General features: G+C 45.9%; 36 protein-coding genes. 13 read left to right on the top strand and 23 right to left on the bottom strand.

Going from position 1 to position 45,530, the window contains the following annotated elements; translation table 11 throughout:
* Positions 1 to 972: 972 nt before the first annotated feature.
* Entirely contained in the window at positions 973 to 1,839 is an 867-nt protein-coding gene (locus tag H515_RS0101820; protein ID WP_025877319.1) for an OmpA/MotB family protein, read from the top strand.
* Between the two features lie 148 nt (positions 1,840 to 1,987).
* On the opposite strand, the gene H515_RS0101815 is transcribed toward H515_RS0101820, so the two are convergent.
* Positions 1,988 to 2,617, bottom strand: coding sequence for an AlbA family DNA-binding domain-containing protein (locus H515_RS0101815; protein ID WP_025877321.1), 630 nt, complete (start codon positions 2,615 to 2,617; stop codon positions 1,988 to 1,990).
* Between the two features lie 334 nt (positions 2,618 to 2,951).
* Between H515_RS0101815 and H515_RS0101810 the strand changes: the two genes are divergently transcribed.
* Positions 2,952 to 5,198, top strand: coding sequence for an inorganic phosphate transporter (locus tag H515_RS0101810; RefSeq protein ID WP_025877323.1), 2,247 nt, complete (start codon positions 2,952 to 2,954; stop codon positions 5,196 to 5,198).
* Between the two features lie 596 nt (positions 5,199 to 5,794).
* Here the strand turns inward: H515_RS0101810 and H515_RS0101800 are convergent.
* From H515_RS0101800 to H515_RS0101790, 3 genes are all read right to left on the bottom strand, one after another.
* A complete protein-coding gene (locus tag H515_RS0101800; protein WP_025877327.1) occupies positions 5,795 to 7,201 on the bottom strand; it encodes a sensor histidine kinase in 1,407 nt (468 codons plus the stop codon).
* A 32-nt stretch (positions 7,202 to 7,233) separates the two neighbouring features.
* On the bottom strand, positions 7,234 to 7,932 hold the full coding sequence (locus H515_RS0101795) for a response regulator transcription factor (protein ID WP_025877329.1): 699 nt from the start codon (positions 7,930 to 7,932) through the stop codon (positions 7,234 to 7,236).
* Positions 7,933 to 8,028: 96 nt separating this feature from the next.
* On the bottom strand, positions 8,029 to 9,231 hold the full coding sequence (locus tag H515_RS0101790) for a hypothetical protein (protein WP_025877331.1): 1,203 nt from the start codon (positions 9,229 to 9,231) through the stop codon (positions 8,029 to 8,031).
* A 637-nt stretch (positions 9,232 to 9,868) separates the two neighbouring features.
* Here H515_RS0101790 and H515_RS0101785 point away from each other — a divergent pair.
* Together H515_RS0101785 and H515_RS0101780 are read left to right on the top strand one after the other, a co-directional pair.
* Positions 9,869 to 12,895, top strand: coding sequence for a leucine-rich repeat domain-containing protein (locus tag H515_RS0101785; RefSeq protein ID WP_028901501.1), 3,027 nt, complete (start codon positions 9,869 to 9,871; stop codon positions 12,893 to 12,895).
* Between the two features lie 294 nt (positions 12,896 to 13,189).
* A complete protein-coding gene (locus tag H515_RS0101780) occupies positions 13,190 to 16,156 on the top strand; it encodes a leucine-rich repeat domain-containing protein (RefSeq protein WP_028901500.1) in 2,967 nt (988 codons plus the stop codon).
* Between the two features lie 631 nt (positions 16,157 to 16,787).
* Here the strand turns inward: H515_RS0101780 and H515_RS14380 are convergent.
* Positions 16,788 to 16,925 carry a hypothetical protein gene (locus H515_RS14380; protein WP_154653615.1) on the bottom strand — a complete coding sequence of 46 codons (138 nt, stop codon included), beginning with the start codon at positions 16,923 to 16,925 and terminating at the stop codon, positions 16,788 to 16,790.
* Between the two features lie 128 nt (positions 16,926 to 17,053).
* Between H515_RS14380 and H515_RS0101775 the strand changes: the two genes are divergently transcribed.
* Positions 17,054 to 17,269 carry a hypothetical protein gene (locus tag H515_RS0101775; protein ID WP_025877333.1) on the top strand — a complete coding sequence of 72 codons (216 nt, stop codon included), beginning with the start codon at positions 17,054 to 17,056 and terminating at the stop codon, positions 17,267 to 17,269.
* Position 17,270: 1 nt separating this feature from the next.
* Here H515_RS0101775 and H515_RS0101770 read toward each other — a convergent pair whose 3' ends face one another.
* Positions 17,271 to 19,529 carry a polyribonucleotide nucleotidyltransferase gene (locus H515_RS0101770; RefSeq protein WP_028901499.1) on the bottom strand — a complete coding sequence of 753 codons (2,259 nt, stop codon included), beginning with the start codon at positions 19,527 to 19,529 and terminating at the stop codon, positions 17,271 to 17,273.
* An 815-nt stretch (positions 19,530 to 20,344) separates the two neighbouring features.
* On the opposite strand from H515_RS0101770, the gene H515_RS0101765 reads away from it, so the two are divergent.
* Positions 20,345 to 21,496, top strand: a complete 1,152-nt coding sequence (locus H515_RS0101765; RefSeq protein WP_025877337.1) for a TlpA disulfide reductase family protein — start codon at positions 20,345 to 20,347, stop codon at positions 21,494 to 21,496.
* A 235-nt stretch (positions 21,497 to 21,731) separates the two neighbouring features.
* Here the strand turns inward: H515_RS0101765 and H515_RS0101760 are convergent, their stop codons facing one another.
* The 7 genes from H515_RS0101760 to topA form a co-directional block, all read right to left on the bottom strand.
* Positions 21,732 to 22,319 carry a hypothetical protein gene (locus H515_RS0101760; protein ID WP_028901498.1) on the bottom strand — a complete coding sequence of 196 codons (588 nt, stop codon included), beginning with the start codon at positions 22,317 to 22,319 and terminating at the stop codon, positions 21,732 to 21,734.
* A gap of 43 nt (positions 22,320 to 22,362) precedes the next feature.
* Entirely contained in the window at positions 22,363 to 22,515 is a 153-nt protein-coding gene (locus H515_RS14375; protein ID WP_154653614.1) for a hypothetical protein, read from the bottom strand.
* A gap of 297 nt (positions 22,516 to 22,812) precedes the next feature.
* Positions 22,813 to 23,295, bottom strand: a complete 483-nt coding sequence (locus tag H515_RS0101750; protein ID WP_025877341.1) for a hypothetical protein — start codon at positions 23,293 to 23,295, stop codon at positions 22,813 to 22,815.
* On the bottom strand, positions 23,285 to 23,797 hold the full coding sequence (locus tag H515_RS0101745) for an RNA polymerase sigma factor (RefSeq protein WP_025877343.1): 513 nt from the start codon (positions 23,795 to 23,797) through the stop codon (positions 23,285 to 23,287). The genes H515_RS0101750 and H515_RS0101745 overlap by 11 nt, the downstream gene beginning before the upstream one ends.
* A 155-nt stretch (positions 23,798 to 23,952) precedes the next feature.
* The gene (gene speA / locus H515_RS0101740) at positions 23,953 to 25,845 is read right to left on the bottom strand and encodes a biosynthetic arginine decarboxylase (protein WP_025875898.1); all 1,893 of its coding nucleotides are present in this window, start codon (positions 25,843 to 25,845) and stop codon (positions 23,953 to 23,955) included.
* A gap of 158 nt (positions 25,846 to 26,003) precedes the next feature.
* Entirely contained in the window at positions 26,004 to 26,555 is a 552-nt protein-coding gene (locus H515_RS0101735) for a shikimate kinase (RefSeq protein ID WP_025875900.1), read from the bottom strand.
* Between the two features lie 47 nt (positions 26,556 to 26,602).
* Positions 26,603 to 28,951: a type I DNA topoisomerase gene (topA, locus tag H515_RS0101730; protein ID WP_028901497.1), complete on the bottom strand. Its 2,349-nt coding sequence runs from the start codon at positions 28,949 to 28,951 to the stop codon at positions 26,603 to 26,605.
* Between the two features lie 163 nt (positions 28,952 to 29,114).
* On the opposite strand from topA, the gene H515_RS14915 reads away from it, so the two are divergent.
* On the top strand, positions 29,115 to 29,303 hold the full coding sequence (locus H515_RS14915) for a hypothetical protein (RefSeq protein WP_154653613.1): 189 nt from the start codon (positions 29,115 to 29,117) through the stop codon (positions 29,301 to 29,303).
* A 4-nt stretch (positions 29,304 to 29,307) separates the two neighbouring features.
* Here H515_RS14915 and H515_RS0101725 read toward each other — a convergent pair whose 3' ends face one another.
* Positions 29,308 to 29,829, bottom strand: coding sequence for an NUDIX domain-containing protein (locus H515_RS0101725; RefSeq protein WP_025875902.1), 522 nt, complete (start codon positions 29,827 to 29,829; stop codon positions 29,308 to 29,310).
* A 366-nt stretch (positions 29,830 to 30,195) separates the two neighbouring features.
* On the opposite strand from H515_RS0101725, the gene H515_RS0101720 reads away from it, so the two are divergent.
* The 6 genes from H515_RS0101720 (at position 30,196) to H515_RS0101690 (ending at position 39,028) form a co-directional block, all read left to right on the top strand.
* Entirely contained in the window at positions 30,196 to 31,020 is an 825-nt protein-coding gene (locus tag H515_RS0101720) for an alpha/beta hydrolase (RefSeq protein ID WP_028901496.1), read from the top strand.
* A 589-nt stretch (positions 31,021 to 31,609) separates the two neighbouring features.
* Entirely contained in the window at positions 31,610 to 32,398 is a 789-nt protein-coding gene (locus H515_RS0101710) for a M15 family metallopeptidase (RefSeq protein WP_028901495.1), read from the top strand.
* A gap of 133 nt (positions 32,399 to 32,531) precedes the next feature.
* Positions 32,532 to 33,860, top strand: coding sequence for a THUMP-like domain-containing protein (locus H515_RS0101705; RefSeq protein WP_161625395.1), 1,329 nt, complete (start codon positions 32,532 to 32,534; stop codon positions 33,858 to 33,860).
* 94 nt (positions 33,861 to 33,954) lie between these two features.
* Positions 33,955 to 35,145: a hypothetical protein gene (locus H515_RS0101700; protein ID WP_025875909.1), complete on the top strand. Its 1,191-nt coding sequence runs from the start codon at positions 33,955 to 33,957 to the stop codon at positions 35,143 to 35,145.
* Between the two features lie 127 nt (positions 35,146 to 35,272).
* Positions 35,273 to 37,222 (top strand): DNA topoisomerase IV subunit B, encoded by a 1,950-nt coding sequence (locus H515_RS0101695; RefSeq protein WP_028901493.1) that lies wholly within the window; start codon positions 35,273 to 35,275, stop codon positions 37,220 to 37,222.
* A 150-nt stretch (positions 37,223 to 37,372) separates the two neighbouring features.
* A complete protein-coding gene (locus H515_RS0101690; protein WP_081410101.1) occupies positions 37,373 to 39,028 on the top strand; it encodes a S41 family peptidase in 1,656 nt (551 codons plus the stop codon).
* Positions 39,029 to 39,527: 499 nt separating this feature from the next.
* Here the strand turns inward: H515_RS0101690 and ybeY are convergent, their stop codons facing one another.
* The 9 genes from ybeY to H515_RS0101640 form a co-directional block, all read right to left on the bottom strand.
* Positions 39,528 to 39,944: an rRNA maturation RNase YbeY gene (ybeY, locus tag H515_RS0101680; RefSeq protein ID WP_025875915.1), complete on the bottom strand. Its 417-nt coding sequence runs from the start codon at positions 39,942 to 39,944 to the stop codon at positions 39,528 to 39,530.
* 4 nt (positions 39,945 to 39,948) lie between these two features.
* The gene (gene coaD, locus H515_RS12790; RefSeq protein WP_025875917.1) at positions 39,949 to 40,440 is read right to left on the bottom strand and encodes a pantetheine-phosphate adenylyltransferase; all 492 of its coding nucleotides are present in this window, start codon (positions 40,438 to 40,440) and stop codon (positions 39,949 to 39,951) included.
* Between the two features lie 91 nt (positions 40,441 to 40,531).
* Positions 40,532 to 40,987, bottom strand: coding sequence for a DUF4252 domain-containing protein (locus H515_RS0101670; RefSeq protein ID WP_025875919.1), 456 nt, complete (start codon positions 40,985 to 40,987; stop codon positions 40,532 to 40,534).
* Positions 40,988 to 40,991: 4 nt separating this feature from the next.
* The gene (locus tag H515_RS0101665) at positions 40,992 to 41,483 is read right to left on the bottom strand and encodes a hypothetical protein (RefSeq protein ID WP_025875921.1); all 492 of its coding nucleotides are present in this window, start codon (positions 41,481 to 41,483) and stop codon (positions 40,992 to 40,994) included.
* Positions 41,480 to 41,980 carry an RNA polymerase sigma factor gene (locus H515_RS0101660; protein WP_025875923.1) on the bottom strand — a complete coding sequence of 167 codons (501 nt, stop codon included), beginning with the start codon at positions 41,978 to 41,980 and terminating at the stop codon, positions 41,480 to 41,482. Before H515_RS0101660 ends, H515_RS0101665 begins: the two co-directional genes overlap by 4 nt.
* A gap of 11 nt (positions 41,981 to 41,991) precedes the next feature.
* On the bottom strand, positions 41,992 to 42,498 hold the full coding sequence (locus tag H515_RS0101655; protein WP_025875925.1) for a DUF4252 domain-containing protein: 507 nt from the start codon (positions 42,496 to 42,498) through the stop codon (positions 41,992 to 41,994).
* A gap of 10 nt (positions 42,499 to 42,508) precedes the next feature.
* Complete coding sequence (locus tag H515_RS0101650; RefSeq protein WP_028901491.1) at positions 42,509 to 42,979, bottom strand: DUF4252 domain-containing protein; 471 nt, start codon at positions 42,977 to 42,979, stop codon at positions 42,509 to 42,511.
* A gap of 258 nt (positions 42,980 to 43,237) precedes the next feature.
* Positions 43,238 to 44,275, bottom strand: coding sequence for a Holliday junction branch migration DNA helicase RuvB (gene ruvB, locus H515_RS0101645; RefSeq protein WP_028901490.1), 1,038 nt, complete (start codon positions 44,273 to 44,275; stop codon positions 43,238 to 43,240).
* 99 nt (positions 44,276 to 44,374) lie between these two features.
* Positions 44,375 to 45,328 carry a hypothetical protein gene (locus H515_RS0101640; protein WP_028901489.1) on the bottom strand — a complete coding sequence of 318 codons (954 nt, stop codon included), beginning with the start codon at positions 45,326 to 45,328 and terminating at the stop codon, positions 44,375 to 44,377.
* Positions 45,329 to 45,530 lie beyond the last annotated feature (202 nt).

Raw genomic sequence — 45,530 nt, 5'->3', positions numbered from 1 at the left:
TATGACCAGGCCAATATGGAAATCTCCAAGGCAATAGCCTTCTACAACAACAGACGACCGCATATGAGCATAGGAATGAAATGTCCGATGGATGTCTATAGAGGCGAACAACCCGGGAGAAATCTTTGGAAAAAGAGATAAATGCTTGCAAAAAAGAAAAATATAACGTATCTTTGGAACGCCGAAAATATGGCGAACGACGGTCTTATGCCATCTTCACCAAAGGTCCCAGGGGGCATCGAGCCCCCTAAGACCTTGCCGAAAATATGACGGAACTTAGGTGTTGTCCATCTTCTTTTATACAAGTGCACTGACTTCAAATTTAACCTATATAATGTTAATGTCAAGTCATTCAGTAAATAAGAAAATATTTGACAAGTAAAACAGAAATACATCGTCAGATCTGACAAGTGAATTCAGGAAAAGACATGACAGGTAAGCTTCGGTTTGCCAATACGTGACCTTTTACGGTGCGGAAGCTCACCTTTTGTGGTACAAAAGCTTACCATTTAGAATACAACTCTTCATTTGACTGACAATCAACAACTTGTTGGTAGTCATTAATCAAGATAGTCTTGGAAAGTTTACCCTATGTCTTTGTCGGAATATCGCGAACCGATATTGATCCATTGCTTTGTGTTGACGAGGAGAATGAAGCTTTATTCGTTTTCATTGTGAGTCCAAAGAATGCCAACCTTTAACCTCTAAAAGTGTTAAAATATAAATTGAAAGCTATGTTTTTATCTGAAAATGCGGTAGATTGGTAAACTGGGGTTAAAAATACCTAAAGCTATTATTCTTTTGTAGTTTTTCAACGTCAATTAGATAACTTTGCAAAAAATGGGCTTGGGTTGATGCAACCCTTATCGCCATGAGTAATATGAAAAACCTTCGGTGTAGTGCAATTAACCATTATGCGTCGAAACATAAGTCTTAATTCGCTATATCATAATATAAAAAGAAAGTAACAATATGAAAAAGAACCTTTTAACTTTTACATTGGTTGCCGTAGCCATCCTTCTTTCGGGTTGTGCAAGCAAGAAGGACCTGGAGAATTGCCAGACTGAGAATCAGCGTCTGACTGGCGAATATCAAAGTGCAAAGGAAACTATTGCAGCCAACAATGCGCGTATCAAGAGCCTTGAAGACCAGTTGGCACAGGCAAAGGCCAGCGCCGCAGCATTGCAGGGAAGCCTTGACAAGAGCTTGAACAATGCAAATTCTAACAATGTGAATATCTCTAAGTTAGTTGACCAAATCAATGAGAGCAACCAGTACATACGACATCTGGTTGAGGTAAAGAGCAAGAGCGACTCACTCAACGTTGTTTTGACCAACAACCTCACCCGCAGCTTGAGCAAGGAAGAGCTGAAGGAGGTTGACGTGCAGGTGCTCAAGGGTGTTGTCTATATTTCTTTGGCCGATAATATGCTGTATAAGAGCGGATCTTATGAGATAAACGACCGCGCTGAGGAGACTTTGAGCAAGATTGCGAAGATCATCATGGACTACAGAGACTACGAAGTGCTTATCGAGGGCAACACAGACAACGTTCCCGTGAACACCATGAGCGAGAAGATGAAGAATATCCGCAACAACTGGGACCTTTCTTGTCTTCGTGCATCATCGGTGGCGCAGTACTTGCAAAACCGTTTCGGTGTCGATCCGAAGCGATTGACGGCTGGTGGGCGCGGAGAGTACAACCCTCTCGTTGCTAACGATACGGAACTCGGCAAGCAACGCAACCGCCGCACACAGATTATCATTACACCTAAGCTCGACCAGTTCATGGATTTGATTGGCGAAGCTCCAAAGACGAAGAACGCCCAGCAACAATAACAGACTTCAAGCTGATGGAAAAGAAAACTGCAAGCACTCAACCGTGCTTGCAGTTTTTTTTAGATGGATACTAAAAACAGGCTTATAAAAGTCTCATCTTATTTCCGAGGGTGAAGGAACACCCAGCTTTCAACTTTACTTACCTTTCTCATGCGATTTCAAAAGTGAACCTGTCGTCAGCATAATTGCATCTGACGACACCATACCTCACCAGTCTGGCAAGGGTAGAGATGACCGTATGCCGGTTGATTTTCGAGAGACGTACCAGTTTGTTCAAGGTCTCATTGGGCTGTTCTTTGATGACGGCGAGCAGATGCTGGGTCTTTTCCGTGTATTCCATCATGCTCTTGGGTTGCAGCTCCTGCCTCCACATCTCCAGATGAATGGGTGATGCGACGATATTCTCATCCTTTATGCGGACGTAGGCGCATTTATTGCCCATTTCATCGACAGCAAGCAGAGGTTTATTGGATGTCGGCGGAATGGTGGCAATGACGATATTTTTGTTCTCCACGTGGAGAGTGGAGAACGAGATGTCGCTTTCGGGCGAACAATATCTGTATGCCGCGGCATGCATCATGTAGATTTCCTCTTCCGATTTTACACCAGAGATGTGTCCGTCGTCTCTGACTCCAATCAGCAACCTTCCACCATCGGTATTGGCAAAGGCAGATACCGACTTGGCCAACTTCACCGCATCCTGTATCTTATATTTGAAGTCTTGTTGCTGGTGCTCACCTTGCTCAATCAGCGACTGAAGATATTGTTGCTGGTTCATGATTTTAAATAATTTCTTGCAAAGGTAATGAATTTTGCTGCACCAATGAAATATCCGCAATTGTTTAATGATAATTTCAAAAATACTCCTCCTTATTCTGTCGAGCCTTAGAGTAAAGCCCGTTGACGATGATTCCCTACAAACCGTTTCAACGAATTAACAAGCTTATATCCAACTAATTATCTACTGTTTTACGATCATTCGATACTCTACATTCCCCTTTTTAGTCCTTCCTTGTAACCGAATTGTAACATGTGTTTAACTATCTTGTAACATGCATGTTATACCTTTGTGCGCAAAAATAATAAGTATATACATATTATACAGTTACTAAATGGAAACAATGTATCTTTGTATCGTCGTCTTTCTGCTTTGTCTGGCAGTGTTCGACCTGTTTGTGGGAGTCAGTAACGACGCCGTCAATTTCTTGCAGTCAGCTGTTGGCGCAAGAGTAGCCAATTATCGCACAATCGTAATCATCGCCTCGATTGGCGTTGGGTTAGGTGCCGTGATGTCATCGGGTATGATGGATGTGGCACGACACGGCATTATGACGCCAAGCCAGTATTCTTTCAGTGAAGTGATGACCATCTTTCTGGCCGTGATGGTCACCGATGTCATTATCCTTGATGTCTTCAACACGCTGGGAATGCCAACTTCTACGACAGTGTCGCTCGTATTCGAGTTGCTCGGAGGTACGTTTATCGTTGCCTGTATCAAGATGGCGGGCGACGAGCAATTGGGTTTCTCCGACCTAATGAACACCGAACAGGCACTGAAGGTCATCATTGCAATATTCGTCTCTGTGGCAATAGCCTTTGTTTTCGGTGCCATCGTCATGTGGATATCGCGCGTTGTCTTCACCTTCAATTACAAAAAGCACTCCCGTTACTCAATAGCGCTGTTCGGTGGTATAGCTTTCACGGCCCTTTCTTACTTTATTTTCATGAAAGGTCTTGGGAAAAGCCCTTATCTTTCTGACCAAGCAAAGGACTATATAGAGCAAAACATCAGCCTTCTGTTGCTGGCCACATTCGTTGCCTCAACCGTCATGATGGAAGTACTCCATCTTTTGCGCGTCAACATCTTCAAATTTGTTGTTCTGATGGGAACTTTCGCCTTGGCGATGGCCTTTGCTGGCAACGACTTGGTGAACTTCATCGGAGTGCCCCTTGCCGGTTTGGATTCCTATCAGGTGTTCAGCGCCAATGCAGACGGTGCCAGCGACACGGCCTTCATTATGACCTCTCTGATGGAAAGCGCCAAGACCTCACCAGGTTGGTTGTTGGGCGCTGGTGCAATCATGATTATTGCCATGGCCACATCGAAGAAGGCGCAGAACGTAATCAAGACAAGTGTTGATCTTAGCCGTCAGGACGAAGGCGATGAGATGTTCGGCAGTTCGAGCGCGGCCCGCGCTATTGTTAGGTTCGCGCAGACAATAGGCGGGAATGTCAATACGGCCGTGCCACATTGCATCAGCAATTGGATTGACTCACGTTTCTCCGAGAAAAATACGGATGAGGTTCAGAGCGACGTTGCGTTCGATGTTGTTCGTGCAGCGGTCAACCTTGTATTGGCGTCCATGTTGATAACCATCGGCACAAACTTGAAGTTGCCATTGTCAACCACCTACGTTGCCTTCATGGTGGCCATGGGTTCAAGCCTGGCTGACCGTGCATGGGGACGCGAGAGCGCAGTGTTCCGTGTCACGGGCGTACTCTCCGTCATCGGTGGGTGGTTCATCACCGCTGGTGCGGCATTCATCGCCTGTGCCATCGTTTGTGTATTGATGTTCTATGGTGGCATCTTTATGAAAGTAGTCTTCATGGCTTTGGTGGTGTTCCTTCTGATTCGTTCTGAGCGCAAATACAAGCAGAAGATGGCTCAGGAGGGCAATGGAAATGTGTTCCAGCTGATGATGCGTACCCGCGACCCTGAATTGGTGTGGGATATGCTGCAGCGTCAGGTTTCGAACACCCAGTCACACGTTTGCCGGTTCGCATTGGAACAGTTTAATGCCATTATTGACGGATTCCAGAATGAGCAGATAAAAGAGCTTCGCCATACTAACAGGGAACTCCGTTCGGAGTCGGATATTTTGAAGAAATATCGCCGACAGGAAATGTTAGGCCTCAAACGGTGTCCGCCTGAGACAGCAATAGAACGCAACACGTGGTTCCATCTTGGAGCAAACTGCAGCCAGCAGTTCATTTATTCACTGCGAAGAATGCTCGATCCTATCAGGGAACATATCGGCAACAGTTTCAATCCAGTGCCACAGGAATTTATCAATGAGTTCGAACCTATACAACTAAAAATCAACGAACTGATGAAACAGAGCGAGACCCTTATTTCAACTCGTCGCTTCGAGAACTATCGCAGCGTTTTGACGGATGCAGACCAGGTGAAGGACGAGTTGTCGGTATTGCGCAAGCGCCATCTCGACCGCATGCAGAATGCTCAGGGCAATTCAGACTTCCAAGTTTCGGTTGTCTATCTGAACCTCTTGCAGGAAACGCAGCAGTTCCTCAACGCCATGCGCCATCAGTTGCGTGCAGCAAAGAAGTTCACAGAATAAGCGACGGTTGATTTTTGAGCACAAGTCTGTCAATAGAACCTGTCCCAAAAAGGGAATGAAAATTGTCTGATAACGATTTTATCATTATTGAACGACAGGCTTGTGACCTGATAAACGATTGGTATTCATACTTAGATAGAGTGGGTGCTTGCATGCACCGATTGGTGAAAGAGATTGAACCGCATGGTTCAATCTCTTTTCTTTGTTCATCAATGCAAGGGTGAAGGAATAGGAATTTGCGATTGCTCGCACCAGACCAACATTAACAAGACTGGTTTTCGGCCACTGATTCAGGCTGAAAGGGCCGCTCCGTTGGAAAGCAAAAACAATTCAAACTACATGCCTTGTATCAACGTTTCCCAAACCACTGGAAATCAGCAAGATATGTTTTATGTTGCGATAGGTCACCTTTTGCGTTGCAATACATGACCTATGAGCTTCCAAAAGGTCACCTTTCGCATTGTGATAGCTGATCTTTTGGATTGTGGAATTTTTCCTCATATCCGAGATACGATGTGGATGGTGTGTTAAAACCAATCGTTCATTCGACCGAATGTTCACGATTGGATGATAAAAATATGGCTTCCTGACTGCATTCAGGCTTTAATGCAGAAATCGAATCTCAGTCCGCTGGGAATGTTCTTGCTGACCTCGATACTTCCTCCGTGAAACAACACTGCGTTCTTCACGATAGCAAGTCCCAGCCCTGTTCCGCCAAGTTTGCGACTTCGCCCCTTGTCGATTCTGTAGAACCTTTCGAAGAGTCGTGGCAAGTGTTTCCGGCTCACACCCAATCCGTTGTCGATGAAGCTGAAATTCCAGTATCCATTTTTTTCGTAAGCATTGAGTGTGATTGTCGTTCCGTCGCCAGCATAGGATATTGCGTTGTCGGTGAGATTGCGGAACACACTATAGAGCAAGCTTTTGACACCCTTAACCACAATGCTTTCAGGGAGATTGTTCAGGAAAGTCATCTTTCGTTTGTTCAGTTCCAATGCCGTCTCCTTCTGAATGTTGCCCACCAGCTGGCAGATGTCTATGATCTCAACGTCCATCATCTGCGCTCCGTCGTCCATTCTGTTGAGCGTTGAGATGTCCCTCAGTAGCGAAGTCAACCGTTCTGTCTGTGTATAGCAACGGTCGAGGAACTGCTTTTTGTTCTCCTCCGTTATGTGTGGGTTGTCCAATATCGTCTCAAGATAGCCCTGAATGGATGCCACCGGTGTCTTAAGTTCATGGGCGATGTTCTGCGTCAGTTGGCGTTTCAACACGTCTTGCTCCTGTCTTGTTGACTCCAGACGTTTGTAGATTTTGATGATTCGCTCGGCAATTTCGCCCAGTTCGTCGTCTGGAAACTCGGCGAGATCTTCGATGTCGAGGCTCTCATTGTTATCTGCGCGCGAGGCAAAGATTTTCAGTTTAGTGATGTTTTTGTCAAGACTGTTGACGAATCGGTAAATAACGATGGTCAGTAGTGTGATGGCCAGCAGCGAGAACCAAATGTAATGCTGATCGGACTTCAGCGACTTTGCCAGATCGTCGTTGTAGGGCAGCGCAGAACGGATGATGACTCGCTGCGCGGGAAAATAGGTGGCAGAGTAGAAAAAGTCTTGTTTCAGCGTCTTACTCTTCCGTTCCACCGTCGATCCGAACCCCGTTCTCAAAGCCTCTATCACTTCTTCGCGATTCCTGTGATTGGAGATTTTGGCATGATCCTTTTTCAAATTGTCGAAAAAGACGGTTCCATCTGGTCGCATCAAAGTCACCCTCAAGTCCTTCCACGCATGCGATTCAACGTAATTGGTAATGTTCCGCCTTGTGTAGCTGTTCTTTCCCAGTTCCTCAGCCATGTGTTTGTTGAAAATTTGCAACTGAAGCTCAAGCGTGTGCACCTTGTATTGCTTCTCACGGTTCTGCTGAAAAACAATAAACGCTATCGAAAAGATAAGGAAAACGGCCATAATGCTCAAGTAGAGTTTATGACCGATACTGATTTTCTTCATAATATTTTTCTTACAACCTAAAGTTGGGTGAACTAAGTGTTGAAATAATAGCCGAAGCCCAATCGTGTAGCGATACACTTTGAGAATCGTCCTATCTTCTTTCTGACCCTTGTTATATAAACATCCACTGTCCTGTCGAGCACCAATACGTCTTTTGGCCAGATTCGTTCGATGAGCTCTTGTCTTGAGAACACCCGTCCTTTCTCCTCAAGAAGTAGGTGAAGGAGCTCAAATTCGGTCTTTGTGAAAGGTATTTCCTCATTGTCGATCTTCACAGTCTTCTTCTCCAAGTCCATCTCCAGTCCCTGAAAGGTGAGCTTGTTCTGCTGTTCGGGGGCAGCTTCGCTCACCACTTCCGTGCGATGGAGCACCGCTCGTACCCTGAGGATGACCTCTCGGATTGAGAATGGTTTGGAAATGTAGTCGTCGGCTCCCAGATTGAATCCCGTTACGGTGTCGTTCTCTGAGTCACGGGCCGTCAGGAAAATGATAGGAATGTTCTTTGTCGCCGCGTTATCTTTCAGTTTCTTTGCCATTGCAAAACCGGAAATTTCGCCCATCATTACATCAAGGAGTATGAGATTGTACTGTTGGACATCCATCTCCAGTGCTTCTTCGGCTGAATGTGCAGTATCAACGATGTAATCCTCTGTCTCCAGGTTGAACTTTAGTATTTCGCAAATGTCTTCTTCGTCATCTACTACTAAAATGTGGTGTTTGATTTCGCCCATTTTGTTTATTATTAGATTTTGTGCAAATATAGATTTTTTTTTCGTAATATATTTTGTTTTTGTGTTAAAATCCTATGAAAGAAACTTGTTTTGTAACTATTCCCATGTAGGTATCGTTACTTCTTTCCTGAATCCCCTCACCGACCGCAGTATGAAAGTGTATTTAGCGCCTTTGACGAATGAGTATTCTTGTATTTCCTGCAAAGTTCTGACGGGCTTGCCATTGATGTTCAACACGATGTCGCCCTCGCGAAATCCTTTCTTATATAACTGTGAGTTGTGTCTGATGGTAGCCACCACAGGTCGGCTGTTGTCGTCTATATAGGCGATGTCTTCAACCTTGTTGTCAACTTTCACACTGTTGCCTCCCGTGTATGACCAGAACTTGATGTGCTTTTTCTTCGGATTGATGACGAATGTTCCGTAGTTGAGTATCTGTGCGCCAAATTTCGAGTCGCCTTGTGTTGTCGTTGCGTGAATGTCGGCGAAGCTGAAGTTGCCCCAAGGGAGTGCGGGGAAGTGGATGAAGAACATCAGACTGCGTGCCTCCAATCCGTAGCTGCCAACTACTGATTGTGCGTAGGTGGTCTCTTCTATCATGGCTGGAATGCGGGAGTCCTTGTATCGGGCAGCGTCGAAGTGCTGTTTGTTCATGACAAAGAAGTCGTCGGTTCCAGTGTCAAAGAGTACAGGTTCCTTATGGTCAAGGAAGGTGTTGACTTCGATGTAGGGTGTCCATCGCTGGAGCTTGTATTTCAGTTCGAAGCCAGGCTCTTTGTCGAAGAAATTCTTGATATCGGTAATGATGAGCCGCTTTCTCTTGACGTCGATTTTGGCCTGCAGTCCCTTGTTGAACAAGTCGAAACCGATGATTCCGTCATAGATGTAGTGTCGTTTCGGACGGTTCAGCAGCGCCCCCACATAGTTTCGGATTTTAATACCTTGCGTGCTTCCAAGTGATATTTCAGGGAATTTCACCACCTCAATGGTGTCAATACGCCCGTTGGCATCCTTCGAGTTGATAGTGCCCAGCGACTGGCTGTAAGATATGCCACTTCCGACGTAAGCTATGCCTTGTGACGAGCCAGTATCGAGGTTGAACAGATGGCGCTTTCCTTCGATATAGACTGGTATAAACACTTGGTTGCCCATGATGAGGATGGGTATCGTATCGACGAAATTGGTTGCCGACACTGTGAAATTCGTGTTGTAGCGGTGGATTCCGTCATCAACTTGTGCGCGGGATACAAGGGGGAGCAGCAGAATGGCGAATATTTGAATGAATCTTTTTGTTGCCATAGTCAAGCGAATTGGTATCTTACAAAGATAGGAATTTAATCTTAACCGTGCAAATGGTCTATTGGACTGAGCAGCTTTCCCATGCTGTTGTGGGGCTTTGCGGACGACTGTTTGTAAAATATTTTTCTAATCGTTTTCCGTTTGCTGAGCCTTTACGATGCCATAGCTCACTTATCAGCATGCGAAAGGTCAGCTTTCGCATCGCAAAAGGTCAGCTTTCGCAATTAGAATTGTATCACACTGAATATCAACCTGTTATCATCTTTTGAAAATATTCGTTAAATGTAAAACTTTTTCCTTGTCCGTTTGAAATGTATGCCCTACGTAATGCAAGACGGTTAGTTACAGACTGTAACCATAAGATTAATTGAAATTATAAATTATGCATAAAAATTTATTTTAATTGATATATTGCTTTTTTATTGTTATTTTCCTTTGTGATTTACAAAAAATACCTATCTTTGCGAAATCAATCAATTATTCGCAACGATTAAGTACTTTTTGTACCATGAATAGTGCTCATTTCTGAATTTTTGTCATGTAAATCTTTAAATGAAAAGATTAAGCGGAAAGTCAGACACTTTAGTGAAGGTGAGATATTTACTGAATAAATTATGTATAACTCTAAACGAAGATCATGAAAAAAGTTTTACTTCTGTTTGTGTTCATTCTCCAATGCGTTGGTTTGATACAAGCACAGACAATTGAGAACGGAGTTTTGAAATCATGGGGTGATGCCAAAGGTGCTATCACCATTCCAGCTGAGGTAACCGAAATAGCCGAGAATTGTTTCTACACTCCTGGCGAAGAGGGTTCCGAAGATGGATGGGGTGGCGGAACCGATCCAGTTAGCAATACCGACATCACAAGCGTTGATTTCAACAATGTGAAGATTATTGGCAAGAATGCATTTAACGGATGTACCGGAATTACATCTATCGTTGCCAATAAAGTTGAGAATATTTCCGAAGGCGCATTTTCGGGTTGTAATTCATTGGCAAGTCTGTCGTTGCCGGCTGTTGTCAGCATTGGCAAGAAGGCATTTGCCTATTGTAATGAGATTACCTCTATCAGCCTCGGAAATACGCTTGCCAACATTGAGGGCAATCCATTTCTGATGTGTACAAGCGTTGGAACGCTTGAGATGGCTGACGGCGGGAAGGACTTTAAGACTATGAACAATGCCCTTATCCGCCTGAGTGACAAGGCACTCGTATCGCTTGCAGGCGCAGCCAAGGAGATAGTGTTGCCAGAAGCTGACTGCTCTTCTATCGGAGAAGAAGCGATGTATGGCTGCCAGAACCTTCAGAAGATTGATTTGGCGGGCGTAGTGGAAATAGGAAACAAAGCGTTGACAAACTGTAGGGCGCTTTCCGAACTGTTCGTTCCTAACCTCAAGAACGTAATCGACAACAGTTACATCACTTGGAGTGGCGTGGGTGCTCTGAGTGTTGTCGATATTCATCTGAGCAAAGATTTCAATTCATTTGGCAATTCCGTCTTTCCCGATAAGGAAACAACCACAATTTATGTGGCGTCCGATGCAATTAAGACGAAACTCTCATCAGTATTCAAAAAGTGTAAGATAGTTGTAGGTGCACCCGGAGAACTGAAAAAGTACAAGGTTACCTATACTTGCAATGAAGGTGGTGTGATGGAAGCGTGGACAACCGGTGGCATAAATGTTGAAAGCGGACAAGAAGTAAACGAAGGTTCGCTTGTAAGAATCAAAGCCACTCCTCGCAGCAACTACGAGATTGAGTCATGGAAAGTCAATGGAAAGATTTTGACAGAAACGCTCCCCGCTGAAGGAACATGCGGACAAATCTATACTGTCAGCACGCTTGGCGAGCCACTTAATGTTGTTGTTACATTCAAAGAAAAGCCACAGAGCTATGTTATTTTCTTCAGAAGCCGTGCACCTGAATACGGAACGTTGACTTGCAAGACTGAAAAGGGCGAGGAAGTGAAGTCCGCCGGCACAGTGCCCGTAGGCAGCAAGCTGACTTTCACCGCTACCCCACGCGATGGATTCAGAGTAACTGAATGGTATCGCGAAGTAACAAACGGCACAGAATCATCATACGTGACAATCTCTGGACAGATGGGGCATTTGACTTATACTTGCGATGCTGTAGATGCCATGGAAATTCAGGTTGATTTCGAACGCAATGCCAATACCCATGTGGTGAAATACGAGTCTCTTAACAAGTTCGCTACCATTACAGCCACGGCCGATGGCACTGACTTTAAAACAGGAGCGGCCATTAATAAAGGTGCAAAAGTTGTTTTCACAGCTCATCCTATCGAGGGCTACAGCGTAGATAGCTGGTTGTTGGACGGAGAAGTTATTATCGGAGAGAAAAACAATACATATATAATTGAGTCATTGAATAGTGATGTTCAGATTTCGTTGATATGTTCAGAGGCAGAGCCTGAAAAGCCAAACAAACCCGTTATCAATGGTGAGCATCTTGTTTCATGGCAACCTGTCGGACCAGCCGTGACACCTGATGGCGTGACCATAATCGACACAAGGGCATTCGAAGGAGCAAACAAAATGACTTCGTTCCTCGTTTCCAAAGATGTAAAGAGCATTGGAGAGCTCGCTTTTCTCTATTGTGTCAGCTTGGAGAAAATAAATGTCGATCCGCAGAACCCATATTTCACAGAAATCGATGGAGTAGTATATACTAAGGACAAAACAAAGCTTGTGGCTTATCCTATCGGACGAAAGGTAACTACTTATGAGATACCAGCAACGGCTAAGGGAATCATGCCCGGTGCGTTCGCATCCAATTTCTATCTCACAGAGATAACAGTCGCACAGCCAAATGCCGACCTTGTCGCTGATAAGGGAATCTTGTATTCTGCTGATAAGAAGACTTTGATTTTCCACCCGATACCCAACCATAAAGAAGTGGAAATCATTCCCGGAGTCGAAACAATCGCTCGCTATGGGTTCGCATTCAGCCCTGTATTGGAGAAGTTGAAGTTCCCCGAAACATTAAAGAAGATTGAGGCTTTGGGGCTCACTTACAACATGGTTCTCAGTTCAATCGGATGGAAAGAGGGTGTGACGCCACAATTAGAGGAAATCGGCGACTCTGCCTTCTATCAGGATATTTCTCTGTTGAGCTTGCCTTATATCGCCTCACTGAAGAAAATTGGAGAAGCAGCGTTCATGAACGGACTGTTGCTTGAGGAGATTCATATTCCCGCCGGATGTACAATCGGTAACAATGCCTTCAGACATTGCCAAGCCTTGAAGCATGTTTATGCGTATGACAAAACCCCACAGGTCATTGCAGATGATATGTTCCATGATATCGAGTTTATCAATGAGGCAACTCTTTATGTACCAAAGGAAAGCGGAGACCTGTACAAAAACGCTGCCGGATGGAAGTATTTTGTTCAGATTAACCCAACCATCACGGGAATTGAGGCTGTCAATGCCGAGGGCAATGATATCAGCGTGACGAGGCAAAACGGAGGTTTTGTTGTCAAGGGAATGAGCTTCGGTCAGCAGTATGCTCTTTACACTATCGATGGTAAGCTGATTTTGAAAGGTCAGGCAATTTCTAATGAGACCTTCATACCAGCCAACAATGCCAAGATTTGTGTATTGAAAGTCAAAGGTGGTAAAGCTATCAAACTAATGTAATGCAGACTTCTTGAAAAGTTATGTATTCATTCTTGGCTGCTCAGATGGGCACTTCCCCCACATTGCCGGTGCTATGTGGCAAGCAAGTGCCCATTCCGAAGAGCCATTATACCCACATCTATATTTCGGTCACTCAGCCGTCTTAAATGAGCGATGCAGTGTGCTGCACAATTGAATGAAAGACGGCTGAATGGCAGAAAAGAGATGCGATTGAAAAAGCAAAGCAGAATTACAAAGATAAAAGAGAGAATAAAGCTATATTAACGAATTAAGTTTAAAATAATCTTGAGTTCTATGAAAAGAATCTTACTATTTTGTTTCCTTTTTGTGTCAGCCTTTGTAGGAGCATTGGCACAGGGAGAAGTGGTTATTGGAACCAATTTGCCCGTGGGCAGTACCTTAAAGTTCTATATGACCAATGTTAATACAGACGCAAAAGTCTATGTTGACTGGGGCGATGGTGTAAAACAGGAAGCGACTCTTTCGGGTTGGAGTGCTCTTAAGAATACGGAGGGAGTGTTGAAGAACGACACTATCATCGTGTATGGTGACTTCTCAACATTCGACGTTGAGGATCAAAAGGTAACGGTTCTGAATTTTAAGAACCAAAACAGCCTTGTAACCATTACAGCAAAGAACAATGAGCTGACGTTCGATGGTCTTGACTTCACGGGTGCTCCTAATATTGTAAACCTTGATTTGACAAACAATAAAATTAAACGACTCAAGGTGGATAATCTCTTGAAGTTGGAACAGTTCCAAGCTAACAAAAATCCGGAGCTTTCAACAGTTATCTTTCCCAATGGAAGCACCTCTCTCAAAGGAATCTATATGGCGGACTGTGATATTACGCACTTCTATCCTATCAGTTTGCCCAATCTGAACTATTTGGATCTGGGAAACGGAAATCTCGACGAATTGGATTTGGGCAAGAACTATCCTAATTTAAAGAGCCTTACGGTAACAGGCAATGCCTATCTGGCCGCTATTGATGTTACCGATCTTACCAAATTGAATAAACTTGAAATATCAGGAACGGGCATTACAGAGCTGAATCTCGTAAACAATCCTGACCTTATTTCTTTGGATGCTTCAGGGACCGGCATCGAAAAGCTCGACCTAACCAACAACACCAAAGTGACAACGTTGTTGCTTGGAAACACCAAGCTCACAAAGTTGGATATAAGCAAACTCGCCAATCTACAGACTATCAATTTGGAGAATACACTTGTAAAGCGTATTGACCTCTCAAACTGTCGCTTCATCCGTGATGTAAATATGAAGAATACGGCTATTCAGTTCCTCGACATGCACTCGGCAATCGGCACAAACCGTCTGAACCGATTGGATATCAGAAACTGTGAAAAGATGACACCTCAGTCATTGAATTTCACTTTTATGGCTATGCCTCCTCACAATGGCCTTTCCTATGGAACAAATGTTTTCATAGCAGGCTCCAATGGCGAGACTTCAAAGACGGAATACCTTAAATATGATGAGGACAACTATTATCTTCCTGACGTGAAAGGTGACGGATCTGCTCCGATGGACTCCATTAACATCGTCATGAAACCAGCTAACGGCGTGGCATACAAACTTGTTCAGGTGGCCAACGATGGGTTTTACGCAACATGGAATGACATTACGACAAAGGCCGTTCCGGGTTTCCCTATCAAAGTCTCAGCGAAAGCTCCCGAAGGCACGGAACTTGTGGGCGTGGAAATCAACGGAGAACTCTACGAGGACAGTGTTTTCGTTGTCTCAACCACAGCTACCATCAAACCAGTATTCAAGACAACGGGAAACAACGATTACATCCGCCTCACCGTTCCGACAGGTGTCAAGCAACAATACTATCTTGCCGTCAGCGAGGAAGGCAGCCAAGTAACTATTGACTGGGGAGATGGCAACAAGATTCCAGTAGCGGTCAAGACCTCACCCACCGCCATCGAAGGCACGTCGAGCGGTAAACAAGTAACCATCTATGGAGCTGTGAGCAGCGCGGACTTCTCAAGCTATCCACACATCTCAGCCGATAACCTGATTACCGCTGTGGATGTGAGCCATAACAACCATTTGCATTGGCTCTCAACCTATATGAATGCTATTGGAACGCTGAACATCGATAACCTCACCGAACTTGACACGCTCGATTGCGGATATTCTAACATCGCCACTCTCAATATCAACAAAAATACGAAACTTGTCTGCCTTCGTGCAAACGGCAACTTCCTTGAGGCAATCGACGTGAGCAATGCGCCTGAATTGAACTATCTTGAGGTCAACAATAATTCAATAGACGAACTTGACCTGAGCAAAAACGGAAAGTTAGTAACACTCATAGCAAACAACAACAGTCTTACATCGGTTGATGTTGCACACATGCCTGAGCTTCAGGTGCTGAGAGTTGCGGGCAACGTCATCGGCACTTTGAACATCGACAACAATACGAAACTTCTGGAACTGGACGCTTCCAAGAATATCATTACCAGTCTTAATCTTGCCAACAACAAAGAATTGAGCAGGTTGATGCTGAACGGAAACAAACTGACAGGGCTCGATGTGAAGGGACTCAACAACCTCTCTTATATCAATATCGGTGACAACAAGTGGGATGCTTGTACCATGAACGACTTCTACTACACGCTTTCACCTTACAAAAAGCGTGAAGGCGACGCCGCCGGTTTCAAATTGTTCTCAAGAGGTGATGTTGCGGAAACTTACAACGATGCAGAACATGCAGAATCTAAGCTGGCAACTGAAAAGGGATGGGCAGTCAACTACGAAGGCGACGGCACTGGTTGCGACATGGCTTATGTGACAATCGCCACACCTGAGAACGGAACGGTGAAGGTCTATACTACCACCGACACCGAGGTGCTGAATGGAACGAAGGTGAACAAGAACACGGAGCTGAAGGTTGTATCTACTCCGGCAAATGGATATGCCGTAGAGTCCGCAACAGCTAATGGCGAAACGCTTGTTGACAACAAGTTCAAAGTAACCGAAGCTACCACGGTCGTTGTCAAGTTCAAGGTTTCAGATAACATCAATGGTGTAAGCTCAAATTCTATTACCGTTGAAGGCGGAAACCGTGAGCTTGCCTTCACAACTTCAGAGCCTATCGGCGTTCGCGTATATACGACAGGTGGCAAGCTTGTCTTTGCCGAAACCGTCAATGGCTCAAAGGCAGTCGGACTTCCGTCAGGAGTCTATATCGTGAAGACGCGTGGCATATCAAAAGCCGTTGTGGTAAAGTAAGGTAAATCTCTTATTATATGTGATTAGAGGGCGCAGCAGACAACTTGTTGCGCTCTCTTTCTGTTTCCGCCTCCTCGCCGGAAATTCCGTTAATCGGTATGGGCGAAAAAAAGGAGTGAGGTCTGGCATCTTGGCACTTCTTATGAGGCAAAAGGCCCAGTCTGTCAGCCACGAATGTAAGGTCGAAAAACAGTCCGCCAAGACGGGTCTATAACATACTGATAGTCAATAAAATATAATTCTATTTGCGATAGGTCACCTTTTGGTATGTAATAGGTCACCTTTCACTAAACAAAAGGTCACGTTTCACATAGCAATTCATAAGCTGTGGCATGCAAAGGCTAAAATATATTGCGCTAAAGCGAGCATTCCACCACGCTACATCTCTGTTTCCATGTTGAAGTATGATACGGAAGGAATGGCTATTTTGTGGCTCCAGCAGTGCGATTTGACTGAAAATTCATACCTTTGCAGCCATTAACTGAAATCTTACGTACAAAACATCAAGACATTACATCAAATATGGAAACATAAATTTCAGTATTCAAGCACAAAATCAACATTTTTTGTATAAGAAGGCGGAGGGTTGCTCATCGGACTGATATTCGTATGGCTCAACAAAACTAAGACATCATACATCGACTAACGAGAAATCCCTGCCAAGAACACACTCAGCAGGGATTTCTTTCTTCACACGTTGGTTGAGCGAAAGACCCTCAACTCCACTCCGCCGTTCAACTGTCAGCCCGTCGTCCGATATTGCCGACATTGCTTTCAGACAGTTGCCGCTCGCTTACAGGCATCTTCCAACGCATATCTCTTGAAGTAGCCCGTTGCGATTTCGGTAGGATGGCAAACAATCTGTGCGGCAATCAATTTAAATAACCTCAGTAGCCAATGGCGGAATTGCACAAAGGAGAGATTCAGGGTCGCCCGTCCACACGGCCTCGGCACAAAACGGATTGCTATTGGCATTGCGATTGTGACCGATGGGGCGAGAACGAAATGCCCGAAACTGACCTGTCGGAAAGCGGAGCGACAGCAACTGACAACCTAAAAAAAACTCCCGCAACGGCAATGGTTGCGGGAGTTTTCAATATGATGGAGCTATGATTTAATCGTTAGCCTGTCCTTCGTTGTTGTTCGATTCGTGATTGTTGTGACGACGCTCACCATCACGGCGCGGACGACGCTCACTCCTATCACCTCTTGGGCGACGCTGTGGCTCAACATAGCCCTCCGGCTTCTCAAGCAGGCAGCGACGTGACAGCTTATACTTACCCGTCTTAGGATCGATGTCGAGGAGTTTCACCCGAATCTTGTCGCCTTCCTTGATACCAGCTTGCTCAACGGTCTCTAGACGCTTCCAGTCGATTTCTGAAATGTGGAGCAATCCATCCTTGCCCGGCATGATTTCAACAAAGCAACCATAAGGCATCACCGAGCGTACGATGCCCTCGTAGGTCTCGCCCACTTCAGGTACGGCGACGATAGATTTGATTTTGCCCACTGCAGCATCAATAGATGCCTTGTTTGGAGCAGACACCTGAACCTTACCGACACCTTCGGTCTCCTCAATGGTGATTGTCGCACCGGTGTCTTCTTGCATCTGCTGGATAATCTTACCACCAGGGCCGATGACAGCGCCGATGAATTCCTTCGGAATATCAAAGGCTACGATACGTGGAACTTGTGGCTTCATCTCAGCACGGGGTTCCGAAATCGTTTCGGTTATCTTGCCAAGGATGTGCTCACGGCCAGCCTTCGCTTGCAACAACGCCTTTTCGAGAATCTCAAACGAGAGACCATCGCACTTGATGTCCATCTGTGTGGCTGTGATACCATCGATAGTACCCGTCGTTTTGAAGTCCATGTCGCCCAAGTGGTCCTCGTCGCCGAGAATATCGCTGAGGATAGCATATTTGTCCTCTCCTGGATTCTTGATCAATCCCATTGCGATACCAGACACAGGCTTCTTCATCGGAACGCCGGCATCCATCAATGCCAGTGTGCCGGCACAGACAGTAGCCATTGATGACGAGCCATTAGATTCGAGAATCTGGCTCACCAAGCGCACTGTGTAAGGGAAATCTGAAGGAATCTGACCTTTCAGACCGCGCCAAGCCAAGTGTCCGTGACCAATCTCACGACGACCGACGCCACGTTGCGCCTTAGCCTCACCCGTACAGAAAGGAGGGAAGTTGTAATGGAGCAGGAATCGCTGATAGCTCTTGTCCAAAACGTTGTCGATCATTTTCTCATCGAGCTTCGTACCTAAGGTACAAGTTGAGAGGGACAAGGTTTCGCCACGCTGGAAATAAGCACTTCCGTGCGGCATGGGCAGCGCATCCACTTCGCACCAGATGGGTCGAATCTCGTCTGTTGCACGTCCGTCCATTCGTTTACCAGTGTCGAGCACGCTACGACGCATGGAGTCGCGCTGTACATCAGCAAAATAACGTTCAATCTCTGCGTGTTTTTCCTCGAGGTCGTCTTCTGTCAGTTCTGTATGGGCAGCATCATATGCCTCAACGAAGTCCGACTTGATTTTCTCATATGTCTCTTCGCGGTGCTTTTTGTCATTGTCGCCGCTCTGAGCCTCAGCATAGCAAGCGTCGTAGGTTTCCTTCTTTACCTGCTCGCGGAGCTCTTCGTCGTTAATTTCATCGCAATATTCGCGCTTTACGTCAGTTCCGAGTTCCTTTGCGAGCTCTTCTTGCAGCTCACACATAGGCTTAATGGCCTCGTGAGCAGCCTTCAGTGCTCCGATAAGGTCTTGTTCTGACACTTCGTCCATCTCTCCTTCCACCATCATGATGTTGTCTTTTGTAGCTCCGACCATGATATCCATGTCGGCAGACTTCATCTGTTGGAAAGTAGGATTGATGATATACTCGCCATTGACACGAGCTACTCGAACCTCTGAGATAGGGTATTCGATAGGAATATCTGACGATTGCATGGCTGCTGATGCTGCAAAACCTGCCAATGCATCAGGCATGTCAACTCCATCGGCCGAGAGAAGCATTACGGTAACGAATACTTCTGTGTGAAAATCTGCTGGAAAAAGTGGACGAAGCACACGGTCAACGAGACGTGACGTCAGGATTTCTTCGTCGTTAGCTTTGCCTTCGCGCTTTGTAAAGCCACCTGGGAAACGACCTGCGGCAGCATACTGCTCGCGATAATCAACTTGCAAAGGCATAAAGTCTGTACCCGGAACTGCCTCTTTGGCTGCACAAACAGTTGCGAGGAGTACTGTATTGCCCATTCTGAGCACAGCTGATCCGTCGGCTTGCTTTGCAACCTTTCCGGTTTCAATTGTGATGGTTCTTCCATCTGCCAATTGAAGAGTTTTCGTAATTACGTTCATCTAAAATTTAAAAATACTTATTGTTTTGACCTACATCATTAGGAAAAAGTAAAAGTCAAAAAGGTAAAAAAGCAAGTGCTGTTCTACCTTGTGGTCCGATTTACGGTTTCCGCATAAAAATAAAATCGCACAAAGTTAGTAAATTTAAGTCTGAAAAACAATAAAAAGGTGAATTATTTTACTTTTTACTGCTTCTTTTCATCTAATTATGGTATTATCTCAGGATTTTTAGCTATTTTCGCCTATTAATAGGGGTAGCATTTTGAACATCAATCATTTATGACAACCGTATTTTTTGCTGTCATTGGGTTTCTCTACAATTATTCCTGAATTGGATTTCAATGATTTTTCTATTATTCAAATTTCCCAAAAAATAAATTTAAAACCTTATGACGGAGTGATAAAAAAGCCATCATAAAAACTATTCATTAAAGATTGATTGTTGATTTTTCAATCTTTGTGATAATTTGTAATAATCTGACAAGATTTAAACCATTGACAAACAGCATCATTTGTCTCAAAAACAATGGTATGATGAGATTTGATTAATCAAAAAATAATACTGGAGCAAACTAAAGAATCAAAAGACTATCTGAATGTATTCTTTGCAACGATGGCATTCTTTCTTAGCATTTTTCCTATCAGAATGTTGATAGATGTTCGGATTACGCTATCGGATTGCTTGCCGTTGTTTTATTCCCCACAATCAATCCTTTATCCGATGAAAAGCACAGAAAAGCGAAACTTTGTTGCGCAATGGCACTGATTTTCGGATATTTTATCTATTTTTGCAAGAGAAAACAATAAGTGTCAAGATGAACAATGTTATTAAAAACTCTGCATATCTTCTACTTTTAAGTGCAGTGCTATTTCTTTCGGGTTGCAGTGGCGAGCAATTCCATGTCGAAGGTACGATAACCAATGCCAAGGATTCAGTGCTTTACTTCGAACACAACAGTCTAACGGGCTTCAACAAGATGGATTCTGTGAAGTTAGACGAGAAGGGTAATTTTGCTTTTTCAGGCAAGAAGGCCGACAATCCGGAGTTCTACCGACTGCGAATCGCCGACCAAATCATCAACATCGGTATCGATTCCACCGAAACTGTGAACGTAACGGCCTCCTATCCCCAAATGGCGGTAAACTATAACGTAGAAGGCTCTTACGAAAACGAGAAGATCAAAGAGCTGGCACTCAAGCAAATCAACCTTCAGGCCCAGTGCCAAGCCATCCTCGCACAGCGCCCGGAGGTTGCCGACTCGCTCATCGAGGCCTTGATTGTGGGCTACAAGAGCGACGTAAGCAACAACTACATATACAAAGAACCAATGAAGGCCTACAGCTATTTTGCCCTCTTCCAGTACATCGTCGTGGGAAATCAGGCCCGTCTGATATTCGACCCAACGCGCGACGCCAAGGACAACAGAGTGTTCGGTGCAGTGGCAACCAGCTGGGACTCGTTCTATCCAGGCTCGGAGCGTGGGCAGAACCTCCACAACATTACCATAAAAGGAATGAAGGACGAGAAGATTGTGAACGCACAGAAGAAGGAAGTGGAAATCAACGCAGAGGAAACGGGTGTCATCGACTTGCCCCTGCGTGACAACCGGGGCATCGAGCGCCATCTGACCGACCTGAAAGGACAAGTGGTGTTGCTGAATTTCCATGCCTTCGGCTTAAAAGGTTCAACGCAATACATCATGCAGATGCGCGACCTCTATGCGAAATACCATGCCCAAGGACTTGAAATCTACATGGTGTCGCTCGACGACAATGAGCATTTCTGGAAAGAACAGGTTGCTAATCTCCCATGGATCAATGTCTATGACAACACCGGCGTGAGTCAGGCCTACACCAATGCCGCAACCGCCACTCCGATTATTTATCTCATCGACCGAGGCAACAACGTCGTAAAGAACCCAGCGCAGATAAAGAACCTCGACGCAGAGATAAAGGCACTGCTCTAATCGCCACTACGAACGACTGCGAAAAATATTGACAGGGTAAGGTTTGCGGACAAAACTGACAACCCGCTGATTCTCAAGAAAATAGAATTTATAAAATAAAAGGTCAGCTTTCACTCTTCGAAAGCTGACCTTTTGTTGTCTCATCGCTAAGCTTTCGAGCGTGGAGCGCTAAGCTATCGCAATGTGATTGTGAAATTATTTGACAACGGAAACGTATCCGACAATCACGGTTCATCTAAAAAGCCTTGCCGAAACTGATGTAAGGTGCTATGAGGAACTCCCTACTGGTATTCCTATTCTTGGTCAGCACCAATCCAGAAGTGACCCCCACACGGAATTGGAAGCCCTTCCGCGACACGTGCCGATAGCCGACATTAGTAAAAGCGAAGGCATCGAAATTGTTTTCCGTGTAGCTCTTCTTTTTAATGGTGTAAGCTGACTGGGCTTGAGGCATGGGTTCATAGACATTCACTGAATAATGGTCGTTGTAGAGTCCGAGATTGACACCCAACCCCACTTCAAACTTACTCCGTTTTTTGCCTGCCAGGTAATTCACCTCAATGGGGGCGCTGTAAACACGTGTTGATTGGTTTAACGAAAAAAACCACGATGACTGCGCATAGCCAAAACCCACACCCACACGGTAACCCCACGGCGACTCATGCTTGAAGCGCGCGTCGTAATTAATGCCGATTCCGTTTGACGCTCCCAAGATTTCGACATAAACACTCTTGTCTCTCGCTTCTTCTGTCTGCGCCTTGGCAGACAATGTGCTGAGCAACAGCAAACTGACCGTTGTCAATAGCATTCTGTAAGTTCTCATTTTCTTGAAATTAATCTTAATGGTTTTCTGTTGTATCGTATTACTATATACCGTGGCCCCTCGTTTCGGTGGTCTGATTGTTTACCACGCATTCCACGGTGATGATTCCTTGCCGTGCGGTCTCTCCTTCATAATGCCACGAATCCAATGGACGATAGTGCCACAACGCATTATAACGCTGCCTTCTGGCATTCATTACAGCTGCAAAGTTAATAAAATATCATCTATCAGCCTACATTTACGCAGTAAAATGGTTGATATGGCTGTCAAAAATACTTGCCCAACACCTCAAATTCCGCCCTCGTCAACCAATAAGGGCTTACAGCCGAGAATCCAGCTCGTACACAATGCAAACAGAAAAGACCAATATCCGTTGCTGGATATTGGTCTCATTCTACATTAGTATGTGATAAAATTTGAGAAATTTGAAACTTCACAGTTTCATTTGTTTTACTAAACTTGATTATTTTATAGAGAAAGCATAGAAATTTTCTTATTTGATAATAACCTCTTCATGCTGCTGCGAATCGGTCTTTTGCAGCGAATCAGTTTGAGTTGAGTCAGCCTTTGCAACCGACGGGCCCTCCTGAGGCTTGTTGATGTTGGCCATCTCCGTCTGATGCGGCACCTCTGCCTTTTGGTTCAGTGCGTTTTGTACGGCATTGCTGAGCGTAAGAACAATCGCAACGATGGCCGCTGCCTTGAACAATGGCATCAAACGCTGTTGCATTGTGATGGTATGGGCCTTCACTGGTTCGTCCTCCTCGATCATTCCCAAAATCTTTTGGTCAAAGTTGCCATCCAACACATCGGCTGTCTTTTGGTCTTGTTCGTAGATGAACAAGTCTTTGTAAGACAACAACTCAGCTGGTACATTCTCCTGTGAGAAGAACGTGCGCAGAATCTCCTCCTCTTGGAGAGAGGTCTCGCAGCGCCAGTAGCGCTCCATTAACTGTTCGATGTACTTATAATCCATATTCTTCAATTTTCTGATACCTGAGTTTCACCGTTTGTCGGGCTCGGAAGATGTTAACCTTTACCTGTTCTTCCGTGATTCCCAATATATCGGCTATTTCCTTGTATTGTTTCCCCTCAAAATCGCGCAGCTGCATGCAGCTCCTTTGTTTCTCTGGGAGCGAGTTGACTATCTCTCTTACAAGTCTTACCCTGTCCTGTTGAATCATCAACTCTTGAGGATTGTGCGCAGATGGCGGTTCAGCAACGTTCTTATCTTCAAACGAGTCGTTGTTGTTGTCCTTCTTCTTCAGTCTGTCCAATGCGAGATTTCGGCAGATTCTCAGGCTAAAAGCCTCGATGGAGTCTATCGAATCCCATTCGTATCGTTTGTCCCAAACCTTGATTAGCGTATCTTGCACGATGTCCTCGGCCTCTGCTCTGTTGAGCGTTATGCGGAGGGCAAGCCTGAAGATTTCGTTCTTCAAAGGCAGAACATCATTACGAAAACTGATTTTCTTCATCCTCGTCTGATTGAATGACGATTAAGTGTGGGGATAAGTTACAGGATCTGGTGTTGTTTTTTCAAAATTTAACATTCCATTGCTTTCCTGTGCTTTTCTGATTGCGGTTGTTGGCGCCTCAAACAAAGTGCCAACAACCAGTTCTCTCAAATTTATTATTCTAAATAGGTATAACCATAAAGGCCACTTCGGTAGTTGCTGAGGAACTCTTTACCTTCCTCCAGCGATATTTTTCCTTGCTTGACGCTCTTAGTCACCCATATTTCGAGTTGGCGCACCAGTTTCTTGGGGTTGTATTGTACGTACTCAAGCACTTCCTCGACTGTCTCACCGTCGATAATTTGGTCAATATGGTAAGTCCCGTCCTTCACCGACAGATGGACGGCATTGGTGTCGCCAAACAGGTTGTGCAGGTCGCCGAGAATCTCTTGATAAGCTCCGACAAGGAAAACACCGAGGTAATAGGGCTCGTTGCGTCGGAGCGGATGCACGGGCAGCACGTGTCCCGTGCGGCCTTCGGTCACGAAGTTGTCCATCTTGCCATCGCTGTCACAAGTGATGTCTTGCAGTGTGGCCTTTCGTGTCGGGCGCTCGTTGAGCCGTTGGATAGGCATGACAGGGAAAAGCTGGTCGATGGCCCAGCTATCGGGCAACGACTGGAAGAGCGAGAAGTTGCAAAAATACTTGTCGGCCAACAGTTTATCGAGGTTTCGCAATTCGTCGGGGGCGTGTTTCATGCCTTTCGCCAGCGTATTTATCTCATGACAGACGCTCCAATACATAGCCTCAATTGCCGCACGTGTCTTTAAATCAACCATACCATGGGAGAAAAGCTCAAGCGACTCCTCGCGTATCTGCTCGGCATCGTGCCAGTCCTCCAGCATATTGCGTGAGTCAATGTTGTCCCAGATGTTGTAGAGTTCACGCACCAACTGATGATCCGTCTCGCTGGCCTCGAACTCCTCTGGCATTTCCGGTAGCGATGCTGTCTCCAACACGTCTATCACCAGAATTGAATGGTGAGCAGCCAAGCTCCGTCCGCTTTCGGTAATGATGTTCGGATGTGGGATCTCGCTCTTGTTGGATGCGTCAACAAAAGTATAGACACAGTCGTTGACGTATTCTTGGATAGTGTAGTTGACCGAACTCTCACTGTTCGACGAGCGAGTGCCGTCGTAATCCACGCCCAAACCGCCGCCACAATCCACGAAATCTACGTTGTAGCCCATCTTTCGTAGGTTAACGTAGTACTGGGCGGCCTCGGTCAACGCTGTTTGGATGCGGCGAATCTTCGTAATCTGTGAGCCAATGTGGAAGTGTATCAGCCGAAGGCAGTCGTGAAGGCCCTTATTGTCGAGCATTTCCAAAGCTTGGAGCAGCTCGGAGGCCGTCAATCCGAACTTAGAGGCATCGCCGCCACTTTCAGACCATTTGCCAGAACCAGTGGAAGCTAACTTGATGCGGATGCCTATATTGGGTTTCACGTTCAACTTCTTAGCTACCTTTGCTATTATGTCAATTTCGTTGAGCTTTTCCACAACGATGAAAATGCGTTTGCCCATCTTTTGGGCCAACATGGCCAACTCAATGTAGCTCTGGTCTTTGTAACCATTGCAGATAATGGGCGAATCACTCTGGCATTGTACGGCAATGACGGCATGGAGTTCGGGCTTTGAGCCGGCTTCCAGTCCAAGATTGAATTTCCGTCCGTGGGAGATAATCTCCTCTACCACTGGTTGCATCTGATTGACCTTGATCGGATAGATAATGAAGTTTTCGCCTTTGAAGTCGTATTCCTTCTTCGCCACTTCAAAACAAGAAGATGTTTTCTCGATACGGTTGTCCAAAATATCAGGGAAACGTAATAAAACGGGGGGCGTCACGTCACGTAACATCAACTCGTCCATGATATCCCGCAGGTCAACCTGCGTGTTGTCCTTACAAGGAGTCACATAGACATCGCCGTTTTCGTTGATGCCAAAGTAGGAAGTACCCCACCCATTGATGTTGTAGAGTTCCTTTGCGTCGTCAATTGTCCACTTTTTCATTGCCCAATAGTTCTGTTCAAGGAGAGATATTCGCATGGTAATTACGACCAGACAAATGTCTCTGACTCACAAAAAAAATAATTAATACTATATAGATTTCAATCTATTTTCATCGGTTTCATCGGTACTTGCACCGATAAATTCGTACTTCTCCGAAGCTAAAGCCCAACCAGTTTCCTGACTTGCGTGACCGTTCCCGCTATTTTATCGTAGGTGTCCAGTAGTGAAACATCAAGCGTGTGCTTGGCTTTGGTGTAGAACGGATTTCGTTTGCTTAACTGTTCCTTGATGAAAGCCATGACCTCGTCCTCGCTTTTGCCTACCAACAGCGGGCGAGCCACCTTTCTCATCTTCAGATGCCTGAACAATACTTCTGGCTCAGCTTGCAAGAATATGGTCTCTCCCTGACCGTTCATATACTCCATGTTGTCGAAAAAACAAGGTGTACCTCCGCCACAGGAGATAATAACATTCTCAAATTCGGCTACTTCGTGGAGCATATTGTACTCCACCCTTCGGAAACCATCCTCACCACGCTCATCAAAGATTTGCTGAATGGTCTTTCGCAGGCGGTTTTCGATGTACCAATCCAAGTCATAGAACGGCATATTGAGCTCCTTTGCCAACAATTTGCCAATCGTTGTCTTACCTGCGCCCATGTAACCCAGAAGTATGATTCGGTTGAACCTATCCTTGCCGTTGTCCGCCATCACTAATCATTTCAGCCTTGCTCCCTGAAGAGGGAAACAAGAGGCATCTATTTCTTTCTTCCTCGCCGAGGTTTCGGCTCTGGTGCGTTCTTGACGATTTCCTGACACTCAGCATATGTGAGCTCGGCAGCCTTGTCGTGCATTGCTTTTGGCATGCGATAGTTCTTCCCATCGTAAGCAATGTAAGGGCCATAGCGACCATTCATCACCTCCATCTTATCGTCTTCGGCGAAAGACTTCAAGTGTCGTTGTGCGTCTTGCTGTCTTTTTTTCTCAATCAGCTCAATGGCCGTTTCCAAAGTGACCGTCATGGGATTCTCTTCCTTCGGCAATGAGACGTATTTCCGCATGTGCATAACGTAAGGTCCAAAGCGTCCAGTACCGATTACCACATCAGAGCCCTCGAATTTACCTACTGTCCGTGGTAGTTTGAATAACTCCAGCGCCTCGTCCAACGTAATACTCCCCATGCTTTTGTCAGCCGGTAGCTGTGCGAAATGCGGCTTTTCATCGTCATCGGCCGTACCTATCTGCACCACAGGGCCGAACCTTCCGATTTTCACGAACACTGGTTTGCCTGTCTTAGGGTCAGTACCAAGTTTCCGTTCTCCAGCCTTGCGTTTTGATCGTGCATTCATCACAGCCTCAACCTCAGGTTCGAAACTCTTGTAGAACTTCTTCATCTCTGCGTTCCATGCGGCTTTGCCCTCCGATATCTTATCGAACTCTTGCTCCACCTTAGCTGTGAAGTTGTAGTCCATCACTTCTGGGAAATTCTCCATGAGGAAGTCGTTGACCACAATTCCGATATCGGTTGGAATTAGTTTACCCTTATCCGCTCCAACCATTTCTTTCTTTGTCTTGGAGCTAATCTTCAGGCCTTGCAATGTGTCAACAACGTATTTTCGTTCGTCGCCTTTCTTGTCGCCTTTTTGAACATACTCTCGCTGTTGGATGGTCGAAATCGTCGGAGCGTAGGTTGATGGGCGTCCGATTCCCAATTCCTCAAGTTTATGTACTAAGCTTGCTTCAGTATATCGACTAGGTCCCAAAGGATATCGCTCAGTGGAGATAATTTCACGACGTTCCATTTCATCACCTTTCCTCATCACCGGCAATGCGTGTGAGAGTTCTTCGGGCTCATTCTCATCTTCTGTCGATTCGCGATACACCTTCAAGAATCCGTCGAAGGCTACCACTTCACCCGTAGCCACAAACTGAAGATCACCTGCATCGCCACCTTCTTCGCCTACAATGCCAATGTTTACGGTGGTCTTGTCTATCTTGGCATCTGCCATTTGCGAAGCAATGGTGCGCTTCCAAATCAGGTCGTAGAGACGTTTCTCCTGACTTGTTCCTTCAATATTGGGTGTATTCATGTAGGTTGGCCTAATAGCTTCGTGCGCTTCCTGCGCTCCCTTGCTGTTGGTATGGAACTTCCGAACCTTGCCATACTCGCTTCCGTACAAGTTTGCTATCTCCTCTTTCGCAGTATTTACAGCCAACGAAGACAGGTTGACACTGTCGGTACGCATATAGGTAATCCGTCCGGCCTCGTAAAGTCGCTGAGCGACCATCATAGTCTGGCTGACGGTGAATCCCAGCTTACGTGCTGCCTCTTGTTGCAAAGTGGATGTCGTGAAAGGAGGCGCCGGTGTGCGCTTCAAAGGTTTCTTAGTAATGGCCGACACTACGAATTTGGATGTCTTGCACTGCTCCATGAACGCCAGTGCCTCATCATGCGTCTTGAAACGCTTGTTCAACTCGGCCTTAACCTCGTTTTTCGATCCGTCGTCGCTCATCACTGCGAAGATGGCATTTACGCGATAATATGGTTCTGATGTGAAATTCTGAATTTCTCGCTCACGTTCGACAATCAGCCGCACAGCGACGCTCTGCACGCGACCAGCACTCAATGCTGGTTTCACCTTTCGCCACAATACTGGCGACAAGCGGAAACCCACCAAACGGTCGAGTACTCGCCTTGCCTGCTGTGCATTGACCAGATTCATGTCAAGCTGTCTCGGATTTTCTATTGCTGCAAGAATGGCAGGCTTTGTGATTTCGTGGAACACTATGCGACTGGTTTTCTCCTCATCGAGACCCAAAACCTCGCAAAGATGCCAGCTAATGGCCTCTCCCTCGCGGTCCTCATCGGATGCCAGCCAGACCTTTTTGGCTGCCTTTGCATTCTTTTTCAGCTCACCAACAATCTTTTTCTTCTCATCAGGAATCTCGTAATCTGGCTCCAATGTGTCCAAATCGATACTCAGTTCCTTCTTTTTCAAGTCTCGGATATGACCGTAAGAAGACATCACTTTAAAATCGTCACCCAGAAACTTCTCTATTGTCTTTGCCTTTGCCGGGCTCTCTACTATAACTAGATTTTCTTGCATATCAGCATTGTACATTTTTCAAGGGCGCAAAAGTAATCAATCTTTTTGCTTACACCTTATATAATGTAAATTATTGTATTTTTTTTTGCTTTAATCTCCTAAGGGTAAAAATATCTAAAAACAAGCCATTAATTCGTTAACAGTCGTAAAAGCAATCGCAGCAATGCGTAATGGCATTGCGTTTTATAAGAGAACTATCATGCAAGGGGAAAATATCCGATTCTGGCGGCACCCCGATGCTATGGAGAAACATCGTAGGGTAGAATCGTCAACATCGTCTTCCGACACTTGCCATCAGACTTTCGGGCAGACCTACTGGAACGTTTCCCCTCTGTTGTCGCTGCTACGGTGAGTCGCTATCTGCGCTCTTCCAAAAATTCACTCAGTGCCCAGCGGATGGAACGCAGCCCAAACTCCTCGGTATGCACATCTTGCAGTTTCAGCCACAAAGCCTCGGTAGCGTCGTCACTGGCTTTGAGCGCTCCAGGATCGGTAACCTCGCACACGAAGAATGTGTCGAGCGTGGGGACATCAAAACTACTGTAGGTGTATTTGTTGGGAACGGTTCCGAAATAGATAGCCTTCGAAATTTCCAAGTTCGTCTCCTCTTTCACCTCACGGACCAACGCCTCGTGGATGGTCTCCCCAATATCGGCAAAACCTCCGGGCAAGTCGAGCATTCCCTTGCCAGGCGAATGCTTTCGGCGAACAGTCAGCAGTTCGCCCTCATCGTTGAGGATGAACGCAGCCACGGAAGCACTCGGATTGAGATAGTATTCAAATCCGCAATTCTCACATTTCTTGCTTTTCTCGTCCTGCGGTTCAAAATGCTTGCTGCCGCAAACGGGACAGTACCTGAATTTTTCTAATACGTGCATATACCTTAATTGTTTTCTAATTGTCGGTTTCTTCGGAAAAGCAACATACTCCTATGCCGCATTAGAGGGTTAAACACACGCGTTAACCTCTACTGGGAGGAGTTGTTAACATAACCTTGAGAATTATTAAAATTCGTTTAGGTATGGTTGCTTTTGCATTAACATACTTGCAAATATACTAAAAACTCTAAACACCAAACCTTATTTTTGCTTTTTTTACTAACTTTGTACAATATCACCAGCTATTCACGGCTTTTTCAACCTTGAATAAGGCAGAATAGCTGGTGATCGTTTTTCATGTGGCAGCATATCTTCAATAGCAGTTACTTAGTTGAAAAAACAAAAACATAATATTAAATCATGATAATGAATTTCAGAAAACTCTTTGTTATATCGGGCCTTTTTGTCATATCGATGGCAGCAATAGCCCAGAGAACCTTCGATGTGAACCTCTATAATGGAAGGGCTCCTTACAACAATGGTGACCAAAGTGACACCGCCAAGGTGCGTGTGTATCTGCCTATTGACCGAGAGGCTACCGGACGCGCAATAGTCATTTGCCCCGGAGGAGGATACGAGACTCTATCGATGGACCAAGAGGGATACAGCTGGGGCGAATTTTTCCAGAATCAGGGCATTGTTGCCATCGTGCTGAAGTACCGGATGCCCCACGGCACACCCGAAGTGCCTGTGGCAGACGCTGAACAGGCCATGAAACTGGCACGTTTGAACGCTGCCTCATGGAAAATCAACCGTAACGATGTCGGAATCATGGGATTCTCTGCCGGAGGTCATCTTGCCGCTACCGTGGCAACGCTCAGCAGAGGAGAGGCAAAGCCCAATTTCCAGATATTGTTCTATCCTGTCATTTCCATGACAGAGGGCTATGGGCACGCTAGAAGCTACAAAAACTTCCTCGGCAAAAGACCCAGCAAGCACGAACAACGCAAGTACAGTGCCGACCTGAATGTCAGCCGTGCCACACCACGCGCATTCATTGCCTTGAGCGATGACGACGATACTGTTCCGCCTGCTAACGGCGTCAACTACTACACCGAGCTTTACCGCAACGATGTGCGTGCGTCGCTCCATGTCTATCCAGGAGGCGGACATGGCTGGGGAAGCAAGATTGGCTTCCGCTATCATGAAGAGATGATGATGGATCTCAAGGCATGGCTGAGAAGTTTCTAACGGACTGGTGAGCGAAGTTATTACGAAATAGAGCGAATCGCTGTTATACCGATAAGGTTTGACAGCGATTTTTCTTTACAAAAAGGTCTGAAATACAGGCATTTTTTCAGCCATACGGACTTTCGGCCGTAAATAACGTCATTTTACAACAGTCTATTAACAAACTGATTTCTAACAAGATACAAAAAACAAGCCTATAAACATCAGGCAAAAAGGATAAATTGAGCCGAGATTTTGCTCGCAATAGCTGACCTCTCACAAGGCGGAACGTCAGTCCTTGCACAGCGAAGGCTTAGCTTTCACAGAGCGAAAGGTCCAGCTATCGGTGTGAAAAGATCGTATTCAGTGTGTAGAAACAACAGTACAAGTGAGTTGAAAGCGCAATCTGCACAACTTATTTCTCTGGTTTGCAAATTTCACAAGTACGTTTTTTGGTAATAAAAGTTGACAAAACCCATGTCGCCGACTCTCATTTTTTATTACATTTCCACCAGTCTATGAAGCAAAAAGCGTATTTTTCTGTATCTTTGCAGCAACGATGGCCCGGATGTCGCTCAACTCGGAAAAGCCATAGCAAACAACACAGACAATGAAGAACAAAACAATGTTGGCGCTGGCATTCATGCTTTCATTCTCAACAGTGAATGGCCAGACTGCAAAACAAACCGTCAACCGTACAAAAAGCACGGTTCCATCGAGAGTTTCCACTGTTAAGAAAGCCTCATTTCCATCTCCAACGGCCCAGCGGATGGCCAAGCAGGGATTGGTGAACATCAAAGACATCGACCCCACTATCAAAACAGCTTTGATGTATGCACGAACCGACAACTTTTGCCACAAGGTTCTCTACAAAGATCTGCGTGAGGCATACTTGCTTCCCAATTGTGCCAAGGCCCTGAAGAGAGCACAGAAGGAGTTGAAGCGCAGGCGTCCCGACCTCAGCCTCGTCATCTTCGACGCCACACGCCCGATGAGCGTTCAGCAAACGATGTGGGACGAAGTGAAACACACCAATCACAGCTTCTACGTGAGCAATCCGGCCAACGGCGGTGGTATGCACAATTACGGAATGGCGGTTGACATCAGCATCTGCAAGAACTCGTGGGACGATACCACATGGAGAGACGGCGCGCAGAAATGCCGCATCGACACACTCCCGATGGGGGCAAAGGTGGACCACATGGGACACAGGAGCCACATCGACCAAGAAGCGTCGTTGCTCGCAAAGGGACTGCTCACCAAGGAGGCCCTTGCCAATCGGAAACTGCTGCGCACAGTCATGGAGTCGGCGGGCTTCACACCATTGCGTACCGAATGGTGGCATTTCAACCTCTGTACAAGGGCATGGGCAAGGAGAAATCTCAAAGCCGTGAGATGATGACTGACAGAAGGCTGTCTGAAAACAAGGGAAAAACGGATTACGGCTTCAAGACAAGTGGTTTATCAACTACCAAAAGGGACTTGAATTGCAAGGCGATAGTGAGAATTACACACGAAATCAACTGACAATCATGAACAAAAAGACGACGGGCAATCAACTCGACAACGACATTTCATCAGCAACCGACAAAGGGAAAAATGCCCAAGAGAAACGCTTCATACTCACACATCGCAACGAATCTCCAACGGAGCTTGCGCTGCAGGCAGCACGCTATCCCGATTTCGACATGCCTTTCGTCATCAATCAGATAGAGGGGTGGCAAACAGCACGCAAGAAATTGCCGACGTGGGCGGCAATCGACGACATCATCTATCCGCCACACCTATCTTTAGAACAGTGTTCATCGGAACAAACAGCACGTTACAAAGCCAGCTTGGTAAGCCGTCTAATTGGCATTCAACCTGTAGTTTGCGGGCACTCCCAAACAACGGAAAGCCAGAACAGGAATAAAGGCACAGACTGCCGACCTATTCTCACCGACCTTACTGGCGGACTGGGGGTAGATTTCTCGTTCATGGCAAGAGGATTGCGGGCCACCTATGTCGAAAAGCAGCCTCATCTTTGCCAGATAGCAAGGAATAATTTCAGACTTCTGGACCTGAAACAGGCCGAAATCATCGATGGTGACGGCACAAACTTCCTGCACAAGCTTGAGTTCTCGACCATCATCTACCTCGATCCAGCGCGGAGAGACAATAATGGCGCAAAAACGGTGGCCATAGACGACTGTACGCCCAATCTATTGGAGATCAAAGACGAGTTGGTAGAGAAAAGCAAATATGCCATTGCCAAACTGTCGCCAATGCTCGACTGGCACAAGGCACTCGAAGAACTCAATGAAAGTGCCGATATCGTTAGGGAAATACACATCGTCGCCGTCAGAAACGAATGCAAGGAGCTGCTCTTCGTCATGGGGAAAAGACAAGATCCACTGAGACTCTATTGTGTCAATGATGATGAAACGTTCACAGTGGAGCTAAAAAACGATGCCGGAAATCAAGAGACTGGTCTCCAACAGGAAATTAATATCGGCGATTTTCTTTATGAACCCAATGCAGCGATTATGAAAGCCGGATGCTTCGGAAAACTGTCGGTCAAATATGGCGCAGGATTCCTTAGCCACAATTCTCATTTATTCATTTCCGCCGATGAAATCGATGATTTTCCAGGTAGAAGTTTCAAAATAGAGTGCATTTCATCTCTCAATAAAAAAGAGTTGAAAAAGAACCTAAAGGGTATCGAAGCAGCCAACATCACCACCCGCAACTTCCCCATCAGCGTTGCCGAACTGCGCAAAAAACTGAAGGTTAAGGAAGGCGGCGAAAACTATATCTTCGCCACCAGCGATGCAAAAAACAACCATCTGCTGCTGGTTTGCAAAAAGACCAAAAGGAGATGAAATATTAATTATCAACAAAAGGAAGTGTTAGATTTGGTTTTGCCATGCAAATTTAGTACCTTTGCAGCCTTAATGATAAAAACATTATACGGAAATGTGTTCTGTACAGATTAAGAAAGTCGAGACCAAGAAAGACCTAAAGGCTTTCATTGAGTTTCATTACGACCTTTACGAAGGTAACAAATATGATGTCCCCAATCTTTTTAGCGATGATCTGAACACTTTGTCTAAAGACAAGAATGCAGCTTTCGATTTCTGCGAGGCTGACTATTTCCTTGCCTACTTGGACGGGAAGATTGTAGGTCGCGTTGCCGCCATCATTAACCACAAAGCAAACGAAAGGTGGAAACGTAAGGATGTCCGATTCGGATGGATTGACTTCGTTGACAATATTGAGGTTTCGGCTGCCTTACTTAAGGTAGTGGAAGACTATGGCAGAGAAAGAGGAATGGAAGCGGTAGTAGGCCCGCTGGGATTCACTGACATGGACCCCGAAGGAATGCTGACATGGGGTTTCGACAAACTTGGCACGATGGCCACCCCCTATAACTATGAGTACTACCCCAAACACATGGAAGAACTCGGAGGATGGGAAAAGGATAACGATTATCTGGAGTATCTCATCAATGTTCCTGACAAGGTGCCAGAGAAACTTTCGAAACTGTCGGAGATGATTGAGAAACGATACAACCTTCACGTAAAGAAACTCACGAAAAAAGAGATCTTCGAAGGTGGATACGGTAATAAGATATTCAAGCTGATTAACGATACGTACAAGGATATCTATGGTTTCTCCGAACTATCCGACCGCCAGATCGACCAATACATCAATATGTACTTCCCGTTTGCTGATCTCGACCTTATTACTGTCATAGTTGATGGAAACAAAGACAATGCCATCGCAGGCATGGGTATCACCATTCCCTCACTCAGCCGTGCATTGCAGAAGTGCCGTCGTGGCAGATTGCTGCCTTTTGGATGGTGGCACATACTGAGAGCCATCAAGTATAGCAAGACCGATGGTGTTGACCTGCTACTGTTGGGTTTCCTTCCAGAATACCGCTCAAAAGGTGCGAATGCGCTTCTCTTCAACGATCTCATCCCGCGCTATGTGGAACGAGGCTTCAAATGGGGCGAGAGCCAGGTTGAGATGGAGAGCAATGCTGGTGTGCAAAGCCAGTGGGAGATGTTCGATACGGTCAATCACAAGAGACGTAGATGTTATAAGAAAGACATTTCTGCCCACCTTTCTCCAGCAAAAGAGGAGAACGGGCAAGCCGATTGATTGGGCACTAACCTGCAAATAGCCAGTTTCCACATCGTAGGACTGGCCTAATCGCATTACAAACATACATTGGTTTGACCATCTCTGCTTGGCGGAAATAGGACAATCGGAGAGTTTTTTAATATTTATGGACAACAACCCAGTATCATACACCGACGAAAATATCCGTCATCTATCGGATATGGAACACGTACGCACACGTCCCGGCATGTATATCGGACGATTGGGCGACGGAAATCTGCCCGAAGATGGTATATACGTGCTGCTGAAAGAAGTTCTTGACAACTCCATCGACGAGTTTAAGATGAATGCCGGCACGAGAATAGAAATCGATGTCGAGGACAACTTGCGGGTATCGGTGCGCGACTATGGACGAGGCATACCCCAAGGGAAGCTCGTTGAGGCTGTGTCGGTTCTGAATACGGGTGGTAAATACGATTCAAAGGCGTTCAAAAAGAGCGTCGGTCTCAATGGCGTTGGTGTGAAAGCCGTCAACGCACTCAGCGCAAACTTCGAGGTAAAGAGCTTCCGCGACGGTAAGGTACGTGAGCTGACATTCGAGAAAGGAGAGCTGAAAAGCGACAATACACAAAAATCGAAGGACGAAAACGGCACATATATTTTCTTCGAACCTGACGCAACACTGTTTAAAAACTATAGTTTCCATGATGATATCGTGGAAACCATGCTCCGAAACTACACCTATCTGAACACCGGACTGACCATTATGTACAATGGTCGGCGCATTGTCAGTCGCCATGGGCTCAAGGATTTGCTCACCGATAACATGACGGTCGATCCGCTATATCCCATCGTTCACATGAAGGGCGATGACATAGAAATAGCGTTTACGCATACAAACCAGTATGGAGAGGAATACTATTCGTTCGTAAACGGTCAGCACACGACGCAGGGCGGTACGCATCAGTCGGCGTTCAAGGAGCATATTGCGAGAACTATCAAAGATTACTTTGGAAAATACGAGTACGGAGACATTCGTAACGGTATGGTTGCAGCCATCGCAGTAAACGTTGAAGAACCTGTTTTCGAATCGCAGACAAAGATAAAGCTCGGCTCAACGCAGATGTCACCTGACGGAGAGACCATCAATAAGTTCGTGGGCGACTTCATTAAGACCAACGTTGACAATTTCCTGCACATTCATAAGGAGGACTTTACTGACATTCTTGAGAATAAAATCAAGGAGACTGAGCGCGAACGCAAAGCGATGGCTGGCGTAACGAAGCTCGCTCGCGAGCGAGCCAAGAAGGCAAACCTTCATAATAGGAAACTTCGCGACTGTCGTGTGCACTTCAGTGACACGAAGAGCGACCGCAAGGAGGAGAGCTGTATCTTCATAACCGAGGGCGATTCGGCCAGCGGAAGCATCACAAAGAGCCGCGATGTGAACACCCAGGCCGTATTCTCTTTGCGTGGAAAGCCCCTCAACTGCTTCGGGCTTACAAAGAAAGTGGTCTATGAAAACGAAGAATTCAACCTGCTGCAAGCGGCCCTTGACATAGAGGATGGTCTCGACACGCTGCGTTACAATAAGGTAATCGTAGCTACAGATGCCGATGTTGACGGCATGCATATTCGCCTTCTGATTATTACTTTCTTTCTACAATTCTTCCCTGAGCTTATCAAGAAGGGGCACGTATATGTGCTTCAGACGCCGCTTTTCCGTGTTCGCAACCGTCGAACCAAAATAAAGAACAAACAAACTATAGAGGAAATTGACGCCAAACGAGCCAAAGGAGAGAAGAAAAGCGACTTCGTCACAATGTATTGCTACAACGAGGAGGAGCGCCAGAATGCCATCCGCGATCTCGGACCAGACCCAGAAATTACCCGATTCAAAGGTTTGGGAGAGATTTCACCCGATGAATTTGCCCATTTCATCGGCCCTGACATGCGCTTGGAGCAGGTAACGCTTCACAAAAACGACCAAGTGCAGAAACTATTGGAGTATTACATGGGCAAAAACTCTATGGAGCGTCAGAATTTCATCATCGACAACCTTGTGATTGAGGAGGATCTCGCCGAGGAAGAAGAGGCAGAAGCGCAAGAGAACTGATCTTTCGATGACGAATACACGGCGCAACGCAACACCTACAACAAGGTGTCTTCACACCAAACAGCTTAATTCATTATCCGATGCTGACCAAACCATCCATCTGAACTTAAATAAATAACACAAAACAAGATTGAAGGGAGAAAACTTCAAATGAACAATCATGCTATAAATAATCCAAATAGGGTGCAGTCTCTATCCGCACCCATCTCCTCACAGTACTGCAACCGGGGAGCACTCACCATCCTTTTCTTATTCATCCTCTTACCTTTGTCGGCGCAAATAAGCCTGAACCTTAGCGGCGATTCACCCCTCCGCAAGCTGCAGATGGCCGAGATTGCCATCTCAAACTTCTACGTTGACAAAGTAGATGAGACCAAACTGGCTGAGGATGCTATTAAGGGGATGCTCAAAGGGCTTGACCCCCACTCCACTTACACCAATGCCAAGGAGACGAAGGAGATGAACGAGCCGCTGCAAGGTGACTTTGAGGGTATCGGTATCCAGTTCAACATGATTGCCGACACACTGGTGGTGATACAGCCAGTGGTGAACGGCCCGTCAGAGAAAGTGGGAATCGTTGCCGGCGACCGCATAGTGATGGTTGACGACACACTCATCGCCGGCGTGAAGATGGCGAGGACGGAAATAATGAAAAGGCTTCGGGGCAAGAAAGGTACGAAAGTGAAAATAGGCATTGTGAGAAGAGGCGTCAAAAACAAGCTCAACTTCATCGTCACACGTGCCAAGATTCCTATTCACACGTTGAATGCCTCGTACATGATTCGTCCAGGAATAGGCTATATCAGACTGGAGAGCTTCGGAGCAAAAACCTACGACGAGTTCATAAGCGCCGTTGACTCGCTGAAACAAAAGGGAATGACCAACCTCATCCTTGATTTGCAAGATAATGGCGGAGGATACCTACAGTCAGCCGTTCAGATTGCCAACGAGTTCCTGCGCGATAACGACATGATTGTCTATACGGAGGGACGCCGAGTGGCACGTCAGGAATTCAAGGCCAGAGGCAACGGCAAACTGCAGAACATCAGCGTATATGTCCTCGTTAACGAATTGTCGGCCTCTGCTGCCGAAATTGTCTCAGGAGCTTTGATGGACAACGACCGTGCCGTAGTAATCGGCCGCCGTACCTTTGGAAAAGGACTCGTGCAGCGACCTTTCAACCTACCTGACGGAAGCATGATTCGACTCACAGTGGCCCATTACTACATACCAAGTGGCCGTTGCATTCAGAAACCTTACAAAAAAGGTGACCAAGAAGACTATGCGATGGACCTTGAGAAACGTCTGAAGCACGGAGAGCTCACCAATCCCGACAGCATCCACTTCGACGATTCGCTGAAGTACTACACCGTGCGCAAGCATCGTCTGGTATATGGCGGAGGAGGCATAATGCCCGACTACTTCGTGCCACTCGACACAATGAAATTCACAAGGTTTCACCGGCAGTTAGCTGTCAAGAACATTATCATGGACGCTTACTTGAAATACGTTGACACCAACCGCAAGAGCCTTAGGGCGAAATACAAGGCCTTCGATGCTTTCGTGAAGAGCTATGAAGTGCCTGAGAATCTCATTCAGAACATCGTGGCCGAAGGAAAGAAACAGAAGATCGAGCCTACCGACGATGCTGAACGGGAACGAACCATCGCATACATCAAGCTGCAAATCAAATCGCTCGTTGCCAGAGACATTTGGAACATGAACGAATATTTCAGAATTTGGAACGAGGAAAGCGACATAGTGAAAAAAGCACTCGAAGTTGTGGGCAAGCCATTGCCCAACTAACGGATAGGAATAAAAGGGAAATTCAAAACGGCCCATTCATCTACGACATGAATTGGCCGTTTTTTTTATTGGCTGAAAGGGGTTTCATACGACAAAGCCCCTATCGGCTCGGCACATCGAAACAGAGAGTTCAGAAATCAACGCAATAGTAAAAAATCATTACAGTAACAGAATTGGGGTTGTATTTTATAAGTAACTTATTTTCAATAAAATAGATTTTGATCGATAAAAGGTGAGCTATGGCGTGGCGATAGCTCACCTTTTGCAATGCGAAAGTTCATCTTTTGCGATTCGAAAGCTGAGGTATCCATAAGCAATGCCGAAAATATTTTACATTCATCACTTCCGATTGGCCGTTGAAATACTTTAAGAGCATTCACCCAAGACTTCATCAGGCATCGTTCTTTTGGTAGTCATCATACGTCAAAAAAAGTGAGAAATAGCATCATCCGACCGATGAATACGCTTGATTTTGAACAAACGGAAGAGCAGACACAGCCTATTTTTCCAATAATGCCAGCGCCTTGTTTTCGTTATCCTCCATGATTTCTCGCTCACCAGGGCCCTTGTCGTTGATTCCACAGAGATGAAGCACACCGTGGATGATGACCCGATTGAGTTCTTCCTCATAGGTCTTGCCGAATTTTTCAGCATTGGTGCGCACCGTATCAAGCGAGATCACAATGTCGCCGTTGAGAATATCTCCCTCGCAGTAATCGAACGTGATGATGTCCGTATAGTAGTCATGACCAAGGTACTGGTTGTTCACCTCAAGTATCTTCTCATCGCTGACAAACATATATCCGATTTCACCCACCTTACGGTCGTGCATGGCTGCGACAGCTTTGATCCAACTCGTTGTGTCACGCTTTCTGATTTTGGGAAGTTTTACATCCTCTGCGTTATAGGTAATCATATTCTCATTTGTTTTTGTTGCCCTCACGAGGCGCCTCAGACCGGTTTACCCCATCCGTTCCCGGCAGAAAACGGCTCACATCGCAACCGAAATGGATGAGCTCGCGAACCATGCTCGAACTGACGCTCTCATACTGCGGTTCGGCAAATAGCAAAAGGGTCTCCAATCCGCTCAATTCTCGGTTGATATCGGCCTGTTCACGCTCGTACTCGAAGTCCTTCACGCTGCGCACACCTTTAATAAGACACTGCGCTTGCTCGCGTCGGGCGAAGTCAACCACAAGATCGCTGTAGGCTTTCACCTCGATTTTCGGCTCATTGGCATACAGTTCCCGAATGCCGGCTATGCGTTCATCAACTGGGCGCATATACTGTTTGCGCTCATTGATGCCTATCCCGATGACGATTCTATCGAAAAGGGGCAAAGCTCGGCGCACTATCGAATCGTGTCCGATGGTGAATGGGTCGAAACTGCCTACAAATAAACCTGTTATCATTGCTTCATTTAAATATAAAAGGGAGCACACGAAAGTGAACTCCCTGCAAAAGTAAGCTATTTCTGCTATATTACCAAATTATGTTTGCTGATTATTTGCCTCCTGCAATGGACTGAATATCCTTCAAAGATACATTTCCGAAGACATTGATGATGCTCAACTCGTCCTTTTCCGAACTCAATAGCACAAACTCATTCTTACCATTCCCATATCGTTTCTCGTAGATAATAACGTTTTCGCCGCCTTCTCTCACTTGCATCACTACCTCGTATTTCATTCGATTGAAATAGCTGATGGCAGTTTTCCTAATGCCTGGAATCAGCGAAGGTCGTTCACAATCGAGAATCTGCAGACGGTCGAGTTTGCCGGATATCTTCGAAATATCACGATTACCTGTCGGCAAGTTCCTCATCATGCGTAGCATGGCCTTTGAAATATAAACAGTCGTGACACCATTAACATCCTCATACTTGTCGAATAGCGCCTTTTGAGCAAACGTCAGGCTACTGATGGTGCTGAGTAAGAGCAAAAGCAATATTCTTTTCATGTCATTAATCTATTTGTTTGTTCGTTACATCTTCTACTTTCTCTAAGCCTTTGTTCAAGCTTTTCGAGAATTTCAACAATGCTCGGTTAGCTTCGGCATAGGCATCCTCCGGGTTATCGTAGGTGTCGGTTGGCTCGATGTGGGTCAACTGGGCTTCTTTTTCCTGATGATAGATGAAAATTCCAACGCTGAAAAGTAGAATCAGGCTGGCCGCTATGCCCACTATCCAACGCAGATTGAGGCGGGTAGCGGTTCGTCGGGCTGACATATCAACCATATTCCATTGGTTGATTTGTCTTTCAATGCGTTTTTCCAGTTGCGCCGGAGCTGAGACGTCAACCTGTTGCAAGGCAAGAAACATGGTCTTTTCCGACTTCAATTCCTCGGCAACCTCTCCACTGCTGAAATACGTTTTCAGCCATTTTTCCTCGGCTTCATCGGTCATTCCATCATAAAACCGTTCAATCAATTCCCTTATTTCATCGGTAGTTCTCATTGTTTCATCTCCTTTATCTGTTCTCTGATTCGTTTTCGTGCACGGCTTAGTATGGAACGGATGTTCACTTCCGTAAGTCCCGTCACAGCACTGATTTCTTTATAGGGCTTGTCTTCGACATCCCGCATCAGCATAACTCTACCTTGCGGGTCAGGAAGTTGGGCGATCATCCGCTTTATGCGCTCGCATTCGTCGGCAGCCTCTAACCGCTGGTGGATTTCCGTTGATGCTCCGACTGCCATTTGACCGATGTCCAATGCCGCCTCTTGTATGCGATTGGCCCTTTTTACGTCGTAAAACTGGCGCCGAAGTACGGAAATGCTGTAGGCTTCGGCATTCTCTATATCTGCAATCTGGTGACGCTTGGTCCACAATCGCAGATAAGTCTCCTGCACTAAATCCTCTGCCGCCTGACTATTGCCCGTCAAACGCCATGCCACAGCATAGAGTTTGTGGTGGCAAGGCAAGAAGAGAGATTTGAATTGTGAAGCCTCCATACAGGACAGGTTTATCTTTTGGCAGATATTTTCTTTCTGTTTTCGATGATTTCCTCTACATCTTCGGGGCGAATCTTACCCTTTATCTGCACCAATGCGCAGTCCTCGACATCGCAACTGACAACGACGAGCTGGCGAATATAATCTTTCTTCGTCTTAACCATCACCAATGTGTGCTCATCTCTGGTCTTTTGGCGCACGATTTCTTCGTAACCATTAGTTTTCAGCTTCTTAACCCTTTGTAAAAACTGTTGTTTCACGTCAGGAGAGCAAGCCTCCAAGTCGAGAGTTCTTACCGAAGAGATGACCTTCAGCACCTTCTTCACCTCTGGGTCATCGTCTTTTACCACGGCAGAGACGACCTTCAGCAGCAATTTTGGTACGTGAACATACTCTGCTTTCTTACAATACTTGAAATCCCTGAACAGGTCTGATACCCCATCACAGTTGTATTGCTGAGCTGCGGCTGCAAAACCGACACTGAAAACAACAACTATTGACAATAATAACCGTCTCATAAGCAAGGTGTTAGTTTCGTGTTTGGTTGTCAACAATGGCATTTACCTCGTCAGGAGCTATGCGCCCGTCAATCTTTACCAGAGCACAGTCATTCTCATCTATGGCAAAGATTATCAAACTGTTGATGATTTTCTCTGTCCCTTTGGTCAGAATCCTCACCTTTTCGCCATCGGAGTTGACCTTAATCATGTCCTCATAGCCGCTGGTGTCCAGCTTTTTGACTTCGGCGTTGAACAATTGCTTGGTGCTTACCGAGGCCTCTTCCAATGAAAGAATCTGAATGGCGTCAATTTTATCAGCCCAATTCGCCACGGTATCTTTGCCAGCAGATTTCAATGCCATGCCTACGACCGACTTGGGTATATTCACGTAAGTGACATTCTCCATCTCTTTGAATTTCTTGAATACGTCATTGATTGTTTGTGCCCAACCTGTCAAACTGGTTGCGAGGAGCGCAAGGGCGATGATAATTGATTTCATACGTCTTTTTGTTAAAGGTTTTTTATTGCGTTTACAATTATATAGACGGAAAATGCGGACCTTTTGTGGCAAGAAAGTTCAAAAAAATATCAAGATGAGTGAGAAAAGTTGTTGTCTTAGGCCTAAAGTGCTACCTACATGGCATAGATTGCGCAACGAAAAGCAAAGCCAAAGTACTGACTATAAGTCAGTTTCGTTAAAAAGAACGTTCGGGAACGGGGATAAGACTGCCCACTTCCACATTCCCGTCAATGGTATTTACAAATCAAAAAGATTCGGTTCTACGGCCGCAGAGCCCAGCATATTGCGTCCCAAATGCTCATAGGCGAGTGGTGTTGCCATGCGTCCGCGAGACGTGCGCTTGATGAATCCCTCCATGATAAGGAAGGGCTCATAGACCTCTTCCAGTGTTCCAGCATCCTCGCCGATGGCTGTGGCGATGGTCGATACTCCCACCGGACCTCCCCTGAACTTATCGATGATTGTCAGCAGTATCTTGTTGTCAATTTCATCGAGGCCATACTGGTCGATGTGCAATGACTGAAGCGAACTCTGCGCTATGTTATTGTCGATGGTTCCGTTGCCTTTGACCTGCGCAAAGTCACGAACGCGACGCAGGAGTGAATTACAGATACGCGGTGTGCCACGCGAACGGCGCGCAATTTCAACGGCGGCATCGTCCTTGATTGGCACATTGAGCAGCCGAGCCGAGCGACGGATGATTTTCTGGAGAGTCTCCGGATCGTAATACTCAAGGTGCAGATTGATGCCGAACCTTGCTCTGAGTGGCGCCGTCAAGAGTCCGCTGCGTGTTGTGGCAGCGACGAGCGTGAAAGGATTAAGGTCTATCTGAATGGAGCGTGCCGAAGGGCCCTTGTCTATCATGATATCGATGCGATAATCCTCCATAGCCGAGTAGAGATACTCCTCAACGACGGGTGACAGGCGGTGGATTTCGTCGATAAAGAGCACGTCATTGGGTTCGAGAGATGTGAGAATGCCCGCCAAATCGCCAGGTTTATCGAGTACAGGTCCTGAAGTAATCTTAAACCCTACCCCCAATTCGTTGGCAATGATGTTGCTCAACGTGGTCTTTCCCAGTCCAGGAGGGCCATGCAACAAGGTGTGGTCGAGTGGCTCACCACGGTATTTGGCCGCCTCAACAAAGACCCGCAAGTTCTCGACAACGTTATTTTGTCCGCTGAAATCATCGAATTTGGGTGGGCGCAAAGCGTTTTCAAACTCCTTCTCGGCCGAAGAGAGCCTTTCTTCCCTTATATCGAAATCTTCATCCATGTGTTCGTTACTTGTTTATTTCTGCAAAGATAACGAATTTAATTGATAATCGGTTCATGATTCAGTGCGATATAAGGAAAGGAAGCTTAAATTTTAGAATTATTCCACATGCCATTCTACAGTCTCGTTGCCCATCTGCCCCCCCTCCTCGTCAATATCGATAGTCGTAGGGTCAGGCCCTTTCACGTCGATGGCGACTTTCGTCATAACGTTGCGCTTGATAGTGATCACTTTTTTTGAATTTATGACGGTTCCATCAGCCTTTTCCCAATCAAGTGTGAGTTCCACTTTACCCTCATATCCCTCAGCACTGGCCGGTACAATTTGGTTGAAAGAGAACACAGAAGCATGGTCGTACAGAGCGTCGGTTGAGGCAACCGTGAGCGTATTATAAAGATAGGTGATGTCAAGCTTACCCTCTGATGGCGGAGTGACAACCAAATGCAGTCCGAAAACAGCCCTGCGAGCCGCTATTGTCACCTTCGTGCCCGTAGATGGGTCGAAATCCTCTACCACTCCATAGTGTTTGTAAGCCCTTGGGTACATGACGACTTTCGAATCGGTGAGGTTCGTATTTCCCTCCGTGATGTGTGAGAGATTGGCTGACGTTGACTTGACAAACTTGTTCTCTGCCTTTGTTGGCGCATTGGAGCGCCCGTGCAGAAAAGGTGCAAGGTATTCGCCATCCTTATGATACACGGCATCCTCGTTGTTGGTGACAATCAGGCACTCGAAACGGTAGAGATTGCCTTCGGTCAGCATGATATTCATCTGCGAAGGGTCGGTGAAGAGGCCATAGGCATACTTGGCATACGACTTCGCACCTGCCTTCTTCTCGTAAACATTGACAGCATAGACCTTTCCTTCGGTGACGCTTCGTGTCATAAGCGTTTCGGAAATGGTAACGAATTCTTCATCCATCAACAGGGAAACATTGCGGAAGGTGCGCTTTTTGGTGTCCGACTGGTCGGAATCGTCCAGCACAGCCTTCTGACAGGAAGAGGTTCCTATCGCCAAAACAGCAGCAAACAATAGTGATAATGTTTTTCTCATAAGTATTTGATTGATTAAAAACTCCTACAAAGGTATAAAAAATGAATCTGCCAACAAATAAAAACAAAGTAAAAGTGAAGGAACATTGATCAATCAGTGAAAATCCTAAACATAGCCCATCAACAGATGGAAAACGACACAACTTTAGTGATGAAGGCATGTATAACGTATGAGGAAAGATGTGTTCAGGCCACAACAAAGA

Origin of the sequence: Prevotella corporis DSM 18810 = JCM 8529, from assembly GCF_000430525.1 — a bacterium.
GTDB classification, from domain to species: Bacteria; Bacteroidota; Bacteroidia; order Bacteroidales; family Bacteroidaceae; genus Prevotella; species Prevotella corporis.
This window is presented reverse-complemented; position numbering and strand designations above follow the sequence as displayed.

What these genes read in the sequence shown, in the direction of transcription:
- coaD (WP_025875917.1), bottom strand. Translation starts at nt 40,440, where the DNA reads ATGATAACAGGTTTATTTGTAGGCAGTTTCGACCCATTCACCATCGGA.
- H515_RS0101670 (WP_025875919.1), bottom strand. Translation starts at nt 40,987, where the DNA reads ATGAAAAGAATATTGCTTTTGCTCTTACTCAGCACCATCAGTAGCCTG.
- H515_RS0101640 (WP_028901489.1), bottom strand. Translation starts at nt 45,328, where the DNA reads ATGAGAAAAACATTATCACTATTGTTTGCTGCTGTTTTGGCGATAGGA.
- H515_RS0101760 (WP_028901498.1), bottom strand. Translation starts at nt 22,319, where the DNA reads ATGAGAACTTACAGAATGCTATTGACAACGGTCAGTTTGCTGTTGCTC.
- H515_RS0101785 (WP_028901501.1), top strand. Translation starts at nt 9,869, where the DNA reads ATGAAAAAAGTTTTACTTCTGTTTGTGTTCATTCTCCAATGCGTTGGT.
- H515_RS14915 (WP_154653613.1), top strand. Translation starts at nt 29,115, where the DNA reads ATGCGTAATGGCATTGCGTTTTATAAGAGAACTATCATGCAAGGGGAA.
- H515_RS14380 (WP_154653615.1), bottom strand. Translation starts at nt 16,925, where the DNA reads ATGTCGGCAATATCGGACGACGGGCTGACAGTTGAACGGCGGAGTGGA.
- speA (WP_025875898.1), bottom strand. Translation starts at nt 25,845, where the DNA reads ATGAAAAAGTGGACAATTGACGACGCAAAGGAACTCTACAACATCAAT.
- H515_RS0101745 (WP_025877343.1), bottom strand. Translation starts at nt 23,797, where the DNA reads ATGAAGAAAATCAGTTTTCGTAATGATGTTCTGCCTTTGAAGAACGAA.
- H515_RS0101665 (WP_025875921.1), bottom strand. Translation starts at nt 41,483, where the DNA reads ATGAGAACTACCGATGAAATAAGGGAATTGATTGAACGGTTTTATGAT.
- H515_RS0101780 (WP_028901500.1), top strand. Translation starts at nt 13,190, where the DNA reads ATGAAAAGAATCTTACTATTTTGTTTCCTTTTTGTGTCAGCCTTTGTA.
- H515_RS0101720 (WP_028901496.1), top strand. Translation starts at nt 30,196, where the DNA reads ATGAATTTCAGAAAACTCTTTGTTATATCGGGCCTTTTTGTCATATCG.
- H515_RS0101820 (WP_025877319.1), top strand. Translation starts at nt 973, where the DNA reads ATGAAAAAGAACCTTTTAACTTTTACATTGGTTGCCGTAGCCATCCTT.
- H515_RS0101795 (WP_025877329.1), bottom strand. Translation starts at nt 7,932, where the DNA reads ATGGGCGAAATCAAACACCACATTTTAGTAGTAGATGACGAAGAAGAC.
- H515_RS0101690 (WP_081410101.1), top strand. Translation starts at nt 37,373, where the DNA reads ATGAACAATCATGCTATAAATAATCCAAATAGGGTGCAGTCTCTATCC.
- H515_RS0101710 (WP_028901495.1), top strand. Translation starts at nt 31,610, where the DNA reads ATGAAGAACAAAACAATGTTGGCGCTGGCATTCATGCTTTCATTCTCA.
- H515_RS0101815 (WP_025877321.1), bottom strand. Translation starts at nt 2,617, where the DNA reads ATGAACCAGCAACAATATCTTCAGTCGCTGATTGAGCAAGGTGAGCAC.
- H515_RS0101790 (WP_025877331.1), bottom strand. Translation starts at nt 9,231, where the DNA reads ATGGCAACAAAAAGATTCATTCAAATATTCGCCATTCTGCTGCTCCCC.
- H515_RS0101735 (WP_025875900.1), bottom strand. Translation starts at nt 26,555, where the DNA reads ATGGCGGACAACGGCAAGGATAGGTTCAACCGAATCATACTTCTGGGT.
- H515_RS0101810 (WP_025877323.1), top strand. Translation starts at nt 2,952, where the DNA reads ATGGAAACAATGTATCTTTGTATCGTCGTCTTTCTGCTTTGTCTGGCA.
- H515_RS0101775 (WP_025877333.1), top strand. Translation starts at nt 17,054, where the DNA reads ATGGCGGAATTGCACAAAGGAGAGATTCAGGGTCGCCCGTCCACACGG.
- H515_RS0101725 (WP_025875902.1), bottom strand. Translation starts at nt 29,829, where the DNA reads ATGCACGTATTAGAAAAATTCAGGTACTGTCCCGTTTGCGGCAGCAAG.
- topA (WP_028901497.1), bottom strand. Translation starts at nt 28,951, where the DNA reads ATGCAAGAAAATCTAGTTATAGTAGAGAGCCCGGCAAAGGCAAAGACA.
- H515_RS0101700 (WP_025875909.1), top strand. Translation starts at nt 33,955, where the DNA reads ATGTGTTCTGTACAGATTAAGAAAGTCGAGACCAAGAAAGACCTAAAG.
- H515_RS0101650 (WP_028901491.1), bottom strand. Translation starts at nt 42,979, where the DNA reads ATGAAATCAATTATCATCGCCCTTGCGCTCCTCGCAACCAGTTTGACA.
- H515_RS0101660 (WP_025875923.1), bottom strand. Translation starts at nt 41,980, where the DNA reads ATGGAGGCTTCACAATTCAAATCTCTCTTCTTGCCTTGCCACCACAAA.
- H515_RS0101770 (WP_028901499.1), bottom strand. Translation starts at nt 19,529, where the DNA reads ATGAACGTAATTACGAAAACTCTTCAATTGGCAGATGGAAGAACCATC.
- H515_RS14375 (WP_154653614.1), bottom strand. Translation starts at nt 22,515, where the DNA reads ATGAATGCCAGAAGGCAGCGTTATAATGCGTTGTGGCACTATCGTCCA.
- ybeY (WP_025875915.1), bottom strand. Translation starts at nt 39,944, where the DNA reads ATGATTACCTATAACGCAGAGGATGTAAAACTTCCCAAAATCAGAAAG.
- H515_RS0101800 (WP_025877327.1), bottom strand. Translation starts at nt 7,201, where the DNA reads ATGAAGAAAATCAGTATCGGTCATAAACTCTACTTGAGCATTATGGCC.
- H515_RS0101695 (WP_028901493.1), top strand. Translation starts at nt 35,273, where the DNA reads ATGGACAACAACCCAGTATCATACACCGACGAAAATATCCGTCATCTA.
- H515_RS0101655 (WP_025875925.1), bottom strand. Translation starts at nt 42,498, where the DNA reads ATGAGACGGTTATTATTGTCAATAGTTGTTGTTTTCAGTGTCGGTTTT.
- ruvB (WP_028901490.1), bottom strand. Translation starts at nt 44,275, where the DNA reads ATGGATGAAGATTTCGATATAAGGGAAGAAAGGCTCTCTTCGGCCGAG.
- H515_RS0101750 (WP_025877341.1), bottom strand. Translation starts at nt 23,295, where the DNA reads ATGGATTATAAGTACATCGAACAGTTAATGGAGCGCTACTGGCGCTGC.
- H515_RS0101765 (WP_025877337.1), top strand. Translation starts at nt 20,345, where the DNA reads ATGAACAATGTTATTAAAAACTCTGCATATCTTCTACTTTTAAGTGCA.
- H515_RS0101705 (WP_161625395.1), top strand. Translation starts at nt 32,532, where the DNA reads ATGAACAAAAAGACGACGGGCAATCAACTCGACAACGACATTTCATCA.